This window comes from Priestia sp. GS2 (assembly GCF_036409025.1).
GTDB lineage: Bacteria > Bacillota > Bacilli > Bacillales > Bacillaceae_H > Priestia > Priestia aryabhattai_A.
This window is the reverse complement of the sequence record NZ_JAZGJX010000002.1, coordinates 171,938-229,608: the sequence shown is the minus strand read 5'-3', so window position 1 is coordinate 229,608 and position 57,671 is coordinate 171,938. Positions and strand designations below refer to the sequence as shown.

Here is a 57,671-nt window from a genome sequence, read left to right as displayed (position 1 = left end):
TCTTTGCTCTTAGCTTGCTCCGCTTCTGGTTCCATGCTTTGTTTACGCCAACACTTATTTTGTTTGGGTATGGGGTCGCAAAACATGCCAATATTAGCTGGGCTAACAAGCCAATTGTGAAGGTGTTTTTTCTAATAAGCACAGCAATCCTTATTAGTTATGAAGTAGTAAAGACAATTAGTCATGATATGGCAGCTATAAGTGAGTATGGCATTACTCGCTATGGAATTGTAGGAACATCTGGTCCACCTATTATGGTGATAGTTGTAGCGCTTATCTTACTCTTTATCGGTATCTTAATCTTCAAGCACATGAATTGGAGCATCATGATGATTGGCGTAGCAGTGATGATTGTAGGAAGCGCAATTCCTTTTTCTCTTCCAAGTACAGCTGTGATAAACCTGTTTGAAGTTATATTTATGTTATCCTTAGCTTTGACTCATCGTCACTTAGTAAAGATGTATCAGTATAGATATGTTTCTCAGACTGGCTAAACTAGCGTTCAAAGTACACAAAAAGCTCAAATCCAAACGGAATTGAGCTTTTTTTATCTTCTCAAAACTGCTTTCTACGTAAAAAGATGGTAAATTGTTTAATCATTTAAATATAATAAAACTATACGAGCTGTTCGCTGGCAGTCTATTAACTAAGTGTGGGGTGATGTATGGGTAACTACAGAGGATACATAAAAAAATATTATAAGCCTTTTAGCATTGCACTTTTGTTCCTAATGCTAGAAGCGATTTGTGACTTGATGCAACCAACGATTATGGCAAAAATTATTGATGTTGGAATAGCCAATCGGGATTTAGACTATGTGCTTCGGATGGGAGCGGTGATGCTTGGCGTGACGCTGCTTGGAGGAGTAGCAGCTTCGACACGTAGCATTTTAGCAAGCATCACGTCTCAAAATTTTGGGGCTGAGCTGCGCCTTGATTTGTTTAGAAGAATTCAAACTCTTTCTTTTAAACGAATCAATAACTATGACCGAGCGTCGTTAATTACGAGACTAACAAATGACGTGACGCAGGTGCAGCTGTTTGTGAACGGTTTGATGAGAATTTATATTAAAGCGCCTTTACTAGCAATTGGCGGCCTCATTATGGCAACCACGTTAAATATTCATTTATCTGTGGTACTTATGGTTGTCGTACCGATAATTGTGGTTCTGCTTATTACGAATATTAAACTCAGCATTCCGCGCTTTGCAAAGCTTCAGAATGCACTCGACCGAGTCAATGGATCGATGCGAGACTATTTATCAGGTGTTCGCGTAGTAAAAGCATTCAATCGCTTCAATTATGAAACAGCAAAATTTAGCAGGTTTAACGATGAGCTTCAGGATAAATCGGTTGCGGCCACAAGAGTCATTGCTATTTTTAGTCCAATTATTATGCTTGTGATGAACGTAGGAATTGTGGCCGTCCTTTGGATTGGGGGTCATGGAGTAGAAAGCGGTACAATTCAAGTGGGACACGTCGTGGCGTTTACGAACTATATGACGCAAATTCTCTTTTCACTTATGATGATTTCTATGGTATTTAATATGTTTGTCCGAGCGAGAACGTCAGCTGGCCGCATTGGTGAAGTGCTAGGCGAAAAAAACGATATGACGTGGACAGAGGAACAGTTTGTTTCTAATCAAGGCGGAAAAATCGATTTTGAAAACGTGTCTTTTTCATATAATGAAACATCGCAAGAACCGGTCTTAAAAAACGTTACGTTTACGTGTATGCCTGGAGAAACTCTTGGTATTATCGGAAAAACGGGTGCGGGAAAAAGCAGTCTTGTGAGTTTAATTCCACGCTTATATGATGCAACGAGCGGAACAATTAAACTAAACGATAGCGACATTCGGGAGATTGAGCCAAAAGCTATACGTGAAAGAATTGCGATTGTTGCTCAAAAAGCGATGTTATTCACGGGGACGATTGGTGATAATATCCGCTGGGGACGAGAAGATGTGTCTGAAGAAGAAGTACAGCTAGCAGCTGAAATGGCTGATGCAAATGGATTTATTCAAAGGTCAAAAGCGGGGTATGAAACGGAAATTGGACAGGGTGGAGTTAACTTATCGGGCGGCCAGAAACAGCGAGTTTCGATTGCTCGAGCGCTAATTAAACAGCCTGAAATCTTAATCTTAGATGATAGCACCAGCGCGGTGGATATGGCGACTGAAGCAAAGATTAAACAATCGCTGGAGAGATATGCTAATAACATCACGTGCATTCTCGTTTCACAGCGAATCTCAACGGTAGCAGATGCAGACCGAATTCTTGTAGTTGATAACGGTGAGATTGTTGGAAACGGCAAGCATGAGGAGCTATTACAAACGTGTCAAGCTTATAAAGAAATCTACGAATCACAGTTTGAAAAGGAGGTGCGTTAACTTGGCGCAAAGAACCAATCAAGAAGTGAAAAAGGATAGCGCACCTCTTATGCCTGGCCGCCAGGGTGGCGGAGGAGCGGCTCGCTTTCAACGGCCAGTGATAAAACCGAAAGATTTTAAAGGAACGATGAAGAGGCTCTGGTCTTATTTTGGAGAAGATAAAGGGCTTTTGGCGACTGTTTTTCTGTTGACGATGATGGACTCCATCATCGTGCTGTTCGTTCCATTTTTAATTGGGAAAGCGGTAGATACGATGGCGCTGACGAAATCTGTTTCGTTTAGCGTGCTCAATACCGTGATAGTGACGCTTTTGGTTGCGTACGTCACAAGCTCTTTATTAAATTTTTCACAGGGCTGGATGATGGCCGGAATTATTGGACGAATGGTTAAAAGATTAAGACAGCATTTGTTTGGTAAGCTGCAAAATCTACCTGTGGCCTTTTTTGACTCACGCACACATGGAGAAATGATGAGCCGATTAACAAACGATATTGATAACGTCAGCACGTCAATTTCTCAGTCTATTACGCAGCTCATGTCTGGTGTAATTATTTTAATAGGGTCATTAGTGATGATGCTAGTCTTAAGTCCGTTACTTACGCTAGCAAGTCTTATTACTATTCCTTTAATGTTTCTTTTAACAAAGTCGATTGCTAGAAAAACAAAAGTGTTATTTAAAGAGCAACAAAAAGAGCTAGGCATGCTTAATGGGCATGTTGAAGAGATGATCACTGGTTTGGAGGTTGTTAAAGCCTATAATTATGAAGAAAAGTCCATTCACCGCTTTGAAGAAGTGAATACGAGACTGCGAGAAGTTGGTATAAAGGCACAAATATGGTCAGGATTTTTAATGCCGATGATGAACGTAATTAATAATTTTGGCTTTATGGTTATTGCCGTTGTGGGGGGATATTTAGCTATTAATGAGCTCATTACAGTAGGCTTAATTGCAAGTTTTATCACCTACTCGCGCCAATTTGTACGTCCGTTAAATGATCTTGCGAATATCTTTAATACTCTCCAGTCTGGCGTGGCCGGTGCTGAACGAGTATTTGACGTGTTAGATAGTAAAGAAGAAGATGCAGACCCTAAGAATGCCATTGATTTAACAAACCCAAAAGGGATTGTGGAATTTAAAAATGTGAGCTTTGGTTACAGCGATGATGCATTTATTTTAAAAAATATTAGCTTTAGGGCAGAAGCAGGCAGTAGCACGGCTTTAGTTGGAACAACTGGAGCTGGAAAAACAACTATTATTAATTTACTCACAAGGTTCTATGAGATTTCTGAAGGGCAAATTTTAATTGATGGAATCGATATTCGGAACTACACGAGAGAAAGTCTGAGAAAATGCTTTGGTATCGTGCTTCAAGATACATATTTATTTTCAGGAACCATTATGGACAACATTCGATACGGAAATCTAGAAGCAAGTGAACAAGAAGTAAAAGAAGCGGCTAAAGTAGCGAATGCAGATTACTTCATTAATCAACTGCCAAAAGGGTATGAGACTAAGCTAGCGGAAAACGGTGATAATCTGAGCCAAGGTCAAAAGCAGCTGCTTGCTATATCGAGAGTGCTGCTTTCAAATCCATCAATGCTTATTCTGGACGAAGCAACCAGTAATATTGATACGCGAACCGAATTGTACATTCAGGAGGCACTACGCACCATCTTACAAGGGAAAACGAGCTTTATTATCGCCCATAGATTAAACACTATTCGTCATGCAGATACAATTATGTTTATTGAAGATGGCAACATTAAAGAAAAAGGTAATCATGATGAATTGATGGATAAAAAAGGAGCGTATTACAGCATGATTCATCAGCAATTTGTCACCCCAATGAATTTACCTTATTCAAATTCTTAATGCTTTTTAACATTACATTCTCTAAAATAAAGAAAAAGGTAGAGAAAGCGAGTAGAAGATGAGAATTCAAAAGTATATTAGCGAAACAGGTTTTTGTTCGAGAAGGCAAACAAATCGCTTAATCATAGAAGGTAGAGTAACGGTTAACGGAACCGTGAGCGATAAGAATACAATGGTAGCAGAGCATGACGAAGTTTTAATTGATGGAAGAGCTATTCCGTGTAAGGAACACTCTGTTTATTTAGCGCTTCATAAACCGGTGGGTATTACCTGTACAGCAGCTAAAGAAGTAGAGGGAAATATCATTGATTTTGTAAATTATCCAACGCGAATCTTTCCTGTCGGCCGCCTGGATAAAGCTTCCGAAGGTCTTATTTTAATGACAAATGACGGTGATATTTTCAACAAGATTCTTCGATCAGAGCATGGTCATGAAAAAGAGTATGTTGTTACAGTGGATAAGGTAATTACAGAGCAGTTCGTGTTACAAATGGAAAGCGGTGTTGAGGTTTTAAATACCATAACTAAGCCGTGCAAGGTCGAAAAAATAAGTGACAATGTGTTTAAAATTATTTTAACTCAAGGACTTAATCGGCAGATTAGAAGAATGTGTAAAGCATTAGGTTACCGAGTTGAGCGTCTGCAGCGGGTTCGTATTATGAATATTCACCTAGGAAATTTAGAAGCGGGGGTTTGGAGAGAGCTGTCCCAGCAAGAATTAAATGAACTATTGAAAGAGCTTCAATGACTTATTGAAGCTCTTTCCTTTTAAACGTGGTATTCTAGAAGTAAGTTATTATTTGAAAGAAGGAATAAAAAATGTATTTAACAATAACAGAAGCAGCTGAATATTTATCCTTACCTGAGCAATATATTGAAAGTCTTATTCAGCAGGGGAAGATTCGTACTGTTTTTGACGGTGAACAATACGTAATAAACAAAGAACAATTTAATACGCATTTTGAACAGCTTGAAAAATATAAAAAGCAGATGGAAGAATATTTAAGTGAGCCTATTCCAGAAGACATGGATGTAAAAGACGAAGATTAATTCTTACTTTTTTAGAGGTCATTAAGTCCGTTTCAGCTACTAAAAAGAAGCATTTTAGTACTGATATGCGCAAAAAATGTCGAAAAAAGAAAAAAAATGACTGAAAATGTAGTTTTTAAGGGTTTATTTTTTGTATAATAAAGGAAGAAGTTGAAAAAGGAGAATTATATTGGAACAAGCAAAACAATCAAAAATAATTATCTTTATTGCGGTGCTGTTCTTTTTCATTCTTTTTGCTGTTATTATGCTAAAAGCACAAGGGATTTTACATAATCAAGGTGCAGAACCAGCTGAAAAAAAACATGTGGCGATTTTAACTAGTGATGCTATTATAGATCAGAGCTGGGGAAGTTTAGCCTATAAAGGGAAAGTGAAAATTGAGAATGAATTCCCCGTCATTGCAAATGTTTACAGTCAGCTTGATAGTAAACAAAAGATAGAAAATGCTGTCCAGGCTGCAGTTGAAGAAAAAGCCGAAGTCATTATTGGTCATGGAAGAGAGTTCTCTCCTTTTTTTAATAAATTAGCAACCTCTTATCCACATGTTCACTTCGTTACAATACACGGTACCGCTGAACATTCCAACCAAACAGTCTATACGTTTGATCAATATCAAACTGAATATGAAGCAGGAGTTGCGGCTAGTTTTAAAACAAGTAGTAACAAGGTAGGCCTTATCGATGCATTTGAAGCTCGTGAGAAAAACAAAGGCTTTGAAAATGGATTGATGACGGTGGATGAGGATATTGAATTCTTTTACCGAGTGGTAAATAGCCGAGATGATAGTAAAAAGGCTGTTGAGTTAATGAATGAATTAGTAGACCAAGGAGTCGACGTCATTTATGCTAAAGGAAATTCATATAATCGAGATATTATTAGTACAGCTAAAGAAAAAGGAATTTATGTCATAGGTTATCTTGATGATCAATCGTATATGGGGGAGAATCAAGTACTAACAAGCGTTATTAATGATGTACCAGAGTCTTATAGCTCCATTATGAAGGATTATTTTAGCGAAAGCGGTTTACCATCAGGCATGGTCGTATTAGATGAGAATGATGGTGTGTACCGACTTGCTCCTTTTGGTCCTATGTACACAGAAAAAGAGAAGAGAGCAATCGAGAATAGCATAGAAGAATAGTAGCAGGAAGCTAGCAATATAGAAAGTATACAAAGAAAGAGATGATTATGAAGAATGTGATAAGTAAGCTTTCGTTTCGGAGTAAAATCCTGAGTTCACTCTTGGTTATTGCCTTGTTGTTGAGCAGCCTGTCGTTTATTTTTGTATATTCAATCGATGATTTGAGTCATGTTAGCCAAAGATTAAAAAATGAAGAAATTCCAGAGTTAGTTTGGCTTTCTCATTGGGATGAAGAGCTTCATGTTAAGCAATATATTGTTTCAAACAATCTAGAAAGAGATAATTGCTGTACAAGCGTAGTAACAGAATATAAGCAATATGGTAATCACGCAATAAGCAAAGTAGAAAATGATAAATTGGCTTTTCCAGCATCGCTCCAACAATTGAAAGAGCAAATTGAACTGCTCGATTTTCAAATGAATAATAATGTTGCAGGGTTAATTGATTACGGAGATCAAGAAGCAGTTGCTACTTATCTTGAAGAGGTTTATTTGCCTCAGCTATATAAAGTACAAGGCGAGATTCATGATCAAAAGAAAGATGTATCAAATTCCTTAGGTGAACTGTCTAGTGATTTGCCGCTTATTATTCGGAATGCACTAATTGGATTATTAATTTCAATGGTTGTCATTGTATTCTTGTCAATTTTTATTTCCTACCGTATGAGCAGAATGTTGACCAAACCTGTGGAAAGCATGACTGCACGAGTCAATCGGATTGCTGATGGTGAATACGGATTACGACTAGAAGAAGAGCAGCAAGTCGAGTTTCTTAGACTAAGCAAATCAATCAACAAGATGTCTCAAAATCTTTCTGAGTCTTTTCATAAGATAACGTCAGAGAAGACATACCGTGAGCAAATATTAAACTCATTGCCTGTGGGTATTATTACAGTTGATCATTACAATAATCATCTTTTCTTAAATGGAGCAGTAAAAAAGATGTTAATGATTAGCTTAAGCGATGTTCAGCATGCTTTACATTATGAAGGAAACGAGAACGAAGCATTTTGGCGTATTTTACGTGAGAAAAAAGTAAAAAGACATCAAAAAGTAACGTACCAGCTAAACCAAGAAGAACGCTGCCTGCTGGTTTCTCAATCACAGCTAGTGAATGATGAAAACAATGTGGTCGGTCGGATTTTTCACTTCATTGATATCACTGATACGCAGCAGTTAGAACGTCGAATGCATCAATCAGAGAAACTAGCATTAGTAGGAGAATTAGCTGCAGGAGCAGCTCATGAAATTCGTAATCCACTAGCGGTTATTCATGGCTTTTTATCACTTATGAACCACGGGCTTTCTATAGAGGATCGAAAATCGTTTCAGGTTGAGCTATTGCTTAAAGAGCTTGAGCGAATCAATTCAATTGTAGAAGAAATGCTGATGCTTGCAAAACCAGGAGCACCCGTTATGAAAGCAAAGAGAATTGATTATGTATTAGAAGAGATTATTTCGTTTATTACCGCTAATAATCAATCCTTTATGATTCAAGTACAGATGGAAAAAGCAATGGTTTGGATTGATGATAAACAAATAAAGCAAGTGGTTCATAATTTGCTACGAAATAGCTTAGAAGCTATGAACGGGGCCGGTAGGATGGAAATCACCGGAATGGTGAAGAGAAATCAATACTGCATTTATCTAAAAGATAGTGGCACGGGCATCCCAGAAGAGGTTCAAAAGAATATCTTTCATCCGTTTAATACATCGAAGGAAAACGGCACGGGATTAGGTTTGACCATTGTAAAGACAATTCTTCAAAATCACGGTGGAGATATTGAATTAGTGGAAACATCTGAAAAAGGAACAACGTTTATGCTGACGTTGCCAATAAATTAAAAGACTGCCTGATGTTCAGGCAGTCTTTTAATTTATTGTTCGGTTAAAATAACCGGCCCCTCTTTCGTAATTGCAATGGTATGCTCGTACTGCGCAGATAGTTTTCCATCTGTTGTACGCGCTGTCCATCCGTTTTTATCCATTTTGGATTGCCAAGTTCCTACGTTTACCATTGGTTCAATTGTAATAACCATTCCTTCTTTTAAACGAGGTCCTTTCCCAGGTTTGCCATAGTGAAAAATGGTTGGTTCCTCATGCATTGTGTTACCAATGCCGTGTCCAGTAAAGTCACGAACAACGGAAAAGCCTTCTCCTTCCACATAAGATTGGATAGCATACCCAATATCACCTGTGCGATTTCCTACCTGTGCTTGCTCTATACCTTTATATAATGCGTTGTACGTTACATCCATCAAGCGCTTTGCTTCATCAGAGATTTCCCCCACCTTATGAGTCCATGCTGAATCGGCTAAAGCACCATTTAAGTTAACCACCATATCGATAGTCACAATATCTCCATTTTTTAGAGGTTGCTTCGTTGGAAAGCCGTGACAAATCTCATCGTTCAACGATGCACATGTGGCGAACTGGTATCCTTTATATCCCTTTTGCTCTGGCGTAGCACCGTGTTTTTCTAAAAAGCTTTCAACAAATTGATCAATTTGATGCGTTGTAATACCTGGTTTAATCATTTGTTCAATCTCTTTATGACATTGAGCTAATAACTTACCTGCTTCATGCATTAAGTTGATTTCGCGTTCACTTTTTAATGAAATCAAGTAAACTCCTCCTTTTGAGTGTATATTCTCTATATCTAAAATGGATTTAAAAATCCAAACTAAGTTTAATCCAAATTTTATGATAACGCTCCCTAAACTAAAAAAGCAAGAAACCCGCTTGATTTCATGTTTGTAAAAAGACCATTCAGGGGAGAGTAAAAATGAGACTTGCGCTATAGTTATGATATAGTTAAAAGATAGAATCAATAATTTAGGAGGGTATGCAGCGATGACTCGAGGAAAAACGTTTATCGGTTACGTTGGAACGTATACAAAAGGTTCAAGTGAAGGAGTTTACACATTTACATTTGATGCAGAGAAAAAGGAATTAAGGGATGTACGAGCAGTAGCTAAAATTGATAACCCTACATATGTGAATATTAGCAAGAACAATGAATACTTATATGCTGTTGTAAAAGAGGGAGATAAAGGAGGCGTAGCTTCTTACAAAATCAATCCTGAAAACGGCGATTTAACATTTATTAATAACCAAATGCTTGAAGGACCTTCACCGTGTTATGTGGCAGTTAACGATAACAATGACCAGGTGTTAACTGCTAATTACCATCGAGGAAGTATTGAATCATACGTAACTTCTTCTCAAAGCGGAGAAGTGTGGCCAGCTGCTTCAGTTATGCAACATGAAGGAGAAGGCCCGAACAAAGATCGTCAAGAAAAACCACACGCTCACTATTCAGATTTTACGCCAGACGGTAAGTACGCTGTAGCGGTGGATCTTGGCACAGATGAAATCATCACGTATGCTGTTGGAAAAGAAGGGAAATTAACAAAAGCTCAAACGTTTAACACATCACCTGGCGCTGGACCAAGACATTTAACGTTCCATCCAAATGGCAAGTATGCGTATGTGATGACAGAGCTAAGCAATGAAGTGTTAGTGTTAGAATATAACGCTCAAGATGGGAGCTTTACACAACTACAAGCAATTGCAACTTTACCAGCAGATTTTACTGAAAATAGCCAAGGAAGTGCGGTTCATATCTCATCAGATGGCCGTTTCGTCTATGCTGGAAACCGTGGGCATAATACTATTGCAACGTTTGCTGTTAGTAACGACGGCCATGAACTTACGTTTGTTGAGTGGACGGATACAAAAGGAGACTGGCCACGTGATTTCGTATTAGATCCAACGGAAAAATTTATTGTGGCATCTAATCAAGAGACTGGAAACTTAGTGTTGTTTGAACGAAATGAAGAAACTGGCAAGTTAACGTTCGTAGACTCAATTGTTGATGTACCATACGCGGTTTGCGTAAAGTTTTTAAATGTATAAATTAACTTGTTGTTTGAAAAACCTATCTGCTTAAGCAGATAGGTTTTTTTGTTTATCAACAGGAAACGTAGAGGATAGTAAAGAACATGGAGAGTATAACGTTAGAGAGAGGGTGAAATGATTAATGTTTAACAGCAAATATCCATTAATTCAAGCACCGATGGCAGGAGGAATATCTACACCTAAGCTGGCTGCTGCTGTTTGCAAAGCTGGAGGAGTGGGCTTTCTTGCCGGAGGTTATAAAACAACATCTGCTTTAAAAGAAGAAATAGAACAGCTGCAAAAGCAACAACCCGGTGTATTTGGCGTTAATTTATTTGTACCAGAAGAAGAAGGAAACTATGACCTCAAACAGTATGAAGAGCGTATAAAAAGTACGGCAGTTACGTTGCAGGAAGAAATAGGTGTTCCAAGATACCATGACGATGAATGGAAGGATAAACTTATGCTCTTAGCAAATCATCCTGTTCCATTAGTTAGTTTTACGTTTGGCTGTCCAGAAAAAAATGTTATTCGAACATTGCAGAAGAAAGGAACCGTCGTTATCGTAACGATAACAACACCAAAAGAAGCCAAGCTGGCAGCTGAAGCAGGGGCGGATGCACTTTGCTTGCAGGGGATTGAAGCGGGTGGCCATCGCGGAAGCTTTAACAATCAAAAAGGCAAAGAAGAAGACTATGGAATTTTAGAGCTCATAGATCTTGTAAAAAAGCAGTCTAGCTTGCCGCTTATTGCTGCCGGTGGAATTATGGACAAAGATGGTGTAGAGGTAGTATTGAATGCTGGGGCTAGTGCCGTTCAAATAGGAACAGCTTTTCTTTGTTGTAAGGAAAGTGGGGCGAACTCTACCTATAAGAAAGCATTATTAAATAAAACGTACAAAGAGACGGCCATTACCCGAGCTTTTACAGGCAGGCGTGCTAGAGGTTTGGCAAATACATTTTTGCTTTCCCATACTGACTCCGCTCCAGCAGCCTATCCGCACGTTCACTATATGACCCAGCCGCTTCGGAAAAAGGCTGCTAAGCAAGGGGAGGCAAATTATCTTTCCCTTTGGGCGGGTATTGGTCACAATAAAGTAAAAGAGTGCTCAGCCCAAGAGATCGTACGGTCCTTAATGATGTAAAAAACAGAGGCTTAATCAGCCTCTGTTTTTACGATTGGACAAAATGCTTATGCTTTTCATGATGAAAGTTTCCACCTAAATCTTCTACTTTCTCTTTTGTTTCTTGTAAAATTGCTCTTGCTTCTACTTTCTGTTCATCTGTTAATCCTTGTAATAGATGCCCTTCACGTTCTGGGAAAGTGATTCCAAGCTCTTTAAGCTTTTCAATACCTTCTTTTTTCGTAATAGAACCTTCTTTAATTTGATTCATAATCTTTTTCGCTTGCTCTTTTTGCTCTTCAGTTAAATTAGAAAGCGGGTGTTTATGCATTTTTTTAGGTAGGTTAATACCTTGCTCTTTTAACTTAGTATAGGCTTCTTCTTTTGTTAAAGAACCATCTTTTACTTGTTCCATAATGTTGTGAAACTGTTCTTTTTGCTCTTTCGTTAAGTTGTGGAAAGGGTGATCTTTTTTCTCGGGAAATACCACACCGAGCTTTTCTAATTTTGTTTTTGCCTCGTTCATAACTACATCCACTTTTTCTTGCGTTTGGGCATCTAGCTGAACGTCTTCTTTGTAGTGATTTGTTCGCTGAACGATTGTATTTTCGCCCACATTGTCTTTTGTTGCCGCAAACACAGGTGTGTTTACCGCTGCTACTGCGCCGAGAGTTAAACTGCTGGCCAACACATAGCCGAGCCACTTCTTGTTCATTTTTTTCACTCCTTTTTATGTTAAGTTCCCCGATGAAGGAACAACATATGAGAAGTATGTTGTTCACATTTGATAATGTAACCAGCAATAGTGAAAAAATGGTGAAAGTAGCAAAAAGATTTAAAAAAGATGAGAGGAGCATATTTCCAAGAGTGAATTTCTTTTCATTCGTTGCTGAGTATACTATGCTTATTCTTAATTTATTACATGTATAGGCAAGGAGCATAAATAAAAACATGAATGCGGTAGAGACAATTCTTAAGTTGCTATTAATCGGCATTATTGCGTATGGATTAATCTTTTTTGTTCAAAAAAATTGGCCTATTTCTCCTTTTGGTCCCAGTTTAAGTGAGTTTAAAGACGCAACAGACCTTCATCCCGATGTAGCTGAAAAAAGAGATCAGCTTATCGAAAAAGCAAAAGCACAGGGAATAGATGTTGTCATTACGGATGGCTTTCGCTCATTTGAAGAACAAGACGAACTTTATGCCCGTGGCCGAACGACCGAAGGGCAGATTGTCACGTACTCAAAAGGTGGCGAATCTTATCATAACTACGGTTTAGCGATTGATTTTGCGTTGCGAGTCGATAATGGCGATATTATTTGGGACATGGAGTACGACGGCAATGGTAATGGTAAATCTGACTGGATGGAAGTAGCTGAAATTGGTAAAAAACTTGGCTTTGAGTGGGGAGGAGACTGGCAAGGATTTAAGGATTATCCTCATTTTCAATTAAGGCCTGAAGATATAAAATAACGCGCTTAGAATAAAGCTAAGCGCGCTTCTATATAAAAGAGGGATTAATCGTCCCACTCAACCTTTAATACTTTTCCGTTAATAGCGTCAATATCAACATTGACTTCACGGTTATCCTCAGTGTGAATTTCAATCTCATAGCGCAGCTGGTGATCGTCGCGGTCTAACTCTGTTTCAACAATGGTTCCAGCTTGCTCTTTTAGTGCTACTTTTGTTGCTTCCTCTAATGAGAACTTAGCTTCTTCAATGCTTATCTCGCCATCACGGTCATCGTCATCATCGCTATCTAAGCGTTCTTGATCAAACTCTACTACTTTTCCAGAGTTAAAATCAACGTCTACATCGTATTCCCACTCACCATTTATAATTTCAAATTCATATTTTTTCGTTCTATCATCTGTATCTACGCTCATCTTTGTAATGTTACCACCATTTGTTTGTTCTAGCGCAATTTCTTTTGCTTGCTCTTCTGAAATCGTTGTTGAGTTGGCCGATACGGATTGTAAAGGCTGTTTATCTGTCATAGCGTAAGCACCAGCGCCTAATCCACCTAAAACTAAAGTTCCCGTTAATAACGTTGCCGCAAGTTTCATAATCAATAACCTCCTTGTTTTGTTTACATCCTTATCTTATCCAGCGAAGATTAAAGGAAAAGGAGAGAAAGATTAGAATTTGATGAGAAATCGGATAGTTTTTGAGGAAATGCTCTCATAATTCATAGAAAAAAGCTTATCCGTGCTACAGAACTAGCAGGATAAGCCTTTAATCATCGTCTGTCTCAAACTGAATTGATACGATTTCACCAGAATAGGCATCGATAAGTACAGTTGCTTCTTCACTTGGGCTTTGATCAATTTCTACTTCATATAAAAGCTCATCGTCATCATCTTCTAGCTCCACCGATGAAATGGTGCCCTTTACTTTTTCTAGCGCAATTTTTTTGGCTCCTTCTTTGCTGATAAGAGTGGTTAACTGTTCATTTTCCTGAGCAGTAGAGACGTTTGCGATTGAACCATCTGAACGATTGACTTTCACAATATGAGTGCCGCCATTATTCTTAATTGTTATATCATAGTGGTCATTGCTTTCTTTTACGTTTTCCACAGTACCTTGTACACGTTCCGCTGCTTTCTTTTTTGCTTGCTCCTGAGTGAGCTGTGCACGAGGTTTCTCTTCGTTCGTTGATTCACTGACTTTTGAAAAGTCGATAATGTCACCAGAAGCTCTATCAACCATGATTTCATACGTATTGTTTTGATTGGTAAGCTGTACGTGAAACTGATTGTCTACTTTTTGTATTCGATCAATCTGACCTTCGTATTTTTGCTTAACGAGGCTTTGTACGTCGCTTTCTGATAAAGAAGAAGCACTGGTATTGTTTAAAGCTGTTACCCAGTACCAAATTCCGATGGCCACAGCAAGCGCGATTAAAACCATAATCAGTGTTCGTTTCATAGTATCACCTCCAGCTGATTATCTCATTGGTTTATGATAATGAAGTTAAAATAAGATTAAAATTTCATGAGAAATGAATTGGTAAGCGGATTTGTACAGTTGTGCCTTTTTCTTCTTCACTTTCAATCTCAATGGTACCTTGGTGTGCTTTAACAATTTTTGATGCAATAGCTAGACCTAGACCAGAACCGCCAGTTTCTCGACTTCTTGCTTTATCAACACGAAAAAAGCGTTCATAAACGTGTGTCAAGTCTTCTTTTGGAATGCCAATTCCATGATCTATTATGGTAATAAGGCATGTTTTATCTGCTGCGTTGACGATTAATTCTACTGACTCTTCACTATATTTAATTGCATTATCTAATAAAATATAAAGAAGCTGCTTAAGCTTTTGTTCATCACTACTAACTTGAATCGAATGCATTGAAGGCTTTACATGAATCGTTCGCTGGAATGCTTGCTGCAGACTACGACCGGTTTCAATACATAGGGTGTTAATATCAGTGGGCTGTATGTGTAATTCCAGCTGGGAGTCATCTTTTGCTAAGACAAGCATTTGCTCGGTTAAAGCTTTCATTCGAATTGACTCTGAGTGAATAGATTCAACGGCTTCTTCCAGTATATCAGGCCGCTTCATTCCCCAGCGCTTGAGCATATTGGCATAGCTTTCAATAACTGTAAGCGGTGTTTTTAACTCATGAGAAGCATCGGATACGAACTGCTCCTGCTTTTTATAGTTTTCTTCAAGTAAATCCATCATATTGTTAAACGTACTAGCCATTTGATCAAGTTCATCTTTAGAGGATGACTTCGTTGCAATTCGTTTAAAGGTACGTGAGGTTTGAATATCTTCCATTGTATGAATAAGTGATTGAATTGGCTGTAAAACCACTTTGCTTAAAAAGCGACCACCAATAACGGTTGGAACTAAAATGATAAAAGAAGCGACAATTAGAATGATACGTAAAATACTTAAAGACTGCTCAACATCCACTAATCGCTCGGTAAGTTCCAGGCTCACAACATTACCGTTTGTCCAGATAATAGGCATTGATGCACTTGCATAAATGGCGCCTGATTTCTGTGTAACATCAGTGTGTTCGTTTGTTCGATAGGTTGCGTTTAAACTACGAAGCGATAGCTCATCCTTTAAAGTTGTTAGTAAGGTTTTGTTATTTTCATCAATAATGCGAATCATCCCGTTTAAAGGAACATAAGCATTGAATAAATTTCGAGGTTCAACAGCGGTTGAGCCACTTCTGTTAAAGCCTTCTGCAATATCATTAACTTGGCTATCTAAGCGTTCTATGGCATGGTCTGTCATGGTTTTTTTAAAGATAAAATAGATTGAGCTATTGGTTACAAGAAGCAACAGGATAAGAAGGAGCGTTGTAAATAACGTAATTTTCGTTTTTAGCTTCATCTTATTTATTCCTTTAGCATGTAGCCAACGCCACGTACCGTATGAAGGTAAGGGTTTGAATAAGGTGCATCAATTTTTTTGCGAAGATAGCGAATATACACATCTATTACGTTTGTATCTCCATAATAATCAAATCCCCACACATTTGTCAGAAGTTGCTCTCGACTAAGAACTTGATTTTTATTTTTTAATAAGTAAACAAGTAAATCGTATTCCCTTGGCGTGAGTTCAATGGTATTTCCTTCTCTTATGACTATCCGTGTTTTTTCGTCAACGGTTAAGTCGCCAATTTGAAGAATTGAACTTTCTTCAACGGTAGTAGACTGATGACGAAGCCAGACGCGAATTCGGGCGAGCAATTCTTCAATTTCAAATGGCTTTGTCATATAATCGTTTGCTCCTAAATCAAGGCCGCTAATTTTATCAGGAAGTGAATCGCGAGCTGTTAGTAAAATAACTGGGATGAACTGGTTGTTTGCTCGTATTCTTCTTAATACTTCAAGCCCACTTAATCCTGGAAGCATGACGTCAAGGATGAGTAAGTCAAATTGTTGACCTTGAAATAACGACAGCCCGTCTGCACCGGTATGAGCAGTGGCAGTTTCGTATCCTTCATATTCCAGTTCAAGTTGAATAAGTCTTGCAATTTTCTTTTCATCTTCAACAATTAAAATCTTTCCTTTGCTCACGATAGGCCTCCTTAACAGTAGTATGTAATTGCGTACATTATAGCATGAAAAGAAGTGGCAAGCTGTTTTTAATAAAATAGTAATAGATTTTCAAATAAAGGTTGATTTATATCTTTTATTAATGAATAATAATTAATATAATTATATATTTATTCATTAATATAGGAGGATTTTTTATGGAACACATGGGTTGGATTTCGTTAATACCAGCTTTTATAGCTGTTGTTCTTGCACTTATTAGTAAAAATGTTATTTTATCTTTATTCATGGGTGCCTTATCCGGGATTGTTATTTTACAAAAAGGAGCACCAATTGCATCAGTTCAAACATTCATTGGTGATTACTTATTCGTTCAGTTAACGGATAGTTATAACGCTGGGGTGTTAGTATTACTTGTGTTTATCGGTGGATTTGTAGCGCTTGTAGAGAAATCTGGAGGAGCAGGTGCTTTTGCAGAAAAGGTCATACATGTGTTAAATACGCGTGTGAAGACCCAAGTGTCAGCTTGGCTAGGCGGTATTTTAATCTTTTTCTCAGATTTGGGCACACCCTTAATTGTAGGACCAGTTTTTGAAAAAGTATTTGATAAGATGAAGATTTCACGTGAGAAACTTGCATGGATTATTGATTCAACGTCGTCCCCGGTTGCTGTTTTAATTCCGTTTATCGGTTGGGGCGTGTATATTATGGGACTTATTCAAAAAGAATTTGACGCTTCAAACGTAACAAGTATGACAGACTGGGAAGCTTTTGTGGGAGCTATTCCATTCCAATTTTATTCAATCTTAACGGTTATTATGGTACCTTTGGTAGTTATGACAAAGCTTGATATTGGACCAATGAAGAAAGCAGAAGAGAGAGTACAAACAACCGGCAAGCTATATTGGGATACATCGATTCCACTGCGAAAATCAGAAGCAATGAACGAAATTCAGCAGACAAAGAGCAAGGCGAGTTTTATTATTGTTCCTTTGCTAGTTTTGTTTATCACGCTGTTTGGAATTTTGATTTCGTTAGGCTTTCCTTTTAAACAAGTGGAGGGTAGTGCGTTTCGTATAGCGTTAACGACGGGGTACTTATTTGCTTCTGTTACGCTAATTGGATTTTTGGTCATTTCAAAAGTGAAAAAATTTGCTGAAACGATGGATATTTATTTTCAAGGTATGCAAAAAATGATGGTTGTGGCAGCGACGTTAGTATTAGCTTGGGCGCTTGGAACGGTAATGAAGGAAATGGGAACAGCTAATTATATAGTGGAAGTTATTGATGGCAATTTGCCAGTTTTTCTAATTCCAGCTTTACTATTTGCCATTGGGGCAGTCATGTCACTTGCTTCTGGAACATCATGGGGAACGTTTGCGATTATGATGCCGCTAGCAATTCCGATGGCCGTTCAGCTTGATGCTCCACTGCTTGTTTGCATTGGTGCTGTTCTATCGGGAGGTATGTTTGGAGATCACTGTTCCCCAATTTCAGATACAACTGTGCTTTCTTCTACTGGAGCGGGCTGTGACCATATTGATCATGTCAAAACACAGCTTCCATATGCACTAGTAAATGCAGGTTCAGCATTTATAGCTTTTTTAATTGCTGGTATTTTCGGTCATGTTGCAACGCTCTTACTTGCAATTGTATTGATGGCTCTAACGGTTTGGATTTTATCGAAAAGAAAGAATCAATCCGCGTCGAATACACTTTCACACTAGAAGCTTACATTTTCAAGGGGTAATCAGAACATGCTATACTGAACAGTGGAGGTGTCGAGATGCGTTTAGAAAATAAAAAAGTAATTGCGCTTGTAAGCGAAGACTTTGAAGACTTAGAGTTATGGTATCCTGTCATGCGACTTCGTGAAGAAGGAGCTGAGGTGCATTTAGTTGGTGAAAAGGCTAAGGAAACATATAAAGGAAAATACGGAGTGCCTGCTGTGTCCGACTATGCGTTTTCCGATGTGAAAGCAAACGATTATGATGCCATCTTAGTACCAGGAGGATGGGCGCCAGATAAACTGCGCCGCTATCCAGAAGTTATTGAAATGGTTCAACATATGGACGAGCACAAGAAGCCAATTGGCCAAATTTGTCATGCTGGCTGGGTATTGATTTCAGCGAAGATTTTAAAAGGCCGTAACGTTACAAGTACGCCTGGTATTAAAGATGATATGGAGAATGCTGGTGCTATCTGGCATGACGAAGCAGTTGTAGTTGATGGCCACATTATCTCAAGTCGTCGTCCACCAGATTTACCACCGTATGCAAAAGCATTTGCGGACGTTTTAGCGGAGAAATAAGAGGTAAGTAAAAACTATTTATTCAAATGAAAAAAGCGAGCAAGGAAATCCCTGCTCGCTTTTTTAGCTTTCATATTAAGTAACTTGCCTTTGTGCAAGTGTAAAAACAAATTCATTTTATGATTAAACCCATACTAATAAGGATTTAAATTTTCTCTGCTGTTTGGGACACAATTAGCATTGATTGTGTCTGCTCATATGGATTTATCCATTGCCGCGGTTCATCAATTCCACACGATCGTTTAACCTAAACGACGCAAGCCCTACCTCTCTTGCATCCTTACGGCTCCGAAGCCGATCCAGTGTGAGTAAGTTGTTTTTAAAAACATGTGTAGAATGCCAGTATTTTTACCTTGCATTTTACAATACATCCTCTCAAGTTACTTCTTTTTGAAGTTAGAATCATAATTCTACGCAATGTTAGTTTAAAAGTCAAGGATATGTTTTTGATTTTAAAAATATTTTTGTGGTAAAGGATATTATTTTTCGAACAAAGTAATATTTGATACGATAAAAAAAAGATAATAAAGGAGTGACATTATGAATACGAATCAAGCCTTTCGTGAAGAACTACTAGAAACTGTTTCAACTTTGTCATATGAAGAATTAAATCAAAAAGTATCAGAAGAAAAATGGAGTATTATGCAGGTATTAGAACACTTGTATCTAATGGAAGAGATGATTGTAGCTCGCGTGTATTATCAGTTGCAAAATGGAGAGGACAAGTCAGCACAAAAGAAGCCGTTTCATTTAACAACGGATCGTTCTCGGAAAGTACCTGCACCTCCACAGGTCACTCCTTCAGAAGAACCACAGACGTTAGAGGAAATGAAGATGAAGCTTGCAACATCGCGTACGAAGCTAGAAGATATTACTAAACGTGTAGCGACAGAGGAACTACAGAAAAAGTCGTTCCCTCATCCAATCTTTGGTGATATGGATTTAGCTCAGTGGATTGAGTTTGTAGGTTATCATGAAAAGAGACATCTTTTACAGATTGAAGAGTTAAAGGCAGAAATGAACTAAAAGCAGGTGCTTCCACCTGCTTTTTTAATTTGGAGAAAGAATCGGATAATCAGACATCGTCCAGATACCCACGCTATAGGTTTTAGGACTATGATTTTCTACCGTACTTCCCCCTTGAATCGTAAATAACAATTTTAAAGGGTCATCTGCATAGTACATCGTTTCTTTTGTATACGGGTTATAAAATACTTTAGGAGGAAGTTTTGGGACGATATCCGTTGTATTGATAAACGATCGGCTCTCAGGTACTAAGCTTGTATAAGTACGAACAAAGTTTAAATCTCCAACTCGTGGAGATGCGTAGTTGTACATGGTGACGCCTGGGAAATTTGTGTTGGTCACAACATCAAGAGCATGCAGCGTAGCGAGGGCAGCCCCAAGACTGTGTCCGGTAATATAAAGAGGCTTGGCTGGTAAGGTAGCGTACGTGGACAGTATCTCATCTCGACATGATTCATAAATGTTTAAAAATCCTTCATGAACAAGGCCTGCATTTTGTGTATAAGGGTAAGGCCGCTGGTGGATTTGAGCATCTGCAATCCAATTTGCTTCTGATTGGGTTCCTCGAAACGCAATAACAATTGCCTCATCTGATTCTAAAATAAACCCAAACCACTCTTTTTTTCCAAGGACAGATGCTTGGAATGCTTTAATAAATTGATACCCTTTTGGGACCTCGAACGTACCTGCTTGCTGATATTGTTGATAGCTTAGTACACACATATAAAGAAGATCTAGGGCAAGCGGTCGATAAAACAAAGGTTCAATTTTCATATTTAAGCCCACTTTCTCTAATAAACGTTTTTCTCTCAACTTATGAAAAAATGGAACTTTGGTGCTTGTTTCTCTTAGAGAACTGGCGTGAGAATAAAAATATGCGTAGAGTTATAAAAAAATGATATCGCTTTCTTTTTATGAAAGATAGTTATAGAATCTATAAAAACTATTTATTTTTGTATAAAATAACTAAATTTAAAATAAATAATCAAAGTTATATTGTTAAAATAAACAATATAACTTATAATTTTAAAAAAACAGAAAATTAGCAAGTTATAAGGGGGATTTTTATTGGAACAGTTTGTTGCAAGCTTAAATAACGTACTATGGAGTACACCGGTTATCTATAGTTGTCTTGCGATCGGGCTTTTATTTTCCATTCTCACTCGCTTTTTACAGGTTAGACATCTAAAGGAAATGGTTAAGCTCATGTTTCAAGGAAAGAGTTCAAAAGCAGGGGTATCATCTTTCCAAGCACTAGCATTAGCATTATCTGGGCGTGTGGGTACAGGTAACATTGCAGGGGTAGCAACAGCCATTACGTTCGGTGGACCGGGCGCAGTGTTTTGGATGTGGGCCGTAGCTTTCATTGGTGCTTCAAGTGCATTTATCGAATCAACACTGGCACAAATTTATAAGGTAAAGCAAGATGGACAATATCGAGGGGGGCCAGCTTACTATATTGAAAAAGGAACTGGAATGAAATGGTATGGTGTTATCTTTGCGATTGCAGCACTGGTAGCGATGAGCATCTTAATGCCTGGAGTTCAATCTAACTCTATCGCAGCAGGCCTAGATAATGCATTTAGCATTAGCCCAACGGTAACAGCTATCGGCTTAATTATTTTATTAGCTGGGATTATCTTTGGTGGAGTTAAGCGCATCGCGGGAGTAGCTCAAATTATTGTGCCGTTTATGGCTTTAGCTTATATCGCACTTTCTTTAGTTATTATTGCAATTAATATTACTGAATTACCAGCAGTTCTTTCGTTAATCTTCAAGAGTGCTTTTGCACTAGAGTCAGCTTTTGGTGGAATTGTTGGTTTAGCTGTTTCATGGGGAGTTAAGCGTGGAATTTATTCCAACGAAGCAGGGCAAGGAACAGGCCCTCACGCTGCAGCTGCAGCTGAGGTATCTCACCCAGTGAAACAAGGTCTTGTTCAAGCGTTTTCCGTTTATATCGATACATTACTAGTTTGTTCAGCAACAGCGTTTATGATTTTATTTACGGGGATGTATAACACACAATCACCCGATGGTGCATTTATCGTTTCAAATTTAGAAGGTGTAGAAGCAGGTCCTGGATATACACAGGCAGCAATTGATTCCTTTATTCCTGGATTTGGAGCTGGGTTTGTAGCAATCGCACTATTTTTCTTTGCATTTACAACGATTATGGCGTACTACTATATCGCTGAAACAAACATTGCATATTTAACAAGAGGAAAAAATGGTAAGTGGGCTATGTTGGTATTAAAGTTTGTATTATTAGGTGCAACATTTTACGGAGCAGTTAAAACAGCTGATATTGCTTGGGCTCTTGGCGACGCAGGTCTAGGAATCATGGTATGGTTGAATTTAATAGCTATTTTAATTTTAGCAAAACCAGCGCTTGTGGCGTTAAAAGACTATGAAGCTCAGAAAAAGCAAGGGCTAGATCCGGTATTTGATCCGGTTAAGCTTGGAATCAAAAATGCAGACTACTGGGAAACTGAATACAAAAAAGATGAAAATCAAGTTTCATAATTTCAAGCTCACTTTTTCAATCTTTGAAAAAGTGAGCTTTTTTCATTAGAATGACATGTATAATAAAATCGTATGTATTTATATTTAATGAGGCTAAAGGAAAGAGGAATGCGTGATGAAGGAAAATATTATTTCAGCAATCGATGAGTTACAGCAAACATTTTATGATATTAGTCAATATATTGGAAATAACCCGGAACTTGGCCATGAAGAAGTAAAAGCTTGTACAGCACTCACAAATGAGTTAGCTAAGCATAATTTTGAGGTGGAAATAGGGACGTGTGATTTAGCTACTGCTTTTACGGCTGTGTATGATAGTCATAAGCCAGGACCGTCAATTGGCTTTATGGCAGAATACGATGCGCTACCGGGACTAGGACATGCTTGTGGCCATAACTTGATTGGTACAATGGCCATTGCAGCAGCGATTGGATTGAGCAAAGTTTTGAGTGAGACAGGCGGTAAAGTATATGTATACGGGACACCTGCAGAAGAAACAACGGGTGGTAAAGTAACGATGGCAGATGCGGGTGTTTTTAACCATCTAGACGCAGCTATGATGGTTCATCCATATTATTGCCACCAAAAAAGCGGTAGATCACTAGCAATGGACGCTATTCAATTCGAGTTTTTCGGAAAATCAGCACATGCAGCAGCAGCACCTCATGAAGGAATCAATGCGCTAGATGCAGTTATTCAAACATTTAATGGAATCAATGCTCTTCGTCAGCATGTGAAGCCAGATGTCAGAATCCATGGTGTTATCCCTGAAGGAGGCAAGGCTGCTAATATTGTACCCGACTATGCTACAGCGCAATTCTATGTGCGAGCATCTAATAGAAAGTATGTTAATGAGGTAACAGAGCGAGTAAAAGCTTGTGCACAAGGTGCAGCTTTATCCACAGGAGCACGATTGGAAATTTCAAACTATGAATTTTCATATGATGATATGGTGACAAATGAAGTATTATCAACAGCTTATACACAAAATCTACAGATGCTAGGCGTGTCAACGGAAGAAATTTTTGAAGATCAAGGCGATCATGGTTCACTAGACATGGGGAATGTGAGCCAAGTGGTGCCTTCAATTCATCCATACATTAAGATATGTGACGAATATTTTGTTTGTCATACTCATGAATTTAGAGAAGCGGCTCTTAGTCCACAAGGACAAGAAGCGCTTATTCTAGGGGCAAAAACCATGGCGTTAACAGGATATGACTTGCTAACAAATAAAGAGCTCTTGCAAAAAGTCAAAGATGAATTCTCTAAATGATGTCATGCAGAAAAGTGGTACCATTCAATGGGTGCCACTTTTTTAATTGAATTATTTGGAAGGTGCTAGCATGTTTGAATGCAATAAAAGCAGGGTAATATCAGTACTGAAGGTAAAAAGTAATGAGTAATGTTCACAAAGAACTAATAGAGGTTTTCATATGATTAAAATTTTAGCCAAAACAAAAGAAGAGCTTTTGACCAATTTAACAATTGACGAATTGCAGGCTCACCCTTCAATTGACTGGTACTGGATTGACTTTTATAATCCAACAGAACAAGAGCAGCAAGCTCTTGAAGAGAAGTTTGATTTTCATCCACTTGCCGTTGAAGATTGTTTAAATCAAGGTCAAAGAGCAAAATTTGAAATTTATGATGAGCACTATTTCTTAGTATATTATGCGCTACATAAAGAAGAATTAGAAAACCTAGAGGTGTCAGCGTTTATTGGAGATAATTTTGTCGTTACGTATCATGTCGATAAGCTAAGAAGCGTAGCTAGGGTGACAAACCTTGTAGAGAAGGACCCAAACGTTGTAGAGAATGATCCGTGGGAAATTATTTATGAGCTGCTTGATCATACAGTAGATGAATACTTCCCCACACTTTACCGATTAGAAGATCAAATTGATGATATCGAAGACAATGCAAAGAATGAAACAATGGATGAACTGATGAGAAATCTATATGACATTCGCAGTGATTTATCGCGAATGCGCAGAATTTTAAATCCAATGCGTGATTTAATTTACCGCATTATGTCCACAAACGCTTTAAAAGAAAAAGAACAGGTGCGTTATTTTAACGATATTTATGATCATTTGTTAAATATGATTGAAATCATGAATGCCAGTCGAGATTTATCAAATGATATTCGAGAAAGCTTTATGTCAATTAACTCAGACAGAATGAATTCCATTATGTTTACGCTGACGCTGATGTCAGCTATCTTCTTGCCTCTTACGTTTATCGCAGGTTTGTATGGAATGAATTTCTCATATATGCCAGAGCTCGCTGGTAAATATAATTACTTTATCGTACTTGGAATTATGATTGGTCTGGTAGGGGTTATGGTTTTTGCCTTTTACAAAATGGGCTGGTTTAAATATCGAAAAGGTCCTAAGTTATAAACATCAAATTGCTCAAAAAATCCTTATCCACATGTGGATAAGGATTTTTTGGTGTACTATAAAAAGAGAAAGGGTTGATGCGAATGGTCAAAGGATTAAGAATGAAGCTGCGATCAGTCATCATTTTACTTGTATGTATCGTTGTTTTAATGTCATTATTATTAACCGATTTGTTAGTCAGTAACTCAACGGAGGAAAACGTTCGGAATCAAAAAGCAGAAAAAGCGACCGATGTGGCTAAAATTGTTGCAAACTCCAGTGAGGTAAGAAAAGGATTAGCAGAAAAAAATTCAGAAGACATTCAAGCATATACTAATTCCATTCAAGAAGAGCTAGGTGTGTTGTTTATTGTAGTCATGAATATGGATGGAATTCGTCAGTCTCACCCCAATGAAGCTAAAATTGGAGAGCATTTTGAAGGTGGAGATGAGAAAAAGGCCTTACAAGGTGAACGGTATACATCAGTTGCAAAAGGAACGTTAGATGAATCGTTAAGAGCATTTGTACCTATTTATAATGAACGCAGTGAACAAATTGGTGCGGTGGCTGTAGGAATTTCGCTAGCTCAGGTCGAGCAAGCTGTTCAGGAAGACCATCGACGCATTTTAATTGGTTCTCTTTTCGGATTATTAGTTGGAATTATCGGTGCTGTCCTATTAGCAACCTATATTAAGCGAACGTTATTCGGTTTAGAACCATCAAACATTGCTAAAATCCTTGAGGAAAGAAGCATGATGTTACAGTCCGTTCGAGAGGGTGTTCTTGCGATTGATAAGGAAGGAACGATTACTCTAGCCAATAAATCGGCCGTACGCTTATTTAAAAAAGCGGGCTTATCGGGGCGGCCAATCGGCTTAAAGATTGCTGATTATATGCCAGGCTCACGATTGGAGGAAGTATTGTCAACAGGCGAATCTCATTATGACGAAGAGCAAGTAGTCAATGGTATTTCAATCGTTGTAAACCGCGTACCGCTGCTTGTAGATGGCGAAGCGGTAGGAGCTTTATCAACATTTCGTGATAAAACGGAAGTGAATGTGCTAGCTGAGCAGCTTACAGGTGTTAAAACGTATGTTGAAGCGTTACGTGCTCAGTCCCATGAGTTTATGAATAAGCTACATGTTATCTTAGGAATGGTACAAATGGGGTATCATGATGAACTTTCAAAATATATCCATGAACTTGTTGATCACAGGTACGGGGAAGTAAATTCGGTAACGAAACAAATAAAAGATCTAGCATTAGCTGGCTTTTTAATGGGGAAAATGAGCTATGCTAGGGAAGAACAAGTGCAGTTAAGCATGGAAGTGATTAATCAAATTCCAGAGCCCCAAGATTCACAGCTTACACATCATCTTATTACCATTATTGGCAACTTAGTAGATAACGGAATTGATGCCGTTAAAGATAATAAAAAATCAAAAAAAGTAGGCGTAGTATTAAAGTATGAAAATGAACGTTTGGCAATTGAGGTTTCAGATAATGGCTATGGAATGTCATCAGATAAGCTTACTCGGATATTTGAAAAAGGTTTTTCAACAAAGGGTGCTAATCGAGGCTTTGGATTATATCTAGTGAAACAAAGCATCGATGCCTTACAAGGTGAGCTAATGATTGACTCATTTGTTAATAGCGGAACAACATTTTCAATAAACCTTATATATAAAGGAAGGGTAGAGCAACATGATTAACATTTTAATTGTAGAAGACGATCCGATGGTAGCGCAGTTTAACCAAAAGTATATTGAAGATATTGATGGATTTTCAGTGGCAGGTGTCGCTCATTCCGTGAAGGATGCAATCAGTCAATTAGAAGAAGTGCACGTTGACTTGATCTTGCTTGATATTTTTATGCCAGGCCAAAATGGTTTAGAGCTGTTGACGTATATTCGGCAAGAACAGAAAGAAGTGGACGTTATTGCTATAACAGCTGCTTCTGACATGAAAACGATTCAACAAGTATTGCGAAATGGAGCAATTGAATACTTAATTAAGCCGTTTACGTTTAGTCGTTTTCAACAAGCATTATTCGCATATAAAAATAAATTCTATACAATGAAATCACAGTCTAGGATGAACCAACAGGAAGTGGATGAATTGTTCACTTCACATAGTGCGGATGAAGTTGAATCAGAAACTCTACCAAAAGGGCTTACAACGGGTACCCTTGAAGTTGTGATCCAAAAAATAGAAGAAATTAATGGTGAGGCCTTTTCAACAGATGATATTGCTGAAAAATCAGGTATTTCTAGAGTATCAGTTCGCAAATATCTAAAGTTTTTGACTGATATTGGTGTTCTTGGAGAACGAATGACATATGGAACGATTGGTCGTCCTGTTTACGCTTACATTTATAATGAGAAGCAAAAACATATATTAAGTAACTACCTATCATAGTAGTCCAGGAGCCATTGTCTGATATTTTCACTTTGCAACTAAAAAACAGGTGTTTTTTTAGTTGCAAACGTTTAACATAAAGGATAAAGAAGTAGATTTAATGGAAAGTAAATTACTTTTTGCTCTGACATCAAAACTATAAAAAATAATAGGTGGATAAACATTGATAAAAGATGCTCGTAAAGCAGCACTGAAGATTGCAGTGATGTACATTATAACGGGAGCCGTATGGATTCTTATTTCTGATAAGTTGTCTCGTATTCTTGCTCAAGATAAGTTCGAATTATATATCTTTTTTCAACAGTATAAAGGCTGGTTCTTCATGTTGGCGACAGGTATTATTCTATACGGGTTAGTCTATCGTCGTGCATATCATTTGCTTCAATCACAGGATGAGTTATCCAAAAAGGATTATGAACTTCTAACTAGCCATGAACACTATCAATCATTATTTAAACATAACCCGGATGCAGTATTTGAGATTAGTAAAGAAGGGCAAGTTCTCTCTACTAACCCTCAAGGTGAAAAAATAACAGGTTATTCAAGATTACAGCTAAAAGGGATGAAAACCTCAGAATTAATCGCTGATGATGATCAAAGTCTTTGTCATGAACATTTTCGTAATGTTTTAAAAGGTGAGAGTGCTAAGTATGAATTAAAGATTATTAATCAAAAAGGGCAAGTACGCTTATTAAGAAGTTCACTTTTACCAATCGTCGTTAATAGTCAAGTTGTCGGTGTATTTATGATTGCCAGGGATATTACGAATTATCGTCGAGATGAAGAGCTTATGATTGCTTCTGAGAAAATGTCTGTAATTGGTCAGCTGGCAGCCGCCGTTGCTCATGAGGTAAGAAATCCTCTTACTTCATTAAAAGGATTTGTACAAGTCATGCAGGCTACAAAGCAAGTAGATGAACGTTACCTTGACATCATGATGGCTGAAATTGATCGAATTAATTTAATTTCTAGTGAGATGCTTATTTTAGGTAAAAAACAGCATGTAGCTTTTGAGATAACCAATTTAAACGAAGTGTTAAAGCAAGTGTTAATCTTAATGGAAGCTCAAGCAAATTTTAATAACATTTCTTTAATTGCTCATTATGACTCAAAGAGAGACCTGTACGTTATGTCAGATCCTAATCAGCTAAAACAAGTATTTATTAATATTATTAAAAATAGTATTGAAGCAATAATTAATCAAGGTGAGATTATTGTAACATTAGCTGAAGAAGAAGGTTTTGCCGTTATTCAGTTCAGGGATACAGGAATTGGCATGAGTGAAGAGAGAGTTGAACAAGTTGGGACACCTTTTTATTCAACCAAAGAAGCAGGTACAGGACTGGGGCTAGCCGTTTGTTTTAAAATTATTGAACGTCACCAAGGTGAAATTGAATTTGAGAGTGAAAAAGGAAAAGGAACATTGGTAACAGTATCATTGCCTTTAGCTAATGAATAGTACTTGTAAAGCCCCCGCTTTGATAAAGGCGGGGGCTTTTTATTAATTGTTTACATGTAAAGTTGGTGAGGTGTTTTCTTGCAAGAATATATTTTCTAAAGAAGGTTCCTCCACTTCTACTTTATAAAGATTGACATCTAATTGTGTAAGCTCACGAATGAGAAACGGAATATTCTTTCTGCTTGTTAACATAACCGTTGTCTCCGTATGTCCACATTCAAACTTAGGGCTTAGAGTACGAAACAGTTGCTTAATTGACTTAGATTGATTTGTTGGGTAAGGGTCATGCTTAATTACAACCCTTTTCTTTTTTTGATGTTGAGAGCGAAGGTCTTCCATGGTCCCCTCTGTTACAATCTCGCCGTCCTTCATAATGGCTATGCGAGTACATAGTTTTTCTACTTCATGTAAATTATGTGAGGTCATAAAGATAGTTTTTCCTTCTGCCTGCAGCTCTTTAATGAGCGTATGAATAGAAAGTGCGGATTCCATATCGACTCCTGAAGTTGGTTCATCCAGAAAAATGAGCGTAGGGTTGGAACAAATGGCCTGAGCAATACCTAATTTCTTTTTCATTCCAAATGAAAAATTCTTTACCTTTTGATGTTGGGAACCTAAAAGGCCGACCTTTTTTAGAAAGGTAGAAGCTTCTTCTATAGATAGCTTAATTCCTTGTACTTTTGAGAAGTAACGCAAGTGTTGTAAAGCTGTCATATGGTCATAAAAAGTTGAATAGTCAGGGAGTACCCCAATTTGCTTTCTTTGTTTTTGGCTCATTGGCTTGCCTAGAAGTTTAAACTCTCCTTGAGAAGGTAAAGAAATACCTGTTAACATGTTAATAAAAGTAGATTTACCAGCTCCATTTCGACCTAGAAATCCAAAGATTTCTCCTGAAGAAACTTTTAAACTAATATGATTAACAGCGATTTTATCACCATATTGCTTAGTTAGGTTATATGTTTCAATTGCATACATCATAGTTCTCTCCTTTTAAAATGAAGCAAGCTGATTGTTATAAACAAGCCGACAAATGCTAAGAGTATCAGTATATAGCCCTTTCCTAGATAGATATAATAGTATGGGGTTATATATTTAAACCATGTAATATATAGCTTAGATGAAAATATGCTCCAAATGCTTATTGCTGGTAAAGCGACAGATAAAACTATTGTAAAAAACATCGTATGAGCTGGATTAGAAATTAATGTTGAAATCATGAGAACTAATGAGATGATACAAGTGGCAAACAAGATACACTCGAAAAATATGGACAAAGAAAAGCTGTGTGAAACAAGCGCAATTAAGAAAAATGATGCCGTAATACACGTAAACCAAAAGAGACAAACCCCTAAAAACTTTCCTAAAATAATGTGTTCTCTAGAGGCTTTTGTAGCTAAAAATCTCATTGTTCGGGATTTTACTTCCTGATTTATTAAGCCGTGAGAGAGGCTTGAAACAAAAAGCGGGCCGAATACTAATAGCATTATGATAATCCCGCTATTGGCGCCATCCTTAAACTGTGTCTGCGTTAATTGGGTTTCAAATTGCTCCATGAGATGAGCTAATCCGTAGGATACTCCGAGAATAGATAGAATAATAATAATAGATCGAATACTTTTAAATAACCCTTGAAACTCTTTTGTACTAATAGCCCACATCAATAAATCCTCCTATGAAAATCGATTAAATTACAGATTTGTTACTATTATCTATAAATGTTTTCTTCATGGTTGCTTTGCCACTCCATGATAAATTCGTCCACATACGAAGCAGCTGTTCGACAGGGCCAACTTTAAGCTTACGTAAATAAAGCAAACTGAAAACGAGCTGAATGAAATAGATTGTTGTACATAGTGCAATGCCTTTAATCATGCCAAATGTTCCGAACTGCCCTAGGCCATATCCATAAAAAATAGTGGTGCAGATCACCGTTTGGAACAAGTAGTTGCTTAGTGAAAGGCGGCCAACGCTTTCAAAAGCCTTCATCAGAGTGGATTTCTCAAGCTTGCAATAAACCCATGCAAACCCAAACATATAGCCGAGCGATAGCAGATTTAATCCAAAAGCACTTGGAATACCTGCCCAGCTAGCATCTGGCCACACATGCGCAGTAGCTTTAAAAAGTAAACTGATAGGGATTAAAATGACGGCCAGGCGTCCATAACGCTTTTGATGCAGTGCTGGACTTTGAAACCAACCTTTCTTTCCTGCATACATACCGAGTAGAAATAAAGGTGCTGTAGCAAATGGAGCTAGTAAAAAGATCAATGCCAGTTTGGTTCCATCAATGTTTAACGGCTCATCGGAGTTATTACGATAATCACTAATTTCTGTATAGGTTCCAGAACCATAGATTGAAATAGATTCTTTGACGTAAGTTGCTAAATTATCCTTATCCATTAAGAATTCAGTTGTTTCATTTAACGATCCGTAACTTGATGCCCCAACTAAAAGAAATAACAGTGCAGCCCATAGTAGCAGCGTTTTTGGCTTACGGTTTAAAAAGAAAAATAATAAAAAGAAGCCAATCATCCCGTAAAAAGCAAGAATATCACCTTCCCAAAGGAAAATTCCATGGCACATACCCATTGCCAAAAGCAAGATAAAACGTCGAGAAAAGTGACGTTTCACACTCAGCTGTTTTCGCTTTAAGCCCTCTTGCATTTTGACCATTGAATACCCAAATAAAAAAGTGAAAATTGGCATGAAGCTTCCTTCAACAGCTATTTTTAAAAAGTAATATCCACCCATATCGCTTTCCGATAAAGAGAATAAGTGAATCGCATCTTTTCCATAAATTCCGTACTGGAAAATGAGCACATTAGCGAGTAAGATACCAAATAAACTAAATCCTCTCATGCTATCAATTAGCGTCACACGTTTTGTGTCCATATCAAGAGCCTCTTTTCTGTTAATCTATGTATTCAGTATATGGCCGCATATTTTCAAGAACGTAAACAGTAGATTATCATCTCATTAATATTCCCTAATAATGTTAATCTTTTCGTAATGTTGCTATGATAAAATCGAAAACGGATAATAAGATAAAGAGGTGACTAAGATGAATAAAGCATCTATTTTATTAGTGGATGACGAGGTGGCCATTGTGAAAATGATGGAAACGGTACTGAATAAAGAGGGTTTTCAACATATATATAAAGCGTATAATGCAAAAGAAGCACTAGATGTATTACAAAAACATTCAGTTGATATTATTTTATTAGACGTCATGTTACCTGATAAGAGCGGCTTTGATATTTGTCCGAAAATCCGAGAACTATCAAACGCCTATATTCTGTTTGTAACGGCCAAGGTATCGGATTTAGATGTATTAACTGGGTTTGCGATTGGTGGGGATGACTATGTGACGAAGCCGTTTAACCCATTAGAAATCGCAGCTCGAATTAAAGCAAGATTACGGCGGAAGGAAGCGCTTCTTGAAAAATCAAAGCATGGCCAATCTGTTTCAATGGTGAAGCGCTATACGTTTGATCACTTTATAGTTGATGAAACAGCAGGCGAATTAATTGTGAATGGAAAGGTTGTAGCTTGTCCCGCTCAGGTTTTTTTGTTGCTACTTCATTTTTGTAAAAACGTCAACATTGTATTATCTAAGTCACAGCTTTTAGAAGCGGTTTGGGGATACAATCAGTTTGTTGATGAAAATACAGTCACTGTTCATATTCGTAGAATTCGAGAGCGAATTGAAGAAAATCCAGGAAGTCCAAAGCATCTTCTTACCGTAAGAGGACTTGGATATAAGCTGGTCCGTGGAAAAACATCGTGAAATCAATTAAAAGAAGACTAACCTTCCATTTCTCTTTTCAGTTTATCTCCTTGTTTGTTTGCATACTACTGCTGTTATGCGCAGTGTTTTTTATTCTTGCTTTTTATCTTTCAAACGAAGAAATTAAACATGACTTTCCTTCAGGCACTCTTAGCCTTCTTGTTACAGATACTGATGTTACAGAAGACCACGCAGTAATACCAGAAAAGATTCAAAAGCAAATTGTAAAGGAAAATATGTGGTATCAAGTTATTAATGAAAGTGGAAAGGTCATCGGTGAAGTAAATACTCCGGAAGGCTTTCCAGATAGATATTCAGTGGCTGAACTTATACAAATGGAAGAAACAAAGAAACTAAAAGAGTATCAGGTTGTTACTTCGTTTGAGAAATTTTTTGACGTACCTTCTTACTATGTCCTTGGGTATGAAAATGACTTACGGGATGAATTACAGAATATCTATGAAAAGTATCAAGGAAAGTTGCCGAATGAAAAAGAACAAAAGGATATTACGCAGGAAATAGTGAAAAACAATGCGAGTCTGCAAATTTTAAATTCAACAGGCCATATCGTTGTTGCATTTAGAGAAGAACGAGAAGCAAGATATCGTCCTTTAGAGTTAATTGGTCGCAAGTTTGAACCAGGTAAATATGATACAACCACCACTAATTTTTATGATAAAAAGACGGGGTACACGTGGGTTTTTCATACTCCTAACCGCCAGCATACGGATATTGTGAATGCATCTGTTATTAAACAAATTATTATTGTAGTTATTGTCATTGCAGTCACTGTATTGTTGGCCACCATTGCGTTTGCCGTATGGAATGCTTTTCGATACGGAGGTCCGCTTCTATTGTTTACCAGCTGGCTTGAAAGAATGGGAAATGGTAACTATTCAGAAGTACTAACAGATAAAGAAAAAAAGCGTGTGTTTCGTAAAAATGGAAAAGTTCGATTCCAGTACCGTTTATATGAAGAAGTCATAAAAGCTTTCTATAAGATGGCAGAAAAGCTCAGCGTCGCTGAAAGAGAGCGAACAAAGCTCGAATTGACGAGAGAGGAGTGGATGACAGGCATTTCTCACGATTTAAGAACGCCCATTTCGACTATTCAAGGCTATGGTCATATGCTTGAAAGTGGGCAGTATAAATGGACGGAAGCAGAGCTGAAAGAAATTGGTGAGACGCTTCGTCAAAAAGGAGAATATATGGTTGAGCTGGTAGAGGATTTTTCGTTAGCCTTTAAACTAAAAAATCAAGCTATTCCTTTAGAGGCTAAACCTTTAGAAATTAATCAACTTCTCCAAAATGTGGTGTTAAAGTTTGTAAATGATCGAACAATTCAGGATGTTCATTTTGTTTATAAACCTTTAAATGAAAAGGTTTTAGTAAAGGTTGATAAACGTTGGTTTGAGAGAATGCTTGATAATATCATTTTTAATGGAATCAAGCATAATCCACCTCATACTACTATTAAACTATCAATTTTTGTAGAAACAGACTTTATTTCTATCGAAGTGAAGGATGATGGAGTAGGGATGGATCAAACCGTACTTGAAAACCTTTTTGAGCGTTATTACCGGGGAACAAATACAAGTGAAAAAAAAGAGGGATCGGGTCTTGGAATGAACATTGCCAAAGCCATTTGTGAGCTCCATGGTGGCCATATTATTGTAAGGTCCGTTACTGGTGCAGGAACTACCATTACAATGAGGCTTCCAATTTTAAGATAGTCCCAAGAAAAGAGCATTGAAAATGCATTGTTTTGACGCGTTTTCAATGCTTTTCTTATGAATACTCACGTGAAGCATTGTATTTCAACGAATCAATGGTGTATCATAGGTGGGACTTCTATTGAAGGTGAAACGGATGCTCTACGCATTTATAATAGATGAACGACAAAGGAGAAAAGATATGAGTCAATTTATTGAACAGCTACAGCCTTTCTTGCAAGAAGCGTGGAAGAAGGCAGGCTTTGAACAGCCAATGGCTATCCAAACAAAAGCTATACCAGAAATTTTAAATAAAAGAGATGTAATGGGCGAATCGCCAACAGGTACGGGTAAGACCCTTGCTTATCTACTGCCAATTTTACATGACATTAAGCCAGGACCATCTCATATTCAAGCTGTAATCTTAGCTTCTTCTCATGAGCTTGTTATGCAGATTCATAGTGAAATTCAAACATGGGGGCAAGGAAGCGGAATTTCTAGCGCAGCGCTTATTGGTGGAGCGAACATTAAGCGTCAAGTGGAAAAGTTGAAAAAACGTCCTAACCTAATCGTTGGAACACCTGGCCGCATTCAAGAGCTGATTAAAATGAAAAAAGTGAAGATGCATGAAGTGAAAACAATCGTTATTGACGAAGCCGACCAGTTGTTTGTGTCTGAACATATTCAAACGGTACAAGGTATTGTTAAAATGGCTCCAAGTGACCGTCAGCTTCTTGTGTTTTCAGCCACGCTATCCCAGCATACGCAAATATTAGCTAAGGAATTAATGAATGACCCTCTTTTCGTTCAAGTAAATAGAGATGAACTTCCTGCTCCAAAAGTTGAGCATATGTATATCGTAAGTGAAGGTAGAGATAAGGTAGAAGTACTTCGTAAGCTTGCGCATCAGGGACCAATGAAAGCTCTAGCCTTTTTCAAAGGGATTGAAACGTTATCTACTTTTGAAGAAAAGCTGAAGTTTAAGAAGCTTAACGTAGGGTCGCTTCATAGCGAAACGCGAAAGCTTGATCGCTCAAAGGTTTTAACGTCATTTCGTAAAGGCGAGTTTCCAATCTTATTAGCGACGGATGTAGCGGCACGTGGCCTTGATATTAAAGAGCTGTCACACGTTATTCATGTAGATGCTCCTCAAAGTGTTGAACAATATGTGCACAGATCAGGACGTACGGGAAGATCTGGGGCTGAGGGAACGGTCATTTCACTTGTAACAGAGCGTGAAGAGAGAGAGCTAAAGCAAATTGCACGCGAGTTGAAAATTGAACTAGCAAAGAAAGAACTGTATATGGGTGAAGTTGTAGAAGAAGGTACAAAGCAAGAAAAAAGGCAAAGTTACAAGCCTAGAAAAAAGACAAATAACAAAACATCTTCTCATAAACATAGTAAAAAGAAATAATCTCTTTATTTGCTTTTCAAAAGAATTTTGATTGTGATAAAGTAATAAGAGTTTAAAAAGCAACGCCTATAAGCTAAAGGGCGTTGCTTTCTTTTGGGTAAAAAATCATATAGATATATTATCCTATTATTGAAAATAGTTTAAACGATGCATTTTGTTTTGGATAACCTTATTTTAACATTACTTTAAGAGACTTCTAATAATAAAGGAATAAGGACGTGGGATATTTTGATTGATGCGATGGATGACTTCTTTGACGATATGGATCGCAACAGGAAGCGAATGGAATATAATCGAGATGTTGAAAAGCTTGAGCTGTATTTAGAGACGGTCCAACAAATTATTAATCGTTTTGAAGAAATGCTATATGCCCTTCAAAATGCTCATCAACAGTATACTTCTGAATGGTCTGGCCGTTCGAAAGACTCTTATGAGAATGTTAATAATGAAATCTTACAGACAGCTTATCGGTTATATGACGTTCGAGACGAGCTATACCGCTCATTGCATCACGAAATGTTGAGGCTAAGAGAAGAAGCAGAGGCTATCTAGTAGGCTTTTAATATATGTAAATGAAACATATCGATAGGAAAGAGGGTGTATACATGGAAATTAAAGTGAATTTTGAAGACTTGGAGCGGTTTTCAGAGCGCATTAAGCACTCGAGAGGAGAAGCAGAAGATGCGTTGCAGCGTTTAAGCTGGGAATCCACGAATCTGCACTTTTTATCCGTGGCAAACGTTGAGTCTATTCTAAATTTACAAGAGGAAATTCAGCAAATTATTGGAAAAATTGAATCGCTAACTGAAAGTGCTTACCTCCTCGTTAGCGAAACAGCTGAAAAACTAAAAGAAGCAGATGAGCTATCCGGTGGTTGGACAGAGTTTTGGAGCAGCGTGTGGGACGGTGCCACAACGGGGGTTAAGGATACATGGGAAGGGATTAAGTCTCTTTCGGAATGGGGAACTTTTGAAACGATGCGAGCTGAAATTACGCAACCTTTAGAGACGCTAGACATGATGTGGGCATCACTTTCGAATTCATGGGAAGAAAAAGTAGCAAGCGGTGATTTGCATACTCGCACAGAGTTTTTCACATACGGTGTTATCCAAATGGGTTTAGGCATATTGGGTGGTAAAGGCCTTCAAAAAATAGAAGATAGAACAAATTTAGCTCAAAATCTAGATTTTGCAGGGGAATGAAAGGGAAAGTGAGAATTCCTTTAAGAAAACTTGGAACGAAGAAGAATAGTTACTGCGCTCCATGCAAAGAAAGCGCGATGTAATTGATTGAAAATTTATGAAGTTTGAGGTGTAATAAGATCAGATGAATAAACGAGAAAAAGGCGGTCTGTACAAAAAACTGTTAACTAATCAACAAGTTTCTTTCTTACAGACGTTTAACGACTCAAAAAATATACAGCATGGAATTGAAAAATATGGGTAGTTCTTTTAATTCATTAGAAAAAGCTTTAATTGAAGCAATGAAAGATAATAGAGAAATTGGACATTTCTATAAAGAACTAATGAAAAGCAACCTGTTATGTATCGAAGTATCAGGTAATGAAAAGTCTGCTGACTTTTACAAGCGTGTACGAGTAATGGAAAAGAATCAGAAAATATATTTACCTGCCTTTTCATCTAATTATCCATTTGAGAAGATGTTAAAAGAAGAAAGAGCTGCAGTGATTAAATTTTCTGATTTATTGCAAGAGATAAACGAGAATACGGCAATTTTACTAAATCCAGATACCCCGCTTTCAAAACTTCTTATTCCAGAAGAATTAAAAATGCTAAAAGAAAATAAGAATCTTTTTAATTACTTTTCATCTTAAATAGAAGCTAACAAACTTTATCACAATTGTTAGCTTTTTTTGTATGATAAATGAACATATTTCTATTATGTAGGTATAATTGTCTCTGTTTATGCCATATTTACTGTGATAAAAATCATTGTTTTATAGGTTTTTTTGTAATTTTTTAGGGGTATATGTAGATATATATTCTTATTTTTTCTGGTTCTTACAAGTTCTCTTTGACCTTCAACCCTATTCTTTCTTACAATTAAAGTAAATCTATAACGATACATAAGGAGAGAAATCGATGTCAGGAATCATTCGTGTTACTCCAGCAGAACTTCGTGAAATGGCTGCTCGCTATAATAATGAAAGTGGGCAAGTTCAAGACCTAGTTGGCCGCCTTGATATGATGAGAAATCAATTACAAGATATGTGGGAAGGTGCTTCTAGCCAAGCATTTATCGCTCAATATGAAGAGCTAAAGCCATCTTTCGTGGAAATGTCGAATCTGTTAAACAAAATTGCTAAACAGCTTGATGATTCTGCAACCGTTCTTGAAGATACAGACAACCAAATCGCTAGCCAAATTCGTGGTTAATTTGCTCATACAAAGAGTGATAAGATAAAAAGAGCGCCCCATTTTTTTAGATGACGGCGCTTTTTCTATGTTTTGAGGTGAGATCATATGTATATTGAAGTGACCATCGATCTAAAACACTATACGGGTGAGCGGTTTGATTTGAGACTATCAGACTATCATTCTGTAAAAAAAGTGATTGAAATTGCATGGCAAGCTAAAAAAATTTCAAGTACACCAAAAGAAGGATACTGGGTTCGCGTTCCGAATAAAAACGTGGTATTTGCAGGCCATCAAAAATTAAATGAATGTGGCATTTCAAGCGGTGATTGCATTGAAATTCTTTGAAGGAGCTTACTAAAATGGCAGAAAAGAAACCGACTTACTTAGAAAGCTTATTAGAAGCGTCTATTATTCGTGATAAACAAGAAGGCTATACGTTTATTTTTCAAAAGGAAAAGATAAAGCTAAATGATGGCATAGAAGTCGATATGTTAAAGGAGATGCATCCAGATTTCATTCGTGAAATCATCGTAAATGAAGATGAGCTCCATGTGAAAATTCAGCCGTCCGAAGCTTTCGTTCCATTTTCCTTTTTTAAGAAAAAGACGGAAGAGCAAAAGTGGCAGTTTGCGTATCAGCTTGTAAAATCTATACAAAATCATGCTTTTACAAGATTTCACCTTGTAATTTGTCCAGAAAATTTAATGTTTGATGCAAGCTTAACACCTGCTTTTTTACACTATGGAATTAAAGAAAGCATTCCACCATACGAATATGACTCGGCTCGTGAGCTATCAGAAGTAAAAGCGACAATTGCTTCACTTGTTGATTCGAAATATAGCTTTATTCAGTATTTGAAATTGCACGAAACAATTGAGCTATCAGAAGTTGCTTCCAAACTAATGAAGGCTAACGACTTAAGTGAACTTTTAACGATTATTCGAGAACAGCTAAAGATAGTAGAAGAAGCGCGAAAAACCGTTATCACCGTTCCAAAGAAAAAGTGGACTATTTTTCGCTTTGCATCAATTGGTGTCACGGTGCTCTTAATTCCCGCTTTAATTTATACATTTTACTCCACATTTTTCTTGCAGCCAAAGCAAGAGGCTTTTGTAAATAGTAATGAAGCTTTTTTACAGCAGGAGTATAGCGGGGTCATTGAGCAGTTGGAAGATTATAAAGTAAAAGAAATGCCAAAGGTTGTTCAGTACGAACTGGCTTTAGCTTACTTAACGAACGAATCATTAAGTGAAGAACAAAAAGAAGTGATTCAAAATACAGTTACGCTTCAATCAGACGATAAATATTTAAGCTATTGGATTCATATCGGTCGAGGTGAAAATGAACAGGCTTTAGAAGAAGCACGCTTATTAGAAGATCGAAGCTTAATTTTATATGGCCTTTATAAATATGAAAATCAGTTAAAAGTAGATGAAAATCTTGCGAGCGATAAAAGAAAAGAGAAGCTAGACCCGGTTCAAAGTGAAATTGAAGAACTTGAATCACAGATTGAAGAAGAGAAGAAGCAAGCAGAAGAGTCAGCCAAAGAGGAGCAGCAGGAGAGCGAAAAGCAGCCTGAGCCTGCAGATAAGAAGCAGTCCGAAAAAGAAGCTGAGCAAAATAAAGATGAAAAGTCAGATGAAACCCCTGCTCCTAACTCAGATTCGTCGGATAAACCGGCATCCTAGGAGGTGGACAGATGAGTATTTTATGGATTTTTAGCGGAACCACTTATCAGCAGTTGCCGATCAACTGGGATAATTTTCGCCAAGCAACTGTAGGTAATAGTTCGAAAGAGACGGTGACTTTTTTCTCCTATCCATTTGAAAAAGGTGTCATTACTATATCAACAACAAAAGATCGAAAAATAGTTATTTCCCAAGGTAATAACGAACTGAGTCAACTGAGTTATTACGACTCGATTACGCTCCAAGAAAGCGATCAAAATCTTCGGTTTGTACTAAGTCCGGAAAAGTTGCACGAAGATACGTACTATATAGATTATTATCATGAGATTAACTTTTCCACCGTTGACGATACAGCCGATGTCTATCAGCCTAAAGAAAATCTAATTGTACATAACAGCAAGGAATTTTCTTTGCTAAAAACCAAAGCAATGTGGCGAATCATTCCAAAAGACGGTAACGTATTTGTAAACGGCCAGCATATTTCAAGTGTGACCGAGTTAAAACTTGGTGATGTGATTATGTGGGGAGCTGTTACAATTGAATTAATAGAACATGATTTATTAAAGGTTCATAGCTTTACTGAATTTTTCACGAAACTTCCTAAGTCAAAACAGCCTATTTCCGAAATGAAAAAGAAATATCCTATTTATCGTCGCACACCGCGGATGATTTATGAACTTCCCGATGAAAAAGTGCACTTATCGTTTCCAGCACAGGATAGCGATGATAATAATAGGAGCTTATGGCTTACAATCTTACCACCACTTGTTATGCTCCTCGTTATGGGGACTGTAGCCCTTATTCAGCCGCGTGGAATCTTTATTATTATTTCCGTGATGATGTTTACGACGACGCTTGTTGTCTCAACGGTACAGTATTTCAGAGATAAAAAGCAGCGTAAAAAGCGTCAAGAACGTCGTCGCCGTATTTACACGCAGTATTTAGAAAATAAACGTACGGAGCTTCAAGAGCTAGCTGAATCACAGGGAAGAGTGCTTCATTATCACTTTCCAACATTTGAGCGAATGAAGTATCTAACTAATCATATTTCTGATCGTATTTGGGAACGAACGCTAGATAGTAGCGATTTTCTTCAAATGCGTCTTGGTACCGGTACAGTACCTTCTAGCTATGAAATTTCCTTAAATACAGGAGATATGGCTAATAGAGAAATTGACGATTTACTTGAACAGTCTCAGCACATGGAAAAGGTATACCGCGAAGTTTCCCAGGCTCCAATCACTGCGAAATTAGAAAACGGAGCTATTGGCTTAATTGGTAAATCAAAAACCGTTAAGCGTGAGCTTCATCAGTTAATTGGTCAGCTGTCCTTTGCCCATAGCTATCATGATGTTCGCTTTATCTTTATCTTTGATGAAAGCGAGTATAAGGATTGGGAATGGATGAAGTGGCTTCCACATTTTCAGCTGCCTCATTCGTTTGCGAAAGGCTTTATTTATAATGAAAAAACAAGAGACCAGCTTTTATCGTCTATTTATGAATTATTGCGTGAGCGAGATTTGGATGAAGAGAAAGGAACTGGTGCGTTTTTACCTCACTTAGTATTCATTGTTACGAATCAGCAGCTTATTGCAGATCATGTGATTTTAGAATATCTCGAAGGAGAGCATCCGCACCTTGGTTTCTCTACAATCTTTGGAGCCGAAACAAAGGAAAGTTTATCTGATAATGTTCACACTCTTATTCGCTATATTAATGAACAAGAGGGAGACATTTTAATTCAAAAGAAAAAGGCCGTTAATATTCCATTTCAGCTTGATGAACACCGCAACGAAGATAATGAAGCATTTGCTCGCATGCTGCGGACGTTAGATCATCAAATAGGAATGACTAATTCTATTCCAGACAGTGTGTCCTTTCTTGAGCTATTCCAAGCAAAGGAAGTGGATGATCTGCCGATTGAGAAGAACTGGTATACGAATGAGTCGGCCAAGTCTTTGGCTGTACCAATCGGTTTAAAAGGCAAAGAGGATCTTGTGGAGCTGAACCTACATGAGAAAGCACACGGTCCACACGGGCTACTAGCTGGAACAACAGGTTCAGGTAAAAGTGAATTTTTACAAACATATATCCTATCGTTAGCAGTCAATTTTCATCCTCATGAAGTCGCATTTCTACTAATCGATTATAAGGGTGGAGGAATGGCGCAGCCGTTTAAAAACATGCCACATTTACTTGGAACTATCACGAATATAGAAGGTAGTAAAAACTTTAGTACGCGTGCTTTGGCGTCTATAAAAAGTGAACTTAAAAGGCGCCAGCGTTTATTTGATCAGTATGAAGTCAATCACATAAACGACTATACAGACCTGTATAAGCAAGGCGATGCGGAAGAGCCGCTGCCACATCTATTCTTGATATCGGATGAGTTTGCTGAGCTAAAAAGTGAAGAGCCAGAATTTATTCGAGAACTCGTCAGTGCTGCTCGTATTGGCCGTAGTTTAGGCGTTCACTTAATCTTGGCCACACAGAAGCCAGGTGGAGTCATCGATGAGCAAATTTGGAGTAACGCAAGGTTTAAAGTGGCTTTAAAAGTACAGGACGCAACAGATAGTAAAGAAATCTTAAAAAATGCTGATGCGGCTTCAATTACTGTGACAGGTCGAGGTTATTTACAGGTTGGTAATAACGAAGTATATGAGCTATTCCAATCTGCTTGGAGCGGGGCACCTTATCAGCAAGATGATGTATATGGAACGGAAGATGAAGTGGCCATTGTAACAGACTTAGGATTAATTCCACTCTCTGACGTATCATCACAGCAAACGAAAAAGAAAAGCGCTCAGCCAGAGATTGACGTAATCGTAGAAAGAATCGAAGAAGTCCAGTATAACTTAGGGATTAATCGATTAAGAAGCCCATGGCTACCACCGTTAGAGAATCGTTTATATCGCTCTGCTTTCAAAATAGAAGAGAGAGAGAAATTCTATATTGGATTAGTAGATGAGCCTGAAAAACAGAGCCAAACGCCATATGCATACGAAATGATGGAAGACGGCAATATCGGTGTCTTCGGTTCATCAGGTTATGGGAAATCATTCACTGCGATGACGCTTATGCTTAGCTTTGCAGAGTGTTATCAGCCAGATGAGCTACACTACTATATCTTTGACTTTGGAAATGGTACGCTGCTTCCATTACGCCAGCTTCCACACACGGCTGATTATTTCTTAATGGACGAAGGACGCAAAATTGAAAAGTTCATGAAGATTATTAAGCAAGAGCTGGCCGAGCGCAAGCAGCTATTCCAAAACAGAGAAGTAAGCAATATAAAAATGTATAACCGAATTAGTCAGGAGAAGCTGCCGCTTATCTTTATAACAATTGATAACTTTGATCTTGTAAAGGAAGAAATGCAAGATTTAGAAATGCAGTTTACCCAGCTTGTACGCGACGGCCAGTCGCTTGGCGTCTACATGATTTTTACAGCCACACGAATCAACTCAGTTCGTCAGTCGCTTATGAATAACTTAAAAACAAAGGTTGTTCATTATCTAATGGATAGTTCGGAATCCTATACGATTTTAGGGCGCATTCCTTATGCGCTAGAAGCGATACCTGGGCGTGCGGTTATTAAAACAGATACGTCTTATTTCTCACAAATGTTCTTGCCAGCTGAAGGTGAAGATGACTTCACGATTCTTGATAACATTAAAAATCAAGTTCAGGTTCTGAAAGAGAAATATGCAGATATTACACCACCAGAACAAGTGCCAATGTTACAACCTAAGCTTGTACTGCATGAGTTCATGACCGATCGTCGTATCGTACGAGAAAGCGGTGTTATACCGCTTGGGTTAGATGAAGAATTTGTTCGTCCAGTTCACTTAAACCTAGTCAAGAATAAACATTGTCTCATTCTGGGGCCGACACAAAAAGGCAAAACAAACGTGCTTAAAGTGATGCTACAAACGTCCCTTGCACAAGGAATTCATCAAATTGGTTTATTTGACGCAATTGACCGTGGCCTTTCTTCTTATGCTACGGAAGATGAAATTGCATACATTGAGACGAAAGAGCAGATTATGCAGTGGATAGAAGGAGCAGAAGTACGGCTCAAAAAACGAGAAGAGCGCTACTTGGAAGCGATTCATGATGGAACCGTTGGTGAGCTAACGTTTACACCGATACTTCTTGTAATTGATGGATTTGGACGGTTCCAGCAAACCATTGATACCTTGATGCAAGATCGTATTACAAAGCTTATTAAAAATTACAGCCATGTTGGCTTTAATATCGTTGCATCAGGAAGTCAAAATGACTTCTCTAAAGGGTTTGATGTATTAACGACTGAAATGAAGCAAATACGTCAAGCTGTGTTACTAATGAAAAAGTCAGAGCAAAACCTGATTAACCTAAACTATGACCGTAAAGAAGCAGATGTAAACCCAGGTTTTGGATACTATGTAAAAGACAATAAAGCAACACGTATTCAAATTCCCTTATGTATGAGTGAAAGGAAGGTTCTAATATGACGGAACAGCGAAAATATATGCTTAAAGTGATCGTAGCTGTCATTTTCATCTTAGGGTTTCCTTCCCTTTTCTTTCAATATATTGGTGATAACCCGCTGAAAGTAACTGAAAACGCAACAAGAGCCATAGCTGTTGTAAATGAGGATATTGGTGTGGAGGAAGAAAAAGGTGAAGAGCCTATTCGTTTTGGACAACGAGTAGCAGCCATATTAGATAAGGACTCAGATTACGATTGGACAGTCCTAAGTCGAAGCGCAGCTGCAAATGGATTACAAAGTGGTAAATATGATGCGGTAATTTATATTCCATCGAACTTCTCAGAGAATATTTTAACGTATGATCAAGAGAAGCCGAAGAAAGCCACATTCCAATACAAAGTTCAAAATCAATTAAATGCAGTTAATAAAGAAAAAGTTGTTCGTGAACTAGAGGATGCGACGGCCAAAGTAAATAATGATATGTCTTCTCTGTATTGGAGTTACGTATCGCAAGAAGTAGAAAAGGTTAGAGGCCAATTCGATAAAATTTTAGAAAAAGAGATTGCTTTCCAAAACACCATGGTAGCTTTCTATAAGCCTAATTCTAAAAATCTAGCTGGTGAAATTGATGATCAAAAGAAAATTCTTGAGCAAATTCAAACAAACGTAAAAAGTGCGCAAGAAGGCTCAAGTGAACGTAAAAATGATGTACAGCAGGTTGAAGAAAACTTAACAAATTTCATTGAATACGTTGAAGAATACAAAGTGTATCAAGAAAAACAAAAAGAAATGTTGTTAAAAGCTCAAACGGAAAGTGTGGGCGATATTCAAGAAGGAATTGCAACAATTTCTGAAGGGCAAAATGGTGATCGCGAGCAGTTTGAGAGTGAAGCAGGAAAAGTATTTGGGAAGCTTTCAACCGTGCAGCAGCAAATTGATGAGAACAAAGAAATGGTTGATAACTTGCAGGAAGCGACAGAAGATAAAACGTCTGGACAGCAAGATGAACTTAATCGTTTAAATCAGGATTTACTCAGCCAATACAGCCAAGTGACTGAGCAAACAACGCTAAATGAAGTGCAAAGTAAGCTGTCTACGCTTCGAAAAGATCTAGAGATACCACCTTCAAAAGGGGAAGAGGGTGAGACCCTACCGCCGATAGAAGATAATCCGGTCGTTCCTGAAGATGAAGAGGGTGAGGCGCCTCCAGAAGATAGCGAAGACTCTTATACAACGGTTCCTGTTGATTTAGAGAATCAACGTCAACAACTTCAAGGAATAAAAGACGACCTTCAAGCGTGGAATGAAAATCTTGCTGCGTTACCGGAAGAGGAGCAAAATGAACGTGTGGCCGACACACAACAAAAAATTGCAGACTTCTCTACACGCTTACAGGGCGTAAGTGACCAGTTGGAAAACGTCACGGTTGAAGTTCCGAAAGCAGACAATGACAATAATGGAAAAGAAGAACTGCAAAAGCAAATCAAAGAGCTGTTAGCTGTCAATGAAGCGCTAAGAGAAAGAGTTGCGCAGTTAGAAGAAATAAACAATCAGCCTAATGGTGATGTGCAAACTGTTGTTAGCATGATTACTAATAAGGAAGCCAAGATTTTATCGTCAAGTCAACTATCCGAAAGTAGAAAACAAAGGTTGGCTGAGCTGTTTGCTCCAGGTATTCAAACAGAGAATATGTCAAAGCTTTTCCAATATTATGGAGACCTTTCACAGTATGAACTAGCCTTAAATCGAGGTAATAACGGAGATCTTCAAGACGCTGTGTTACAAGATGAAGGTACCCGTCAGCGCATTCAAGCAATTTTGTATGGAGATGAGCAACCAAGCGTTATCCGTAAGCAGCTACAAAATAACTTATTATCAACAGCAGAAGGACTAGATTCATTCTCTTCATCTATGCAAGAGTTTACGGATTCTTATGGCCAGCTTATTGAAAGAGAGCAAGCATCTATTGTTGAAAGCTTATCAGCGCTTCAAGAAAAGGCAGGATCGATGAATGAGACGGTTCAAAGCGTAGCTTCTGAAAGTGCAGTTGAAGCTCCAACACAAGAGAATGCAGATGTTTCGAGTCTCGTGACTCTTCAAAAGAGTATGGGGCAAGAGTTAAAAGGAATGAATGATTTGATTTCAACTCTTGGTGAACGTCAATCAAGCGTTGTGGAGTATACGGGTGAACTGCAAGAGAAGGTTAATGAAGTACAAGATCAAGCAGATACGCTTAATAATAAATGGTCACAAAACGTAGATTCAACGAAGCTTGTGCGTGGCCAAGTATATCGCCTATTGAATAATACATTAGTAGATGGTCAAAACAATGACTATGTTTATGACTACTTAGCAAATCCCCTACAGGTAAGCGGTGAAGTACCAGCAGAAAAAACAAAGACTGTTCCACCGGTTGTGCTTCTTGTTATTATTCTTATCAGCAGTTTATTAATAGGTTACTTCAGTCATTACTACAAAAATGCACCCCTTTTAGTAAGAGGATCACTCTTTGGGCTACTGGTAATGATTGTTGGTTTAATGATTAGTACGTTTAGTTTAAATATTTACTCACTGTCAGGAGAAAGGGCAATGGAATGGTCTATCTTCACGATTGTACTGTTACTATTAGCTTCAACTCTTGTAAGAGGAGCTTTCCTAATTGGTAATTTCGTAGGTTGGATTATAACAGTGCTGATGATTTTATTCTTTATCACGCCGCTATTAAATCTAGCAATGCCGAATTTTAATTATGAAGATCCGGCTTCAAAAGTATATATGTCAATCCAGTACGAAACGACTTCTCTATTTGCAGAAGCGACTATTATTCTGCTTGGACTAACTGCTGTATTAACAGTTATCCCGTTTATCATTCGCATGCTCACATCCAAGGATAAACAAGCAGAGAGTGATGAAACGTATGAAGCATAATATAATCGGAAGAATCGCATTTATAGCGATTCTTCTCTTTCTATCTACGTCAAGTGCATACGCAGCGGATGATACGCAAACACAAGTTCAAGATGTAGCACCGAATATCTTTCAAGATGAGAAGATAAAACTTAATCCGGATTCTCTTGGTCAAACTAAAAGAGAAGTAGAAAACATTCCTGAGGAAATAATGGGAATTCCATTTACGAATGAAGAGAAAAAGCCTTCTCTAAAGAGCTCTTTATTTTTAAATGATTCAACAACAAATCACTCCATTCAATCTCAAGTTGATAAATATGGTTTGTTTGCGTCACCTGAGTCACCTGTTCGGTCTTCACCAGTACAAGATGTACCGCAGGAAACAGGATTAAAACTACAGTGGGTATATCTATTATTGATTGGAATTGGATTGGTTTTATTATTTACAGTGCTTATTCCAAAATTAAAACCAGCTCAGATAAATGGGAAGAATAAATAAAAGACGCCACGTTCTCTATCAAAAGAACGTGGCGTCTTTTATTTATAAATTAACCTCGTAAGCGGCTAAATCCTTCATCCATTAAATAGTCTTCTGCTTCTTCATATGACTCAAACGCAGCTTCTAAATTCAAGCCTGCATAAATATTCCATAATGAATCTTCATGTACAAGTAATAATGTAGCTCCTTCAGGACCGTGCCAGCGTTGTTCGCGCCCATCTCCGATTACCGCCTCTTCAATCATTTCCTGCTCAGGACGGTGTGAAAGACTATTAATTGACTGCTCGATAATTGTACGTAGCTCTTCTTGTGAAAAATCACGGATGTTTACAAGCCCTTTATCATTTGTGTCGTAGTCAGAAAGGTGACCAGCATATACAAATCCGTTTCCGTTTGGATGCAAGTGATACACGACATTCTTTTTATCATAAACACTTTCATTGTATTGAAAATTTACGCGTCCAAGCGAAACATCTTTACGCTCTAGTTCAGAGAAAGACGTAATAACGGATAGTTTTTCGTCAAAAGTAAGCATTCATTAACCTCATTTCAAATTAGACTGTCTAGTCTATAATTTCTACATTCGGTTGATTATATCATACTTCATTTGAAAGACGCAGACCTTTTCTATGAGAAGAAAGACTTGTAAAGAAGATTGATTCCTTTTCCCTAGAAAATTTAACAAATTCCTACAAAAATTTTAACGTTTGAAATTTATAATAAAAAGAGTCAAATAATAACTCTATAGGGGGAAAAAATGTTGAAAAAAAGTTCAGCTCCTTTATACAAGGTACTGTTTCTAGTTACTCTATTAGTAGCACTAGTTATTAGCGGTCTGCCACTGCAGCATTCAAAGGCTGCTACTGCGATTAGCGTCTCACAAGCTGTCTCATTACAAAATAACGCAATTCAAACAGTAGAAGGATACGTTGTCGGGCAACCAACTAGTACAACCACAGTTTTAACTAGTAATTATCCAAACGACTATGCACTAGCAATTGCGGATACACCAACTGAAACCAATCCAGCTAAAATGCTTTATGTTCAAATTCCTTCTACGTTTCGTTCAGGCTTTGGACTCCAAACGAATCCAACGCTAAAGGGAAAGAAAATTTCAGCAACTGGGAATTTAACAGCTTATTTTTCACATCCAGGCTTAAAAAATGTAACGATGATGTCAAAGGAAACAAGCGGTACGACTAATCCAACGGAACCAACCAATCCACCTGCTTCGTCGGTTGAAGAATACTATTCATCTGCTGAAGGAAAGACGGGTACTGCATTGAAATCAGCATTACATAATATCATTGATGACCATACAGAAATCTCATATTCAGCAGTATGGGATGCACTTCGCAAAACAGATGAAGATCCTAATAACTCAAATAATGTAATCTTACTTTATACTGGGCGTTCTCAAGGGAAGTTTACAAATGGTACAGGGATAAATGATTGGAACCGCGAGCATGTGTGGGCAAAATCACATGGTGACTTTGGGACAACGATGGGAGCAGGAACAGACATTCATCATCTACGTCCAACAGATGTTACAGTTAACAGCACGCGTAACAATTTAGACTTTGATAATGGCGGCAAAGAGCATACTGAAGCACTAGGCAACTATTATGACAGCGATTCATGGGAGCCCCGCGATGCAGTAAAAGGTGACGTGGCACGTATGCTATTTTATATGGCTGTCCGTTATGAAGGGGATATAAGCGACGAACCAGATTTAGAGTTAAACAACTTAGTGAACAATGGAAGTGCTCCGTATCATGGGAAGCTATCAGTGTTGTTACAGTGGCATCAGCAGGATCCTGTAGATGCTTCAGAGCGCCGTCGTAATGAGATTATCTACTCAGATTATCAGCATAATCGAAATCCATTTATTGACCATCCTGAATGGGTAAGCGCTATTTGGAACTAACAAGATAAGAAATCAGTGCATGACTCTTCATGCACTGATTTTATTTTTCTTAGCAACAGGATTTAAAAAAAAGAAGCCGAATATAACCTATTGGATTTAAAAAATAGGGGGAATTGTATGTACAAGCCAATTAAAAAGTTTGCATCACTTATTGTTTTGTTAAGTTTTGTTACCGCTTTCATATTAGCGCCAACCAATAGCCAAGCGGCGGTAAATGGACAGTCGTTTAACTCGAATTACAAGACCTACTTGATGGCACCGCTAAAGAAAGTAACGGAGTTTACTACGTGGGAAGCTTTTGAAAATGACCTTCGCAAGGCAAAGCAAAATGGGTTTTACGCCGTGACAGTAGATTTTTGGTGGGGAGATATGGAGAAAAACGGTGACCAGCAGTTTGACTTCTCTTATGCACAGAGGTTTGCACAGGCAGCTCGAAATGCTGGAATAAAAATGGTGCCGATTATCTCGACACACCAATGTGGTGGAAATGTAGGAGATGACTGTAACACACCTCTTCCTTCATGGATTTGGAATACTAAAACGGATGATAGCCTATATTTCAAATCAGAGACAGGTACAGTAAACAAAGAAACAGTAAATCCATTAGCGACAGATGTGATTACAAAACAGTACGGGGAGCTATACACAGCGTTTGCGCAAGCGTTAGCACCGTATAAAGACGTTATTCCAAAGATTTATTTATCAGGGGGACCAGCTGGTGAGCTTCGCTACCCTTCATACACAGCTGCTGATGGCACAGGCTATCCTTCTAGAGGGAAATTTCAAGCATATACTAATTTTGCAAAATCAAAATTCCAAACGTGGGCTGTTAACAAGTATGGTTCGTTAGCAGGTGTAAACCAAGCATGGGGGTTAAATTTAACATCTATATCGCAAATTTTACCGCCTTCAGATGGAAATCAGTTTTTAAAGGATGGATATAGCACAAACTATGGAAAAGATTTTCTAGAATGGTATCAAGGAGTTCTGCAAGACCATGCGAAGCGTATTGGAGCATTAGCTCATCAAGCATTTGATCCGGTGTTTAATGTACCTGTAGGAGCTAAAATAGCAGGAATACACTGGCAATATAATAACCCAACAATGCCTCATGCTGCTGAAAAGCCAGCGGGTTATAATAACTACAGTACATTATTAGACTCATTTAAAACAGCCAAGCTAGATTTAACGTTTACATGCTTAGAAATGGTCGATAGCGGCACATATCCTGAATATTCAATGCCAAAAACGTTGGTAAAAGAAGTTGCAAGCCTAGCAAATGCAAAAGGGATTGTGTTAAATGGTGAAAATGCTTTAAGTATCGGAAGTGAAGAGCAGTATAAACGCGCAGCTGAAATGACATTTAACTATAACTTTGCGGGCTTTACGCTTTTAAGATTCTATGATGTTATTAATAACTCAACACGTATGAGTCAGTTTAATCAGTATTTAAATATAAAACCGATTGCACAAACCATGGTTGTTAAAAATGCACCTACAGCGCCTGGAGAGAGTGTTTACATCGTCGGAGATCGTCCTGAACTTGGACAGTGGGACACAACTGCTTATCCAATTAAGCTCTCTTACAACTCAACGTACGGAGATTGGAGAGGAACTGTTAATTTCCCAGCCGATCGAAGCGTTCAGTTCAAAGCGATTATCAAGCGATTAGATGGCTCAGTAAAATCATGGCAACCAACCCAGCAGTATTGGAATGTCCCAGGAACATCTACAACATATACGAATAACTGGTAAAAATCAAAGCACCCACGCTTTAACGTGGGTGCTTTGATTTTATTTCCAATTCTCTTTAATAAACTCATCGCGGCCAGATTTAGCACGATCTTCTTTATAGTGTTTAGGGTTTTTCTTATGAAAATCTTGGTGATAGTCTTCCGCTGCGTAGAATTCAGAGGCAGGAAGAATCGCTGTCACGATAGGATCCTTAAAGCGACCGCTGTTAGCAACGGCTTGCTTTGATTCTTCTGCTTCAATGCGTTGTTGTTCAGTATGGTAAAAAATTGCTGTTCGATACTGAGGACCACGATCTTGGAACTGACCGTCTGGATCAGTAGGATCGATTTGTGGCCAATAAAGATCTAATAAGCGCTTATAAGGAAATACGTTCGGATCAAAAGTGATTTGTACAGCCTCATAATGGCCGGAAGTACCTGATTTTACCTGCTCATAAGTTGGATTGTCTACGGTACCACCTGTGTATCCTGATACAATACCATGAATGCCTTCTAGTTCATCAAAAGGTGTAACCATACACCAAAAGCATCCACCTGCAAATGTTGCTTTTTCCATATAAATCCCTCATTCTCTTTATAATTATGTTCTGTATTATAACAAAACAGAGCTCATAGAGCGAATAATTAATTTACCTAATAGGTTGTTGGAGAGGAAGAATTTATGTAGCAAAAAAACAGTTAGCTATGAATAGTTGAGAATGCGGAAGAGTAAAGAAGAAAAAAGTGATAAAATAAAAAGGATATGTGCCTAGCTTATATACCTGCTAGCAGTCAGTTATGCATAATCACAAGCGTACTAAATTCGTTTTTATAAGTCACATAAGAAGTATAAACTGAATAAGTGCCTAGTTATCCACAAAAGAAGTGGATAAATATGAATAAATATACAATAGGAGAGTAAAAAATGATACAAGATAACCTCATCCTAGAGCATTATGGATTAAATGAGCTGAACTTTGAAACAATTAAAAGCTATCGAGATAAGTTTGCAGCAGTAAAGCCGGATCATCCTTGGAACGTCCTTGAGACTAAAGAGTTTCTTTATAAGATAGGGGCATGGGGGAAAGCGAGAGACACTCATAAAGAAGGTGTAACGCTTGCGGGGCTGCTTATGTTTAGTGAAGAAAGAATGATCACAGAAGTTTTACCACAATACTTTTTAGAGTATCGAGAAAGTGATGTACAAGGTGGATGGAATGAGCGGTTTACGTCCCAAGACGGTACGTGGTCTGGAAATCTATATGACTTCTACTTTTATGTTACAGAGCAGATTCATAAACACCAGCAAAATAGTGAGATCGCTTCCTCATTAGTTGAGGTAGTGACGAATATGTTACTGCATGCAGACTATAATGGAGAAGGTGGATTAACATTCGAATACAATCAGCATAGCTGTGTATTCTCTAATCCAGGTTTATTTCGAATCCCTGTGGATAAAGTGTTCATAACCAAGATGAGTAATTTAAGAAATCCACATTTATTTAAGCTCTTTCGGCTACTAAATTTATGTGAACGTTCTGGCAGTGGCTTAACGGTTCTTCACGATAAATGGGAATCATATGGCTACAAGCTTCCAACCATTGATCAAGATGTCTATCTAAAGAGGACAACACTCACTCTACCTATGTCTTTTCTAGAAGGACAAAAAGAGATTGAAAATCTAAAGAATGCAACTCTATCGTTTAATAGCAATACGGGAAATAAAACAGAAGATGTCGAATCGACCGTGGAATTTGTTGAAAAAAGAAGCTCCTATAATAAAGTTGAAAACTCCTACAATAAAGATAAAACGCCTTTAATAGAGGAGTTAGAAGGATTAAATAGAGGAGTTATTCCTGTTATTAAAGGAGATAACCCCTATAATAAAGAGGTTAAGTCCTATAATAAAAACAAATACTCCTATAATAAAGAAGAAATTCCAATTTCAAATTTAGAAGATGAAAATAGTGTTTTATGGAATCTAGCTGAAATAGCAAGGCGTAAAAAGCGTCTAAGCCCAGTCAAAATGGAAGAAGTAATTGTTTCTCTTTGTGAACAACAGCCTCTTATGCTGAAAGATTTGGCTCACTTACTAGATCGAACGCCTGATGGAGTAAGAAACAATTACTTATCTAAAATGTTGCGCAAAGGCAAACTTCAGCTTAAATATCCTGAACAGCCTAACCATCCAAAGCAGGCTTACTTAATAGAAGATCATAAAAGGGAGGAATAAGTGTGAAGTGAAAAGTTGTTGGTTTACTTGTAGGAATGTTCGCTTTATTGAGTTCAATGAGTTGTGCTGCTAGCAGTGGTGAAGAAGTATATGATTCCTCTTTTTCAACATGGCTGTGGGATACGACGCGGATTGAACAGGATCCAGCGCAGCTAGTAAAAGATATTCAAGAAAAGCGAGTAAATCGTGTATATCTGCAAATTAACTCTGAGATACCTATCTTGGCCTATCAACGCTTTATAAAAGCCGCAAGCAGTAGCGGAATAACTATTTACGCTTTAGATGGTGATCGTACATGGGCAACATCAGGTCAATCAGATTATGAAGCTTTTTGGAAATGGATTGGACGCTACCAAGAAGAAGTAGCAGTTGATGAACGCTTTAAAGGCGTTCATCTAGATGTTGAGCCGTATTTATTGTCAAATTGGAAAGAGAATCAGACGCAAATTGTTCGTGCATACGAAGACATGATAAGAGACGCTGCTGATCAATCTAAAGCGCTTCAGATGACAATAGGAGCTGATATTCCATTTTGGTTTGATGAAATCGATTCAATCACTGAATCAGATAGCCTTGCTTACTCCGTTATTAAGATGGTTGATGAAGTAACAATAATGGCTTACCGCAATAAAGCAAAAGGAGAAAATGGGTTTATTGAGCTTACAAAAAATGAGCGTAGGTGGGGCTCATTGCTTTCAACTTCTATTGAAATTGGATTGGAAACCATGCCTTCAAAAGAAGGGAAGTTTATTTCGTTTGCTTCTAAAGGCGAGTCAACTATGATGCAAGAAATTCAAGAAATGATCTCTATAGTAGGTGATACATCCACTCGTTTCAGCATTCATCATTTTGACAGTTGGGTGAATATGAAAAAATAAGCCGGCTAGCTATTAAAGCTAACCGGCTTGTCCAATTAGGGGAGAATATGATTCTAGTATGGTCGGATGTAGAGAAATTTATACATAGCGTATTCATAAAAACTAAAAAGAGTAACCATCCGAAAATGGTTACTCGATACAAAGGGGGGGGAACTTACTAATAGCATTCCCGCTTTTGTCCTTTATATGCATATGGTGATGAAAAAATTAAAATAATTTTGTTGTCCACGTTTCACAGTTCCATACGTCCGTTACAACGTCTTCATAAAACTCAGGTTCGTGACAAATAAGCAGAATACTTCCTTTGTATTCTTTTAAAGCACGTTTTAATTCTTCCTTAGCATCTACGTCTAAGTGGTTGGTAGGCTCATCAAGAACAAGAATGTTGGTTTCATTGTTAATAAGCTTACAGAGGCGAACCTTTGCTTTCTCTCCACCACTTAATACCTCAACTTTACTTTCGATATGCTTCGTTGTTAAACCGCATTTTGCAAGTGCGGCGCGAATTTCATACTGCGTAAAGTGGGGAAACTCGTTCCAGACTTCTTCAATACATGTGTTATAGTTGGCTGTTTTGATTTCTTGTTCAAAGTAGCCAATGTGCTGGTAGTCTCCTTTTTCAACAGAACCAGACAACGGTTTGATTTCACCTAAGATACTCTTTAAGAGCGTTGTTTTACCAATTCCGTTGGCACCAGATAATGCGATTTTCTGACCACGCTCCATGCGAAGGCTCAGTGGTTTTGATAGAGGCTCGTCATATCCGATGACTAAATCGGTTGTTTCAAAAATTAGCTTGCTGGATGTACGTGCAGGTTTGAAGTTGAATTCTGGTTTCGGACGCTCTTGAGCAAGCTCAATAACCTCCATTTTATCAAGCTTCTTTTGTCGAGACATAGCCATGTTTCGTGTCGATACACGAGCTTTGTTGCGAGCAACAAAATCTTTTAAATCAGCCATTTCTTGCTGTTGCTTTTTGTAAGCCGCTTCTAGCTGCTGCTTTTTCATTTCATAGATTTTCATAAAATCATCGTAGTCACCTACATAGCGATTCAACTCTTGATTTTCCATATGATAAATAAGATTAATAACGCTATTTAAAAATGGAATATCATGCGAGATTAAAATAAATGCATTTTCGTATTCCTGTAGGTAACGTTTCAACCATTCAATGTGTTGCTCATCTAAATAGTTGGTAGGCTCATCGAGTAAAAGAATTTCTGGCTTTTCTAACAAGAGCTTCGCAAGAAGGACTTTTGTACGCTGTCCACCACTTAAATCTTGCACATCACGCTCTAATCCGATATCTTCTAAACCTAATCCTCTAGCAATTTCTTCAACCTTAGCATCAATGACATAGAAATCATTATTCGTTAACAAATCTTGAATTGTGCCTACTTCTTCAAGAAGTTTCTCTAGTTCTTCAGGAGAGACGTCAGCCATTTTTTCATATAATCCGTTCATTTGTGCTTCTAAGTCGAATAGGTATTGAAACGCGCCTTTTAAAACATCACGAATCGTTAATCCCTTTTCAAGAGAAGTGTGCTGGTCGAGGTAACCAACGCGAACTTTTCTAGACCATTCAACTTTCCCAGCATCCGGCTCGAGTTTTCCTGTAATAATGTTCATAAATGTTGATTTACCTTCGCCATTTGCTCCGATTAAACCTACGTGTTCACCTTTTAACAGCCGAAACGAAACATCATTAAAAATTGCGCGATCACCAAAGCCATGACTTAAATTTTTAACCGTTAGTACGCTCATGTTTACACACCTTTTCTATTTAAAATCAATCGATGATTGTTTATCTATCAGTAATCCACCCCCGATTATAGCGAAATTAGAGCGAGAAATCTATGCTAATATTATGACATCCAGTAACATGAGGTGTTTAAATGCTTGTTTTAGAAAAATAGAATAGATAAATGGTTTGGACTCGATTGTTTCTATTTCATCCTTCATAATAAGAAGCATGAATATAGGTTAACGCAAAGGGGAGAGGACAGTGGAGCTTCAAAATATTTTGGTCACAAGCCGCATGTATAAAGAATTAGAGAGTATCATTGAAAAAGAAGATAAGCGAGGAAAAGCTTTTCGATATGTTGATGAAAAACATATAAAGGATGAGGACTTAAGGTGGGCAGATGCTTATGTTAGTTTTTATCCTGTTGAAAACTTTGCTTTTCATCAGTTAAAGTGGGTTCATTCTCTAGGGGCAGGTGTGGATCGCTATGTTCAATTAGATAGCTGGAAAGAAGATGTACTTTTGACACGCACTGTTTGTTCATTTGGAGAGAGAATGAGCGAGTATTGTTTAAGCTATATGCTGAGTGAACTTCAGTACCATGATGCTTTTCAAAAAGCGCAGAATAAAAAGAAATGGCAACCATTAGAACCCATTTTATTATCAACCCAAAAAGTTGTTATTTATGGAACTGGTGAAATTGGACAGGCTATTGCAGAGATGTTAAAACAGTTTGGAGTCCACGTAACGGGAGTTTCTCGAAGCGGCACAAGAAATCAATGCTTTCATCAAGTTGTGACAGCTGGTGATGAAGCATCGTATTTACAAGAAGCAGATTGGATTATTAACACACTGCCGCTAACGCCTGAAACGAATCATATGTTTAATGCGGAGTGGATGAATATTTTACAAAGTGCATACTTTATTAATGTAGGAAGGGGCGCAACAGTTGATGCGGTAGCACTTATAGAAGCGATCAATAAGAGAAAAATTAAAAAGGCCTTTTTAGACGTATTTGAAGTAGAACCGCTACCTGAATCTGATATGCTATGGGAGCATAAAAACATCGTAATCACGCCTCATATTTCAGCTGTTACAACGCCTGAAGAAGCAGTTGCTTGTTTCTTAGACACCTTAGACAGAATTGAAGCGGACAAACCTTTAGAAAATAAAGTAGACCTTAATCGAGGATATTAACGTATAAAATAAACATTGTAAAAAGCTTTTAATTCAAGGTAATGGTATACTGAAGAATGCTTACGGTTTAACAAAAGCAAGAAGTTGTTCTTCTAGGAGTGAACAAAATTGAACAAACAAGACTTGATGATAAAAGCGAGTGAATTTATTCACCTTTGTTATACAGAGCTTGATAGAACCCACGAAACTGCTGAGCGTTTAGCGCAGATTCAAAGAGAAATTGAAGAAACAGGAACGTATACTCATACATTTGATGAGCTTGAACATGGTGCCCGAATGGCTTGGAGAAACAGTAATAAGTGTATTGGGCGCTTGTTTTGGCAGTCTCTTCATGTGTTTGATGAGCGTGAAGCATCAACTGTTGAAGAAGTACGCGATGCTCTTTTTAAGCATATTGAGTATGCAACTAACGATGGGAAAATTCGCTCAACAATTACAGTTTTCAAACCAAAAATAGGTGAGAAAGAGCCGGTACGAATCTGGAA

The 57,671-nt window shown here is 37.8% G+C and carries 50 protein-coding genes (2 of these 50 running past the window's edge); 37 read left to right on the top strand and 13 right to left on the bottom strand.

All coding sequences use genetic code 11. The features are described 5' to 3' along the window. From V2145_RS20405 to V2145_RS20375, 7 genes are all read left to right on the top strand, one after another. A protein-coding gene (locus V2145_RS20405) for a hypothetical protein (protein ID WP_094911267.1) crosses the window boundary here: on the top strand, positions 1 to 494 show its 3' portion. 187 nt of this gene lie to the left of the window's left edge; 494 of the gene's 681 nt are visible here — the last part of the coding sequence; the start codon falls outside the window, past its left edge; it ends in the stop codon at positions 492 to 494. Positions 495 to 664: 170 nt separating this feature from the next. Further along, on the top strand, positions 665 to 2,389 hold the full coding sequence (locus V2145_RS20400) for an ABC transporter ATP-binding protein (RefSeq protein ID WP_330988191.1): 1,725 nt from the start codon (positions 665 to 667) through the stop codon (positions 2,387 to 2,389). A 49-nt stretch (positions 2,390 to 2,438) separates the two neighbouring features. Then, complete coding sequence (locus tag V2145_RS20395; RefSeq protein WP_330988196.1) at positions 2,439 to 4,262, top strand: ABC transporter ATP-binding protein; 1,824 nt, start codon at positions 2,439 to 2,441, stop codon at positions 4,260 to 4,262. A 58-nt stretch (positions 4,263 to 4,320) separates the two neighbouring features. Next, positions 4,321 to 5,010 carry a pseudouridine synthase gene (locus V2145_RS20390; RefSeq protein WP_210611283.1) on the top strand — a complete coding sequence of 230 codons (690 nt, stop codon included), beginning with the start codon at positions 4,321 to 4,323 and terminating at the stop codon, positions 5,008 to 5,010. 71 nt (positions 5,011 to 5,081) lie between these two features. Further along, positions 5,082 to 5,312, top strand: a complete 231-nt coding sequence (locus tag V2145_RS20385; RefSeq protein ID WP_094911274.1) for an excisionase family DNA-binding protein — start codon at positions 5,082 to 5,084, stop codon at positions 5,310 to 5,312. A gap of 169 nt (positions 5,313 to 5,481) precedes the next feature. Continuing rightward, complete coding sequence (locus V2145_RS20380; protein WP_311859765.1) at positions 5,482 to 6,453, top strand: BMP family ABC transporter substrate-binding protein; 972 nt, start codon at positions 5,482 to 5,484, stop codon at positions 6,451 to 6,453. 47 nt (positions 6,454 to 6,500) lie between these two features. Further along, complete coding sequence (locus tag V2145_RS20375) at positions 6,501 to 8,297, top strand: sensor histidine kinase (protein WP_311859764.1); 1,797 nt, start codon at positions 6,501 to 6,503, stop codon at positions 8,295 to 8,297. 32 nt (positions 8,298 to 8,329) lie between these two features. Here the strand turns inward: V2145_RS20375 and map are convergent, their stop codons facing one another. After that, on the bottom strand, positions 8,330 to 9,076 hold the full coding sequence (gene map / locus V2145_RS20370; protein WP_311859762.1) for a type I methionyl aminopeptidase: 747 nt from the start codon (positions 9,074 to 9,076) through the stop codon (positions 8,330 to 8,332). Positions 9,077 to 9,305: 229 nt separating this feature from the next. Between map and V2145_RS20365 the strand changes: the two genes are divergently transcribed. Together V2145_RS20365 and V2145_RS20360 are read left to right on the top strand one after the other, a co-directional pair. Further along, positions 9,306 to 10,370, top strand: coding sequence for a lactonase family protein (locus tag V2145_RS20365; protein ID WP_311859761.1), 1,065 nt, complete (start codon positions 9,306 to 9,308; stop codon positions 10,368 to 10,370). Positions 10,371 to 10,494: 124 nt separating this feature from the next. Next, positions 10,495 to 11,496 (top strand): NAD(P)H-dependent flavin oxidoreductase, encoded by a 1,002-nt coding sequence (locus V2145_RS20360; protein WP_311859759.1) that lies wholly within the window; start codon positions 10,495 to 10,497, stop codon positions 11,494 to 11,496. 28 nt (positions 11,497 to 11,524) lie between these two features. Here V2145_RS20360 and V2145_RS20355 read toward each other — a convergent pair whose 3' ends face one another. Continuing rightward, the gene (locus V2145_RS20355; protein ID WP_210611277.1) at positions 11,525 to 12,190 is read right to left on the bottom strand and encodes a hypothetical protein; all 666 of its coding nucleotides are present in this window, start codon (positions 12,188 to 12,190) and stop codon (positions 11,525 to 11,527) included. A gap of 236 nt (positions 12,191 to 12,426) precedes the next feature. Between V2145_RS20355 and V2145_RS20350 the strand changes: the two genes are divergently transcribed. Next, positions 12,427 to 12,948, top strand: coding sequence for a M15 family metallopeptidase (locus V2145_RS20350; protein ID WP_094911281.1), 522 nt, complete (start codon positions 12,427 to 12,429; stop codon positions 12,946 to 12,948). Between the two features lie 44 nt (positions 12,949 to 12,992). Here the strand turns inward: V2145_RS20350 and V2145_RS20345 are convergent, their stop codons facing one another. From V2145_RS20345 to V2145_RS20330, 4 genes are all read right to left on the bottom strand, one after another. After that, entirely contained in the window at positions 12,993 to 13,541 is a 549-nt protein-coding gene (locus V2145_RS20345; RefSeq protein WP_330988190.1) for a PepSY domain-containing protein, read from the bottom strand. Positions 13,542 to 13,710: 169 nt separating this feature from the next. Then, on the bottom strand, positions 13,711 to 14,403 hold the full coding sequence (locus V2145_RS20340) for a PepSY domain-containing protein (protein WP_311859754.1): 693 nt from the start codon (positions 14,401 to 14,403) through the stop codon (positions 13,711 to 13,713). Between the two features lie 64 nt (positions 14,404 to 14,467). Continuing rightward, positions 14,468 to 15,826, bottom strand: coding sequence for a sensor histidine kinase (locus tag V2145_RS20335; protein WP_330988189.1), 1,359 nt, complete (start codon positions 15,824 to 15,826; stop codon positions 14,468 to 14,470). Positions 15,827 to 15,831: 5 nt separating this feature from the next. Continuing rightward, positions 15,832 to 16,515 carry a response regulator transcription factor gene (locus V2145_RS20330; RefSeq protein WP_311859751.1) on the bottom strand — a complete coding sequence of 228 codons (684 nt, stop codon included), beginning with the start codon at positions 16,513 to 16,515 and terminating at the stop codon, positions 15,832 to 15,834. A gap of 176 nt (positions 16,516 to 16,691) precedes the next feature. On the opposite strand from V2145_RS20330, the gene V2145_RS20325 reads away from it, so the two are divergent. The 3 genes from V2145_RS20325 (at position 16,692) to V2145_RS20315 (ending at position 19,831) form a co-directional block, all read left to right on the top strand. Continuing rightward, positions 16,692 to 18,221, top strand: a complete 1,530-nt coding sequence (locus V2145_RS20325) for a Na+/H+ antiporter NhaC family protein (protein ID WP_210611271.1) — start codon at positions 16,692 to 16,694, stop codon at positions 18,219 to 18,221. A gap of 59 nt (positions 18,222 to 18,280) precedes the next feature. Next, on the top strand, positions 18,281 to 18,805 hold the full coding sequence (locus V2145_RS20320) for a type 1 glutamine amidotransferase domain-containing protein (RefSeq protein ID WP_210611270.1): 525 nt from the start codon (positions 18,281 to 18,283) through the stop codon (positions 18,803 to 18,805). Positions 18,806 to 19,345: 540 nt separating this feature from the next. Beyond that, on the top strand, positions 19,346 to 19,831 hold the full coding sequence (locus tag V2145_RS20315) for a DinB family protein (protein ID WP_311859747.1): 486 nt from the start codon (positions 19,346 to 19,348) through the stop codon (positions 19,829 to 19,831). Positions 19,832 to 19,855: 24 nt separating this feature from the next. Here V2145_RS20315 and V2145_RS20310 read toward each other — a convergent pair whose 3' ends face one another. Further along, positions 19,856 to 20,605, bottom strand: coding sequence for a lipase family protein (locus tag V2145_RS20310; RefSeq protein ID WP_311859746.1), 750 nt, complete (start codon positions 20,603 to 20,605; stop codon positions 19,856 to 19,858). 294 nt (positions 20,606 to 20,899) lie between these two features. Between V2145_RS20310 and V2145_RS20305 the strand changes: the two genes are divergently transcribed. The 6 genes from V2145_RS20305 (at position 20,900) to V2145_RS20280 (ending at position 28,615) form a co-directional block, all read left to right on the top strand. Further along, entirely contained in the window at positions 20,900 to 22,354 is a 1,455-nt protein-coding gene (locus tag V2145_RS20305) for an alanine/glycine:cation symporter family protein (RefSeq protein ID WP_094911290.1), read from the top strand. 115 nt (positions 22,355 to 22,469) lie between these two features. After that, positions 22,470 to 23,630 (top strand): M20 family metallopeptidase, encoded by a 1,161-nt coding sequence (locus V2145_RS20300; RefSeq protein ID WP_131887226.1) that lies wholly within the window; start codon positions 22,470 to 22,472, stop codon positions 23,628 to 23,630. Between the two features lie 160 nt (positions 23,631 to 23,790). Then, positions 23,791 to 24,759: a magnesium/cobalt transporter CorA gene (gene corA / locus V2145_RS20295; RefSeq protein ID WP_311859744.1), complete on the top strand. Its 969-nt coding sequence runs from the start codon at positions 23,791 to 23,793 to the stop codon at positions 24,757 to 24,759. An 83-nt stretch (positions 24,760 to 24,842) separates the two neighbouring features. Further along, complete coding sequence (gene dcuS / locus V2145_RS20290; RefSeq protein ID WP_311859796.1) at positions 24,843 to 26,450, top strand: DcuS/MalK family sensor histidine kinase; 1,608 nt, start codon at positions 24,843 to 24,845, stop codon at positions 26,448 to 26,450. After that, positions 26,443 to 27,156 carry a response regulator gene (locus V2145_RS20285; protein ID WP_330988188.1) on the top strand — a complete coding sequence of 238 codons (714 nt, stop codon included), beginning with the start codon at positions 26,443 to 26,445 and terminating at the stop codon, positions 27,154 to 27,156. Before dcuS ends, V2145_RS20285 begins: the two co-directional genes overlap by 8 nt. 163 nt (positions 27,157 to 27,319) lie before the next feature. Further along, complete coding sequence (locus V2145_RS20280; RefSeq protein WP_094911294.1) at positions 27,320 to 28,615, top strand: ATP-binding protein; 1,296 nt, start codon at positions 27,320 to 27,322, stop codon at positions 28,613 to 28,615. Positions 28,616 to 28,657: 42 nt separating this feature from the next. On the opposite strand, the gene V2145_RS20275 is transcribed toward V2145_RS20280, so the two are convergent. From V2145_RS20275 to V2145_RS20265, 3 genes are read right to left on the bottom strand one after another with little or no spacing between them, the layout of a single operon-like run. After that, positions 28,658 to 29,590, bottom strand: coding sequence for an ABC transporter ATP-binding protein (locus V2145_RS20275; RefSeq protein WP_311859795.1), 933 nt, complete (start codon positions 29,588 to 29,590; stop codon positions 28,658 to 28,660). Continuing rightward, entirely contained in the window at positions 29,590 to 30,273 is a 684-nt protein-coding gene (locus V2145_RS20270) for an ABC transporter permease (protein WP_311859743.1), read from the bottom strand. Before V2145_RS20270 ends, V2145_RS20275 begins: the two co-directional genes overlap by 1 nt. A gap of 25 nt (positions 30,274 to 30,298) precedes the next feature. Then, positions 30,299 to 31,507, bottom strand: a complete 1,209-nt coding sequence (locus V2145_RS20265) for a DUF418 domain-containing protein (protein WP_330988187.1) — start codon at positions 31,505 to 31,507, stop codon at positions 30,299 to 30,301. Between the two features lie 169 nt (positions 31,508 to 31,676). Between V2145_RS20265 and V2145_RS20260 the strand changes: the two genes are divergently transcribed. The 12 genes from V2145_RS20260 (at position 31,677) to essA (ending at position 47,474) form a co-directional block, all read left to right on the top strand. Next, positions 31,677 to 32,402: a response regulator transcription factor gene (locus tag V2145_RS20260; RefSeq protein ID WP_311859740.1), complete on the top strand. Its 726-nt coding sequence runs from the start codon at positions 31,677 to 31,679 to the stop codon at positions 32,400 to 32,402. After that, entirely contained in the window at positions 32,399 to 34,135 is a 1,737-nt protein-coding gene (locus V2145_RS20255; RefSeq protein ID WP_330988186.1) for a sensor histidine kinase, read from the top strand. Before V2145_RS20260 ends, V2145_RS20255 begins: the two co-directional genes overlap by 4 nt. A 181-nt stretch (positions 34,136 to 34,316) precedes the next feature. Further along, positions 34,317 to 35,528, top strand: coding sequence for a DEAD/DEAH box helicase (locus V2145_RS20250; protein ID WP_330988185.1), 1,212 nt, complete (start codon positions 34,317 to 34,319; stop codon positions 35,526 to 35,528). A 228-nt stretch (positions 35,529 to 35,756) separates the two neighbouring features. Continuing rightward, the gene (locus V2145_RS20245) at positions 35,757 to 36,080 is read left to right on the top strand and encodes a hypothetical protein (protein WP_222582512.1); all 324 of its coding nucleotides are present in this window, start codon (positions 35,757 to 35,759) and stop codon (positions 36,078 to 36,080) included. A gap of 53 nt (positions 36,081 to 36,133) precedes the next feature. Continuing rightward, positions 36,134 to 36,730, top strand: a complete 597-nt coding sequence (locus V2145_RS20240) for a hypothetical protein (protein WP_311859734.1) — start codon at positions 36,134 to 36,136, stop codon at positions 36,728 to 36,730. A 236-nt stretch (positions 36,731 to 36,966) separates the two neighbouring features. Further along, complete coding sequence (locus V2145_RS20235; protein WP_311859732.1) at positions 36,967 to 37,362, top strand: SseB family protein; 396 nt, start codon at positions 36,967 to 36,969, stop codon at positions 37,360 to 37,362. 268 nt (positions 37,363 to 37,630) lie between these two features. Further along, the gene (locus tag V2145_RS20230; protein ID WP_094911303.1) at positions 37,631 to 37,924 is read left to right on the top strand and encodes a WXG100 family type VII secretion target; all 294 of its coding nucleotides are present in this window, start codon (positions 37,631 to 37,633) and stop codon (positions 37,922 to 37,924) included. An 87-nt stretch (positions 37,925 to 38,011) separates the two neighbouring features. Further along, positions 38,012 to 38,251, top strand: coding sequence for an EsaB/YukD family protein (locus V2145_RS20225; RefSeq protein WP_311859729.1), 240 nt, complete (start codon positions 38,012 to 38,014; stop codon positions 38,249 to 38,251). 14 nt (positions 38,252 to 38,265) lie between these two features. Next, a complete protein-coding gene (gene essB, locus V2145_RS20220; protein ID WP_311859726.1) occupies positions 38,266 to 39,594 on the top strand; it encodes a type VII secretion protein EssB in 1,329 nt (442 codons plus the stop codon). A gap of 11 nt (positions 39,595 to 39,605) precedes the next feature. Next, on the top strand, positions 39,606 to 44,090 hold the full coding sequence (essC, locus tag V2145_RS20215) for a type VII secretion protein EssC (protein WP_311859724.1): 4,485 nt from the start codon (positions 39,606 to 39,608) through the stop codon (positions 44,088 to 44,090). Next, positions 44,087 to 46,996: a type VII secretion protein EsaA gene (esaA, locus tag V2145_RS20210; protein WP_311859722.1), complete on the top strand. Its 2,910-nt coding sequence runs from the start codon at positions 44,087 to 44,089 to the stop codon at positions 46,994 to 46,996. The genes essC and esaA overlap by 4 nt, the downstream gene beginning before the upstream one ends. Beyond that, positions 46,986 to 47,474 (top strand): type VII secretion protein EssA, encoded by a 489-nt coding sequence (gene essA, locus V2145_RS20205; protein WP_094911308.1) that lies wholly within the window; start codon positions 46,986 to 46,988, stop codon positions 47,472 to 47,474. The genes esaA and essA overlap by 11 nt, the downstream gene beginning before the upstream one ends. A gap of 49 nt (positions 47,475 to 47,523) precedes the next feature. On the opposite strand, the gene V2145_RS20200 is transcribed toward essA, so the two are convergent. Further along, on the bottom strand, positions 47,524 to 48,009 hold the full coding sequence (locus V2145_RS20200; protein ID WP_094911309.1) for a hypothetical protein: 486 nt from the start codon (positions 48,007 to 48,009) through the stop codon (positions 47,524 to 47,526). A 222-nt stretch (positions 48,010 to 48,231) separates the two neighbouring features. Between V2145_RS20200 and V2145_RS20195 the strand changes: the two genes are divergently transcribed. Both V2145_RS20195 and V2145_RS20190 read left to right on the top strand, forming a co-directional pair. Beyond that, a complete protein-coding gene (locus V2145_RS20195; RefSeq protein WP_094911310.1) occupies positions 48,232 to 49,401 on the top strand; it encodes an endonuclease in 1,170 nt (389 codons plus the stop codon). Positions 49,402 to 49,518: 117 nt separating this feature from the next. Further along, positions 49,519 to 51,156: a family 14 glycosylhydrolase gene (locus V2145_RS20190; protein WP_311859713.1), complete on the top strand. Its 1,638-nt coding sequence runs from the start codon at positions 49,519 to 49,521 to the stop codon at positions 51,154 to 51,156. Between the two features lie 39 nt (positions 51,157 to 51,195). On the opposite strand, the gene msrA is transcribed toward V2145_RS20190, so the two are convergent. Then, positions 51,196 to 51,711, bottom strand: a complete 516-nt coding sequence (msrA, locus tag V2145_RS20185; protein WP_311859711.1) for a peptide-methionine (S)-S-oxide reductase MsrA — start codon at positions 51,709 to 51,711, stop codon at positions 51,196 to 51,198. Positions 51,712 to 52,059: 348 nt separating this feature from the next. On the opposite strand from msrA, the gene V2145_RS20180 reads away from it, so the two are divergent. Both V2145_RS20180 and V2145_RS20175 read left to right on the top strand, forming a co-directional pair. Then, positions 52,060 to 53,367: an ATP-binding protein gene (locus V2145_RS20180; protein ID WP_330988184.1), complete on the top strand. Its 1,308-nt coding sequence runs from the start codon at positions 52,060 to 52,062 to the stop codon at positions 53,365 to 53,367. A gap of 47 nt (positions 53,368 to 53,414) precedes the next feature. Next, a complete protein-coding gene (locus tag V2145_RS20175; RefSeq protein ID WP_311859709.1) occupies positions 53,415 to 54,245 on the top strand; it encodes an amidase in 831 nt (276 codons plus the stop codon). 207 nt (positions 54,246 to 54,452) lie between these two features. Here V2145_RS20175 and V2145_RS20170 read toward each other — a convergent pair whose 3' ends face one another. Beyond that, positions 54,453 to 56,009 carry an ABC-F family ATP-binding cassette domain-containing protein gene (locus V2145_RS20170; protein WP_094911315.1) on the bottom strand — a complete coding sequence of 519 codons (1,557 nt, stop codon included), beginning with the start codon at positions 56,007 to 56,009 and terminating at the stop codon, positions 54,453 to 54,455. Positions 56,010 to 56,250: 241 nt separating this feature from the next. Between V2145_RS20170 and V2145_RS20165 the strand changes: the two genes are divergently transcribed. Both V2145_RS20165 and V2145_RS20160 read left to right on the top strand, forming a co-directional pair. Next, positions 56,251 to 57,186: a D-2-hydroxyacid dehydrogenase gene (locus V2145_RS20165; RefSeq protein ID WP_330988183.1), complete on the top strand. Its 936-nt coding sequence runs from the start codon at positions 56,251 to 56,253 to the stop codon at positions 57,184 to 57,186. Positions 57,187 to 57,312: 126 nt separating this feature from the next. Beyond that, positions 57,313 to 57,671, top strand: partial view of a nitric oxide synthase oxygenase gene (locus tag V2145_RS20160; RefSeq protein ID WP_442956802.1) — the start only. 706 nt of this gene lie beyond the right edge of the window; the window shows 359 of its 1,065 coding nt (coding positions 1-359); its start codon is at positions 57,313 to 57,315; the stop codon falls past the right edge of the window.

What these genes read in the sequence shown, in the direction of transcription:
- V2145_RS20365 (WP_311859761.1), top strand. Translation starts at nt 9,306, where the DNA reads ATGACTCGAGGAAAAACGTTTATCGGTTACGTTGGAACGTATACAAAA.
- V2145_RS20250 (WP_330988185.1), top strand. Translation starts at nt 34,317, where the DNA reads ATGAGTCAATTTATTGAACAGCTACAGCCTTTCTTGCAAGAAGCGTGG.
- dcuS (WP_311859796.1), top strand. Translation starts at nt 24,843, where the DNA reads ATGGTCAAAGGATTAAGAATGAAGCTGCGATCAGTCATCATTTTACTT.
- V2145_RS20350 (WP_094911281.1), top strand. Translation starts at nt 12,427, where the DNA reads ATGAATGCGGTAGAGACAATTCTTAAGTTGCTATTAATCGGCATTATT.
- V2145_RS20235 (WP_311859732.1), top strand. Translation starts at nt 36,967, where the DNA reads ATGGGTAGTTCTTTTAATTCATTAGAAAAAGCTTTAATTGAAGCAATG.
- corA (WP_311859744.1), top strand. Translation starts at nt 23,791, where the DNA reads ATGATTAAAATTTTAGCCAAAACAAAAGAAGAGCTTTTGACCAATTTA.
- V2145_RS20340 (WP_311859754.1), bottom strand. Translation starts at nt 14,403, where the DNA reads ATGAAACGAACACTGATTATGGTTTTAATCGCGCTTGCTGTGGCCATC.
- V2145_RS20355 (WP_210611277.1), bottom strand. Translation starts at nt 12,190, where the DNA reads ATGAACAAGAAGTGGCTCGGCTATGTGTTGGCCAGCAGTTTAACTCTC.
- essC (WP_311859724.1), top strand. Translation starts at nt 39,606, where the DNA reads ATGAGTATTTTATGGATTTTTAGCGGAACCACTTATCAGCAGTTGCCG.
- esaA (WP_311859722.1), top strand. Translation starts at nt 44,087, where the DNA reads ATGACGGAACAGCGAAAATATATGCTTAAAGTGATCGTAGCTGTCATT.
- msrA (WP_311859711.1), bottom strand. Translation starts at nt 51,711, where the DNA reads ATGGAAAAAGCAACATTTGCAGGTGGATGCTTTTGGTGTATGGTTACA.
- V2145_RS20300 (WP_131887226.1), top strand. Translation starts at nt 22,470, where the DNA reads ATGAAGGAAAATATTATTTCAGCAATCGATGAGTTACAGCAAACATTT.
- V2145_RS20190 (WP_311859713.1), top strand. Translation starts at nt 49,519, where the DNA reads ATGTACAAGCCAATTAAAAAGTTTGCATCACTTATTGTTTTGTTAAGT.
- V2145_RS20180 (WP_330988184.1), top strand. Translation starts at nt 52,060, where the DNA reads ATGATACAAGATAACCTCATCCTAGAGCATTATGGATTAAATGAGCTG.
- essB (WP_311859726.1), top strand. Translation starts at nt 38,266, where the DNA reads ATGGCAGAAAAGAAACCGACTTACTTAGAAAGCTTATTAGAAGCGTCT.
- V2145_RS20195 (WP_094911310.1), top strand. Translation starts at nt 48,232, where the DNA reads ATGTTGAAAAAAAGTTCAGCTCCTTTATACAAGGTACTGTTTCTAGTT.
- V2145_RS20360 (WP_311859759.1), top strand. Translation starts at nt 10,495, where the DNA reads ATGTTTAACAGCAAATATCCATTAATTCAAGCACCGATGGCAGGAGGA.
- V2145_RS20335 (WP_330988189.1), bottom strand. Translation starts at nt 15,826, where the DNA reads ATGAAGCTAAAAACGAAAATTACGTTATTTACAACGCTCCTTCTTATC.
- V2145_RS20325 (WP_210611271.1), top strand. Translation starts at nt 16,692, where the DNA reads ATGGAACACATGGGTTGGATTTCGTTAATACCAGCTTTTATAGCTGTT.
- V2145_RS20375 (WP_311859764.1), top strand. Translation starts at nt 6,501, where the DNA reads ATGAAGAATGTGATAAGTAAGCTTTCGTTTCGGAGTAAAATCCTGAGT.
- V2145_RS20310 (WP_311859746.1), bottom strand. Translation starts at nt 20,605, where the DNA reads ATGAAAATTGAACCTTTGTTTTATCGACCGCTTGCCCTAGATCTTCTT.
- V2145_RS20270 (WP_311859743.1), bottom strand. Translation starts at nt 30,273, where the DNA reads ATGTGGGCTATTAGTACAAAAGAGTTTCAAGGGTTATTTAAAAGTATT.
- V2145_RS20315 (WP_311859747.1), top strand. Translation starts at nt 19,346, where the DNA reads ATGAATACGAATCAAGCCTTTCGTGAAGAACTACTAGAAACTGTTTCA.
- V2145_RS20225 (WP_311859729.1), top strand. Translation starts at nt 38,012, where the DNA reads ATGTATATTGAAGTGACCATCGATCTAAAACACTATACGGGTGAGCGG.
- V2145_RS20320 (WP_210611270.1), top strand. Translation starts at nt 18,281, where the DNA reads ATGCGTTTAGAAAATAAAAAAGTAATTGCGCTTGTAAGCGAAGACTTT.
- V2145_RS20265 (WP_330988187.1), bottom strand. Translation starts at nt 31,507, where the DNA reads ATGGACACAAAACGTGTGACGCTAATTGATAGCATGAGAGGATTTAGT.
- V2145_RS20345 (WP_330988190.1), bottom strand. Translation starts at nt 13,541, where the DNA reads ATGAAACTTGCGGCAACGTTATTAACGGGAACTTTAGTTTTAGGTGGA.
- V2145_RS20240 (WP_311859734.1), top strand. Translation starts at nt 36,134, where the DNA reads ATGGAAATTAAAGTGAATTTTGAAGACTTGGAGCGGTTTTCAGAGCGC.
- V2145_RS20285 (WP_330988188.1), top strand. Translation starts at nt 26,443, where the DNA reads ATGATTAACATTTTAATTGTAGAAGACGATCCGATGGTAGCGCAGTTT.
- V2145_RS20390 (WP_210611283.1), top strand. Translation starts at nt 4,321, where the DNA reads ATGAGAATTCAAAAGTATATTAGCGAAACAGGTTTTTGTTCGAGAAGG.
- V2145_RS20230 (WP_094911303.1), top strand. Translation starts at nt 37,631, where the DNA reads ATGTCAGGAATCATTCGTGTTACTCCAGCAGAACTTCGTGAAATGGCT.
- V2145_RS20395 (WP_330988196.1), top strand. Translation starts at nt 2,439, where the DNA reads ATGCCTGGCCGCCAGGGTGGCGGAGGAGCGGCTCGCTTTCAACGGCCA.
- V2145_RS20275 (WP_311859795.1), bottom strand. Translation starts at nt 29,590, where the DNA reads ATGTATGCAATTGAAACATATAACCTAACTAAGCAATATGGTGATAAA.
- essA (WP_094911308.1), top strand. Translation starts at nt 46,986, where the DNA reads ATGAAGCATAATATAATCGGAAGAATCGCATTTATAGCGATTCTTCTC.
- V2145_RS20400 (WP_330988191.1), top strand. Translation starts at nt 665, where the DNA reads ATGGGTAACTACAGAGGATACATAAAAAAATATTATAAGCCTTTTAGC.
- V2145_RS20260 (WP_311859740.1), top strand. Translation starts at nt 31,677, where the DNA reads ATGAATAAAGCATCTATTTTATTAGTGGATGACGAGGTGGCCATTGTG.
- V2145_RS20170 (WP_094911315.1), bottom strand. Translation starts at nt 56,009, where the DNA reads ATGAGCGTACTAACGGTTAAAAATTTAAGTCATGGCTTTGGTGATCGC.
- V2145_RS20385 (WP_094911274.1), top strand. Translation starts at nt 5,082, where the DNA reads ATGTATTTAACAATAACAGAAGCAGCTGAATATTTATCCTTACCTGAG.
- V2145_RS20200 (WP_094911309.1), bottom strand. Translation starts at nt 48,009, where the DNA reads ATGCTTACTTTTGACGAAAAACTATCCGTTATTACGTCTTTCTCTGAA.